This is a genomic window from Allobosea sp. Leaf344, from assembly GCF_001426225.1.
Classification (GTDB): Bacteria; Pseudomonadota; Alphaproteobacteria; order Rhizobiales; family Beijerinckiaceae; genus Allobosea.
In genome coordinates this window covers 262288-309081 of the sequence record NZ_LMRT01000009.1, presented here as the reverse complement: position 1 = coordinate 309081, position 46794 = coordinate 262288, and the positions used below count along the sequence as shown (strand labels likewise).

Sequence of the window (46794 nt, the reverse complement as noted above, 5' to 3'; positions counted from 1 at the left end):
GACGGCGGCGGTTATCCGACGGTTTCAGCCGCTCGACCCCGCTGCTCTCCCCGCGCGCGCCCTGGCGCTCCCTACCGTCATTGCGAGCGCAGCGAAGCAACCCAGCGGCGCTGGGTGAGCCTCTCACCTCCTGGGTTGCTTCGCTTCGCTCGCAATGACGGTGGCGACGAGCCGGGTTATCCGACGGACTGAACCCCGGCTCCGCGCGAAGGAGGCCCGCCGGTGCGCGGGCCTTTTTCAGGCGTGGCCCCCGGCGCGTCAGACCCGCTGCAGCTTTCGGTGCGGCTCAGGCGGCAGGCTCAGGCCGATGCTGTCGCCCGGGGCGATCACGCCGCCTTCCAGGATAACGGCCATGATGCCGGCCTTGAGCACCACCGCCCCCTCGGCGTCGCGATCCAGCACGGCGGCGAGCAGACCCTGACGATAGGCCTCGATCTGCCGGCAGGGGTTGCGCAGGCCGGTCACCGCGACCAGCGGCCCCTGGGAGAAGCGCAGCAGCGTGCCGGTGGGCAGCGCCAGCAGGTCGAGCCCGCGCGTCAGCAGATTCTCGCCCAGCCCACCCGGAGCGAGGTCGAAACCGCGCGCATCGAGCGCCTCGAGCCATTCCGCCGGGAAGAGATGCAGCTGGCGCAGATTGGGCTGCAGCGGGTCGGCCGCGACGCGCGAGCGGTGCCGGACGGTGGCTCCGCAATGGGCGTCGCCCTCGACGCCGAGCCCGGGCAGCAGGGTGATCGCAGCGCGGGGCGTCTTGCTGAAGCCGTGGCCCGGCTCGGCACTCACGGAAACCACGATGCCCATGGCAACTCCTTCGCCTGCGGTCGGCGGCGCTTCTGCCACGCCGCAGCCGGTCTGGCGAGGCCGCTATTTCGTCAGGATCAGCCGGTCGCGGGCGGTGATGCGCAGCCGGTAGCGCTCGCCGAGATGCAGCAGGATGATCTCCCGCCCGCCGCCCAGCAGGCTGCGGACATCGATCACCGGCGGTTCATGCGGCGCGGAACCGGGCGCATCGGCCGTGACAGGATCGGCGGGAGGAGGGTTCGTCATGGGTGTCGGAATCCGGAGCGGTCGCCAAGAAATGCGGAATCAGCGCTGGCTCTCGGGCGGTGCTGTTTTGAATAAATCCAAATCAAAACAGTACCTTGACCAGCATATGACTTAGCCGCGATGCCCGGGTCCGGTCAATCCGCGAGGGCGCGTGGGAGGGCAGGGGAACCGGAGAGACTGAGGCGCCGGGCCCGTGGCGACGGACGGTCGCGGATCGGCCCATCATGGGGCGAGGCGGCCGGCACGGCGCAGGGCCGGCCGGCCTTGCGGCTTTCCGCCCGGCCCGGCCGCGATCCGTTCGTGACGATCCCAGGGCGGGCGCCGGTGTGACCGCGGTCAGGTCCGGACGAGAGCCCCGGTCTTGAGCGCCTCGAAGCGGGCGAGCTGCTCCGGATCGAGCTCGCGATCGGGTCCGCGCCGGACGAAGACCTTGAACATCGCCTCGCCCGCGCCATTGAAGAACTGGATCGAGCAGGAGCGGCGGCCATGGAAGAGCCGGTCGACGAGGTGGATGGCGCGGCAATTCCCGGCCTTGATGTGCCCGCCGATCGGGCTGTCGCCATGGATGTTGTAATAGCCATGGCCGAAGCTGCCGCGCGGCAGGATGCCGGTGCATTCCAGCACGATGTCGGGGGTGTGGACGATGAACAGCACCTTGCCCCATTGCGAGAGCTCCTGCCAGAGCGCCTCGAAATGCGCGGCCGGGATCGCGCTGCGCTGGCTCGCCGGGGCGGCCTCGAGCACGGCGAGTGTCGACACGCCGACCTCGCGGGCGATGGCTTCGATGACACCGTCGGGTTTCTCGGCCAGCATCGCCTGGATGCGGGCCGAGCCTTCCGGTGTCAGCGTGATCGGCGCCGGCGGTTCCTGGCCGGCCGGCGCGCTCGCCTGCGAGATCGACATGCCGCCTCCCCTCACTCGGCCGCCTGGAGCGGGCGGGAGCTGCGTTCGCTGAGCACGGTCTCGAACCCCTCGAATTCGGGATGGCCGAGATAGAGCGGCCGGTCGCGCGGCTGGCCGGCATTGCGATGGGAATCGCGGAACTGCTCGGATTTCGTCCAGGCGGTGAAGGCCTCCTTGCTGGTCCAGCTGGTATGCGAGGCGTAGAGGGTGTGATCCGCCTTCTCCGGCCCCTTCAGCAGGTGAAAGGCGATATAGCCTTCGAGCTCGTCGAGCCGCGTCTTGCGCGAGGCCCAGATGGCTTCGAAGGCCGCCTCCTCGCCCTTGACGACCTTGAAGCGATTCATGGCGATGAACATGGGATGGTCCTTTCTGGCTGGCTGATGGGCTGGCTTAGAGTGATGGCAGCGGCGTGCCGAACTGGATCAGATTCCCGTCGGGATCGACCAGCGCGGCCTGGCGCATGCCCCAGGGCTTGTCCTCGGGCGGATGGTAGCGCGGCGCGCCGGCGCCGGGCTCCACGCGATCGGCGAAGCCCGCGGTGAACTGGTCGACATCCGAAACGCGGATGAAGGCGCCCGCCACAGAGCTCGCGGGGTCGCAGCCGGGATGGCTGAAGACATGCAGCTCCATCCAGCCGCGCGCGACGATGAGATAGGCGACCGGCTCGCCGAAGCGCCGCGCCTCGTCGAAGCCGAAGCGCGCATAAAAGGCGGAGGTGACCGAAGCGTCGCGCATCGGCAGGACCGGTGCCACGCAGTCTCCCTGCAGGGGATGGGCCGCCTTCGCCTCTGCGCTCATGTGCCGAACCGGGTGGAAAAGCCGATCTTGCCGACGAAGCCGGGGCTGTAACCCCCGTCGCGATAGCGCTTGTAGCGGACATCGGCGACGTTTTCGAGCGTGACGAAGGCGCGCGCATCCGGGGTGATCTTGTATTCGGCATAGAGATCGACCAGCGCATAGGCCTTGCTCGCCGTGGCCAGGGCCGCGCGCGGCAGGCGCTTCTGCTCGTCGACCATGGTCACCCGGCCGCCCAGCGTCAGCTTCTCCTCGAAGAGGCGCAGCCCCGCGCCGAGGATCAGCTTGTCCGGATAGATCGATTGCAGCGGCTGGTCGGTGGTGCGGTTGTCGCCGCGTACGCTGGAGCCGGCGATGCTGGCGAACCAGCGGCCGGCATCATAGGCGAATTCCGCCTCGACGCCGGTCAGCCGCGCCTTGGCGACGTTCTGATAGGTGTAGAAGGCATCGTCGCAGGAATTGCCGCCGGAGCCGCAGGGGCGGCCGGGATCGACGAAGACGCCATCGATGTAATTGGTGACCTCGTTGCGGAAGACGGCGACCTTGCCGCGGAACCGGTCGCCGGCCTGCAGGACATTGTCGTATTTCAGGTTGAGCCCCGCCTCCAGCGTCTTGCCGATCTCGGGCTTGAGGTTCGGATTGGGACGGAAGGCGAAGCGGGCGGGCGCGGGGTGGAGGCCGTCGACCAGGGTCTCGGTGATCGAGGGCGCACGATAGCCCTCGGCATAGGTGCCATAGGCCTGCAGCCCCTGCAGCGGCGTGACGCCGATGGTCAGCTTCGGCGAGAGGCGGTTGCCGTCCGAGGAGGTCCTGCCGCCGCTCAGCTCGTAGCTGTCATAGCGCAGGGCGCCGATCACATCGACGATGCCGTATTTCACATGGCTCTGCACGAAGCCGCCATAGACGCTGCGCTTGCCGGACGGCGTCGTCTCGTCGCCATTGCCGACCGGATCCCCGGTCCTGACGCGATCCTCGAACCAGTCGGCGCCATAGGAGAGGTTCAGCGCCGCGGCGCCGAGATCGAACTTCATGGTGTTCTGGATGTCGACGCCCTTCGTCTCGATATCGAAGAAGCGCTTGGCGCCCAGCGCCGCACCGGTTCCAGAGAGCTGCGTCTGGTCGGTTTCGGTCTTGGTGGAATAGGCGCTGGCCTTCAAATTGAGCCAGGGCAGGTCCGGCCGCGAGAAGCTGTACTGGCCGGTGTAGTTCTGCGTCACCACCTCGTTGTCGCGGCGCGGCGAGCCGGTGGTGCCGAGGCCGTTGCTGAAATCATAGCGCTGATACTGGCCGCCGAGCTTCAGCTCATGCCCGTCCCCCGGCGTCAGCACCAGCTTGCCGAGGCCCGATTTCAGATCCTGCCCGCTGTCGAGGATGCGGTTGCCATTGCCGTCGCGATAGCCGTTGAGCGAGCGGAAGGAGAGGCCGAGCAGCCCCGCCGCCCAATCGGTCGGGCGCGCCGCGCCGATCACGTTGCCATACCAGCCGGTCTGGCGGCTGAACACGCCGGTGGCGCCGATCTCGGCGGCGGCGCGCTCGCCGGGCCGCAGGATGTCCCTGGGATCGACGGTCTCGAAGGAGACGACGCCGCCGATGGCGCCGGAGCCATAGACATTGGCGACGGGACCGCGCGTCACGTCGATGGAGCGGATGAAGGCCGGATCGAGGAAGAAGGAGCCGTTCGCATTATGGCCGGAGCGCTGGAAATTCTGCCGCGCCCCGTCGACCGTGACCGCGACCCGGCCGAAATCCTGAAGGCCGCGAATGTTGATCGCGGTGGCGGGGTCGTTCGGGTTCTCCTGCGTCGCCACGCCCGGGATCATGTTGACGGCGCTGCCGAGGCGCTGCGGCGCGAGCGCCCGCAGATCGGTCCGGCTCATCACCGAAACCGAGGCGAGGGCGTCGATCGCCCGCTCTTCCTGCTTGCTGGCCGTGACGGTGATCTCGTCGAGCGAGACCGGCGCGCCCTGGCGCGCCAGTTGCGGCAGCTGCGCCGCCGGTGTCGGCGCCGCGGGCCGGCGCGGCTGCGCCTGGGCCATGGCACCGGATGCGGCGATGACGGCCGCCAAAGCGACGAGCGAGGTGGAAGCGCGCAGGAACGCGGCATGCGTGATCATGTGTGTCAGCCCCAGGCCGGAACAAGGAAATGGCTGGCTGGCGCCGCAAGGCGCGTGGCTGGCTGGCTGCGCTGCGAGGAGCGCCTCGTCACCTCATAGGAATATGGCAAGATCACGTCAAGTCGAACGTATTTTATCTACATTATAAAATCTATGATCTTGCTCACTTAACTTTAGAATAAATCAAAACTGAAATATTTGCAGCAGCTTCAGAGCAGTGGTAACTGGATCGACGTTAGATGACAGGGCGGGAAGACTGCGATGGTGAAGATCGGCGCTCCGGAGCGGCAGCCGCGCTTGCGGCAGGCCAGCCGGCGGGAAATCGGAACGGCGCTGGCACTGACCGCGATCGCCGGGCTCGGCCTGTGGCGGCCCGAAGCGTTGGTCGCCAGCAGCTTCGCCCAGACCCCGGCCCGGATCGTCGCGGCGGGCGGTGCGGTCACCGAGATCATCTACGCGCTCGGTCTGCAGGACCGGCTCGTCGGCGTCGATTCGACCAGCCAATTCCCGCCCGAGGCGCTGCAGACAAAATCCAATATCGGCTATGTCCGGGCGTTGTCGGCCGAGGGCGTGCTGTCGCTGCGGCCCTCGCTCGTCATCGCCATTCCCGGGGCCGGCCCGACCAACGCCCTGTCCCTGCTCAACGAGGCGGGCGTCCGTCTCGCCATCGTGCCGGATGATCCGAGCGCGGAGGGCGTCGTCACGAAGATCGAGGCGGTCGGCGCGCTGGTCGGTGCGGTCGAGCCGGCGCGGCGGCTGGCGGAGCGGGTGAAGGCCGGCTTCGCCTCGCTGGAGGCGCAGCGCGCCGCGCTGCCGCAGCCGCGCAGGGTGCTGTTCCTGCTCTCCCTGGCCAATGGCCGCGTGATGATCGGCGGCCGCGGCAGCTCGGCCGCGGCGATGATCGCGCTCGCCGGCGGCGTCAATGCCGGGGAGGCGGTCGAAGGGTTCAAGCCGATGACGGACGAGGCGATCATCGCCGCCGCGCCGGACGTCATCCTCTCGATGCGCACGGGCGCGGCCGGCGCGCTGACGAGCGAGGCGCTGTTCGCGATGCCGAGCTTCTCCCAGACGCCGGCGGCGGCGCGCAAGGCGCTGGTCGTCATGGACGGCCTCTATCTCCTCGGCTTCGGCCCCCGCGCTCCCGCCGCTGCCCGCGACCTGATGGCGGCGCTTTATCCCGAGCGGCAAATCGCGCCGCTGCCGGATCAGGCCAAGCCATGACCCTGGCCCTGCGCCAGCGCAGCGGGGCCGATCCGGCCTCCGCCCTCGATTTCGCCACCGCCGCCCGGCGGCGGGCCGTGCTGGCGACCGCGGCCGGCATCGCGCTGTGCCTCCTGCTCGCGGTGATCGCCCTGGGGCAGGGGGCGGTGCCGATCGCGCCCGAACGCGTGGCGCGGATCCTGCTGGCGCAGGCGACGGGCGGCGGCGATGCTCTCGCCGCGCGCGATGCGCTGGTGGTCGTGAACATCCGCCTGCCGCGGGTGCTGCTCGGGCTGATGATCGGGGCGGCGCTCGCCGTTTCGGGGGCGCTGATGCAGGGGCTGTTCCGCAATCCGCTCGCGGATCCCGGCCTCGTCGGCGTCTCGGCCGGTGCCGGCCTGGCCGCGGCGGTCACCATCGTGCTGGGCGACCGGATCCTCGCCGGCACAGGGCTGAAGCTGCCCTTCGCCGTCCTGCCGGTCGGCGCCTTCTGCGGCGGGTTGGTCTCGACGGTGGTGCTCTATCTCATCGCCACCCGGCAGGGGCGCACCTCGATCGCGACCATGCTGCTGGCGGGGATCGCGCTGGGCGCGCTGTCGGGCGCTTTCACCGGGCTGCTCTCCTATCTCTCGGATGATCGGCAGCTGCGGGACCTGACCTTCTGGTCGCTCGGCAGCCTGGGCGGGGCGAGCTGGAGCAAGCTCGCGGTAATCGCGCCCGTCCTGCTGCCGCTGCTGATCGCCGCGCCCGTGCTGGCGCGGGGGCTCAACGCGCTGATGCTGGGAGAGGCCGAGGCCTATCATCTCGGCCTGCCGGTCCAGCGCATCAAGGCGATGGCGATATTGCTGGTGGCGCTGGCGGTCGGGGCGAGCGTCGCGACGGCGGGGATCATCGGCTTCATCGGCATCGTCGTGCCGCATCTCGTGCGGCTGGCGGTCGGTCCCGATCATCGCCTGCTGCTGCCGCTCTCGGCGCTCGGCGGCGCGGGGCTGCTCGTCGCGGCCGATACGGCGGCGCGCCTGCTGGTGGCTCCGGCGGAACTGCCGATCGGCATCGTCACGGCCGCGCTCGGCGCGCCCTTCTTCCTCTGGCTGCTGCTGCGGAAGGCCGGCCATGACGATCTCTGATCCGGGGCCGGTGCTGATCGAGGGGCTGGGCCTGTGCTACGGTGCCGGCGGCCGGATGCTGGTCGAGAACGCGTCGCTGCCGCTCGAGGCGGGGCGGGTGACGGTGCTGGTCGGCCCCAATGGCGCCGGCAAATCGACCCTGCTCAAGCTCTTGACCGGCGAGATCTCTCCCGGCCGCGGGCTCGTCCGCTTCGCTGGCGAGCCGCTCGCCGCGATCGCGCCCTGGCGATTGGCGGCGCGGCGCGCGGTGATGGCGCAGCAGACGCGGCTGGCCTTCCCCTTCAGCGTCTACGAGGTGGCGCGGCTGGGGGTGGACGGGATCGGCCGCGGGCTCGATCGCCCGAGGCGCGAGGCGATCGTCGCGCAATGCCTGGCGGATGCCGGCGTGCTGTCGCTGGCTCCGCGCAGCTACCAGACCTTGTCGGGCGGGGAGAAGCAGCGCGTGCAGTTCGCCCGCGCCCTGTGCCAGCTGACGGCCGGGCGCAGCAGTGCCGCGGCGCAGGCGCTGTTCCTCGACGAGCCGGTGTCCAGCCTCGATCTCTGCCACCAGATCGCCCTGCTCGACATGGCGCGGGAGGTCGCGGCCGGCGGGGTGGCCGTGCTGATCGTGCTGCACGACCTGAACCTGGCCGTGACCTATGCCGATACGCTCGTTGTGATGGATCGCGGGCGCATCATGGCGCGCGGCAGGCCGGAGGCGGTTCTCGACGACACGCTGCTGCGCGACGTCTTCCGGGTCGATCTCGCTCTGGGGCTCAGCCCGCGGGCCGGAATCCCCTTCCTTCTGCCCCAGCAAAGGATGAGCGTCTGATGCCCTCCGGCTCTCCCCACATCAAGGCCCTGCGCTGGAGCCTCGCGGCGCTGGTGGCGCTGGCGCTGCATGGCGGGGTGGCCTGGCTCGCCGTGCGATATTCGGTGAACGACGCCGAGGCCGCCGCCGGTGCGCCGGAGCCTGCGATCATGATCGATCTGGCGGCGATTTCGGTCGCTCCCGAAACCCCGCCAGCGCCGCCGCCGCCGGAACCCGAGCCGGTCGCGCCGGTGGAGCCGCCGCCGGAGCCCGAAGCGGAGCCGCCCGAGCCCGAGCCGGAACCCGAGCCCGAACCCGAGCCGGAACCCGAGCCGGAACCTGCGCCGCCGGTGAAGCTCGACCTGCCGATCCCGGAGCTGCCGCCGCTGCCGAATGCGGAGGCGATGCTGCCGATGCCGGCCCCGCCACCGCCGGAGCCCGCGCCGCCGGAGCCTGTCGTGACCCCGCCTGTGCAGGTCAAGCCGCCGCCGCCGCCGAAACCGCGGATCGTGCGGCAAAAGCCGGTGGAGAAGCCGAAGCGGGTGAAGCAGGCCGCATCCGCGCCGCCGCCCTCGCGCGCCTCCAGGGCGCCGACGCCGGACCCGCAGGGCGCGGCGGCGCAGCCTACCGTGTCGCTGGCGAGCTGGCGCGGGTCGCTGCAGGCCCATCTCAACCGCTACAAGCGTTTCCCGAACGGGGCGCGGCCTGGGATCGTGCGCGTCGCCTTCGCCATCGACGGCGGGGGGCGGGTGTTGTCGGCACGGCTGGCCGCATCCTCGGGGGACGCCACGCTCGATGCCGAGGCGGTGTCGATGATCCAGCGGGCGAGCCCGGTGCCCGCGCCGCCCTCCGGTTCGCGGGGCGCGATCACGCTGACGGTCCCGATCAATTACACCCGCTGAAGCGGCCGCTGCGCCGCGCCGGGCGCACTGGCCTGCCGATTGTGCCGCTGCGCGACGGCGACGCCTCATCCAGTTCCCGGGCCCTTGCGTAAGGGTGTCAGCTGCCCCGCCAGGTTCTGCGCGCGGTGCGGCGCGGGAGGATCTCCATGCCGATCGCCTTCTGGTGCGTGCTCGCGGCCGGCATCCTTCCGGTCCTCACCGTCGCCATCGCCAAATGGTCGGCGCATTACGACAATGGCGAGCCGCGCGCCTGGTCGCAGACGCTGGACGGGCATCGCCGCCGCGCCTATGCCGCGCATCAGAACGGCTATGAGGCCTTTCCCTTCTTCGCCGCCGCGGTGTTCGGGGCGACGCTGCTGAAGGCGCCGCAGGCGACGGTCGATGCGCTGGCGCTCGCCTTCATCCTGGCGCGCATCGGCTATACCGCCTGCTATATCGCGGATTGGCCGACGCAGCGCTCGCTGGTCTGGTCGGCCGGCTGGCTGGCGACGGTCGCGATCTTCACCGCGCCCGCCTGGGCGCTGCTGCGCTAGGACGCGACCCCGTCTCAGCGGTTGAGTGACAAAGAGGCGCCGGATTTGGTGACGGCGCCGCTCATCGAGCCGGCATCATTGGCGCGGAGCCTGGCCACGACGGTCCCGCCCTGCTGGTACAGATAGACCTCGCCATTGCGGTAGTCCCAGGCATTGACCTTCTGCAGATCCTTGTTGGTGCAGCCGCTGGCGCTGGCGCGATAGAGATCGAGCGCGGGCGCGCTCGACAAAGACACGCGGCAGGAGCCGCCGGTCGCTTCCCGTGCCGTCCAGCTGCCGACCACGCCGTCGCGCGACGAGACCGAACCGCGCGCGCTGGGCGCGCCGCCGAGCGTCGCGATCTGGCCTCCGCCGCCGCGCAGGGTCGGGACGTCCTGGGCGGATTGCGGCTGCACCGGCGCGGTGGTCGGCGCCGAGGCGCCGGCATTGGGGGTGTAGAACGGATCCTGCGGCGGCGGCAGCGCCCCGGTGGTCGGAGCGGGCGCCGAGGCGACGGGATAGCCGCCCGGCGGCGGCAGGGGCTGCGACGTCACCGGCGCGGAGCTGACCGGAGGCAGCGGCTCAAGCGCCGGCTGCTGATAGGCGGGCGAGGCGGAGCCGCCGCCGACGAAGCGTTGCGAACCGGCGCAGGCGGTCAGCGCCAGCAGCGGCAGCAGCGCGGCCGCCCTGATGATGGCGCGGGCCGGAACAGTCTTCATCATCATCCGGACATCTCTTCGGTGAGCGGGGGCGCATGATTGCAGGCCCGACTGAACAGGACATGAAACTGCGTCGCGTTCCGTTCTAGCGCAGCATCGGCGGATTGCGAACCCGCATCGACAGATCTGGTTCCGGAGGCGCGAGCCCGTCATACTCGGCATTTCCCGCCGCCCTGTTCCCGGACGCTCATCGATGAAGCCTCTGTCGCCTGCGACGATCGCCCCGCCCTTCGCCCGCTACAGCCATGGCATCGAGCTGCCGCCGGGCCGCCGGCTGGTGTTCTGCTCCGGGCAGCTCGGCATCGCCGCCGATGGCACGATCCCGGAGGATGTCCGGGCCCAGGCCGATCTCTGCTTCGCCAATATCGGGGCGATCCTGGGCGCGGCGGGGATGAGCCTGACGGATATCGTGCGGATCAACGCCTATGTCACCGACCGGGCGCATATGAAGGGCTATATGGAATCCCGCGACGCGCATGTCGGGACGCCGCCGCCGGCGTCCACGCTGATGATCGTGTCTGGCTTCACCCTGCCGGCCTTCAAGGTCGAGATCGAGGCGATCGCCGCCGCGCCCTGAGGCGTTCAGGCGTCCGAGCGCCAGGGATAGCTCCAGGTCTCGGTCAGGGTCTTGTCGCCGCTCTTGAGGAAGGCCCGCATCTCCGCCACCTGCCCGGGCTCGACCAGGATGTCGATGAAGGCGCGGAAGCCCTGGGTCTTCGGATTGGGCACCAGGAAGGCGCGGTCGATCCGGCCATAGGCGATGGAGGGGACGATCGTCACCTTCTCCGGCTGGCGCAGATGGTAGTTCAGGTCGCCGCCGGCGAAATCGACGATGAAGCGCCGGGCGCCCGCGGTCACCGGCTCGCCGGAGCCGAGCGCCTTCGGCTTGGCCTGATAGGTGTTGATGATCCGCCCGCCGGGATGCAGATCGCTCGAATCGAGCATCGCCGTGAGCTTGTAGGCGAAGGTGAATTCCCGCCCGGGCTCGAGCGGGGTCTTCGGCGCCCAGAGCGCGACGATGTTGTCGTTGGTCTCGTCGGTGGTGGGGATCTCGATCAGCTCGACGAAGCCCTCGCCCCAATCGCCCAGCGGCTCGATCCAATAGGAGGGGCGCAGCTCATAGGAGAGGTCGAGGTCCTGGTAATGCTCGAAGACCCGGTCGCGCTGCATCAGCCCGAAGCCGCGGACATTGCGCTCGACGAAGGACGACACGGCCTGCTGGCGGGGATTGCGCAGCGGCCGCCAGATCCATTCGCCCGTGCCGGAATGGATCATCAGCCCATCGGAATCATGCAGCTCGGTGCGGAAATCGTCATGGAAGCGGCGGTCGTTCTCGCCGGTGAAGAACATCGAGGTCAGCGGCGCCAGGCCGAGCCGGTCGATCGTCCTGCGCGGGAACAGCGTGACGTGGATGTCGAGCACGCTGTCGAGATCGGGATAGATGTTGAAGCGATAGGCCCCGGTCACCGAGGGCGAATCGAGCAGGGCGTAGACGGTGACGCGTTCGGCATTGGGCTGCGGCGCCTCGACCCAGAATTCGCGGAAAACCGGGAATTCCTCGCCGCCGGGGATGCCGGCGCCGATCGCCAGGCCGCGCGCCGACAGGCCGTAGCGCTGCTCGCGGCCGAGCACGCGAAAATAGCTCGCGCCGATGAAGGAGATCAGCTCGTCGAAGATGCGCGGGTCGTTCAGCGGGTAATGCAGGCGGAAACCGGCGAAGCCCAGATTGACCGGCAGCGGCTTGTCGAATTTGACCCGGCCGTAATCGAACAGGTTGGCGGCATAGGGCACCGGGGTGGGGACGCCGTCGCGGATGATGTTCACCACCACCGGCCGGGTGAAGAGGAAGCCCGGATGGAACATCTGCATCCGGAAGGGCGAGCCGTTCTGGCCGAGCAGCGACCGGTCGGGCCGGAAGCGGATGTCGCGCCAGGCATCGAAATCGAGCCTGGACAGCGGCTCGGGCAGGCTCGGGCCGGGCTCATAGGGCACGGCGGCGATCTCGCGGGCACGGCGCAGCACGTCCTCGAAGCGGAAGCTCGGCTGGGGCAGGGCGGGGGGCTGTTCCTGCGCCGGCTGCTGGGCGAGCAGCGCGGCGGGGGCCGCGGACAGGGCGAAAGCGGCGGACAGCCCGGCCAGGACGGTGCGGCGGTCGGTGGTGGTCATGGCGAAATTCCGTGGTCTCGTCGCGGCGCGGCCTGGCGGCCTGGCGGCCTGTGGCCATTCGCGTGGCTTAGGCGAGGAATGCCGGCCGGTCTAGGGTGTGGCCGGCGAGGCGGCCCGGATCCGGCGATTTCGGGCCGTTCGGCCGGGCTCTGCCGGGCGAGGCCGGATGTCGCGGGGCCAATTTTTAGGCGCAGTGCCAAAATACCACTTGTACCCCGGGCCCATCATCCGTATATCGCGTTCACCCAATTCGCACGTGCCTGTGGCCGCGTGTCAGTCGGTGGGCATCCGGACAAGAGGCCGGACAGCCGCCAGGTGTTGGAGACGGATGGAGGGGGATGGATATCCCCTCAAATCGCGCTCCCGGTTCCTCCCGAGGGAACTGTCACCGAACAGCGACTGGCAGCCGGAGGCGAAACCGGCGAACCCCGAATCTCCACGGGGGACGCAGCTTAAAGCAACGACGGAACGGGCTTTTTTTGGTCTCGCTGGTCCTCCAAAGACCAGCACCGAAGAGGCTTGTCCTTCATTGCCGGGCGTGCGGGGTCTTCCCAAGCGACGGTTCCAGGGTCCGGACGATCTGTTCGGCGACTCAAGGCGTCTCCATCGCGCCTCGATTCGTTGACGCATCACCCGGCTTCACTTCGCATCGGCGCCGCTTGCGCCGAAGGGAGACGCGTCTCATGACCGAGCGCATCCGTGAGTTTCTTCGCACCCGCCGTGAAGACGGACCCTGCGTCGTCATCGATCTCGATGTCGTGCGCGAGAACTATCATGCCTTTTCGCGGGCCCTTCCCGACACGCGCGTCTTCTACGCCGTGAAGGCGAATCCGGCCCCGGAAGTGCTGGGCCTGCTGGCCAAGCTCGGCTCCTGCTTCGATTGCGCCTCGGTCGTCGAGATCGAGCTCGCTCTCGCGGCCGGCGCCACGGCCGACCGGATCTCCTTCGGCAACACCATCAAGAAGGAGCGGGACGTCGCCCGCGCCATGGAGCTCGGCGTGCGCCTGTTCGCCGTCGACTGCACGGCCGAGGTCGAGAAGGTCGCCCGTTCGGCCGAGAAGACCGCCGTCAAGGATGCGCGCATCTTCTGCCGCATCCTCTGCGACGGTGCCGGCGCCGATTGGCCGCTCTCGCGCAAGTTCGGCTGCGTGCCCGAAATGGCCGCGGACGTGCTCGAGCACGGCCATCGCCTCGGGCTGCAGGCCTATGGCATCTCGTTTCATGTCGGCTCGCAGCAGGCCAATGTGAACGCCTGGGATTCCGCTCTGGCCTCGGCCTCGGCGGTGTTCAAGGAGTGCGCCACGCGCGGGCTGTCGCTGTCGATGGTCAATCTCGGCGGCGGCTTCCCGGCCCGCTATCTGCGTCCGATCCCGGGCGTTCCGGCCTATGGCGATGCGATCTTCCAGGCGCTGTCGAAGCATTTCGGCAACCAGCTCCCGGAGACCATCATCGAGCCGGGCCGCGGCATGGTCGGCGAGGCGGGTCTGATCGAGGCCGAGGTCGTGCTGATCTCGAAGAAGGCCGAGGACGACCAGGTGCGCTGGGTCTATCTCGACATCGGCAAGTTCAACGGTCTCGCCGAGACCATGGACGAGGCGATTCGCTATCCGATCCGCACCGCCCGTGACGGCGATGCGACGGTGCCCTGCGTGCTGGCCGGCCCGACCTGCGATTCGGTCGACGTCATGTACGAGAAGACCCCGTACATGCTGCCGTTCAGCCTGGAGATCGGCGACCGCGTGCTGATCGAGGGCACGGGTGCCTATACGACGACCTATTCGGCCGTCGCCTTCAACGGCTTCCCGCCGCTGAAGCAATACGTCATCTGACGTCGTTCGGGCGCGGCTCCCGCCGCGCCCTTCCCCCCACAGCCTGTTTTGTGGCCGCGCTTCGGGCGCGGCGCCGGGAAGGTCTGCGTGCTGCAGGCGCTCCGGCCGGAGGTGCGTCATGATTCTGATCCGCGATGAAATCCTCTCCGACGTGCCGGCGCGCGAGGCGCTGCTCGATCGCTGCCTGGGCGAGCGCCGCACGGCGAAGTCGAGCGAGCGGCTGCGCGAGGGCCGTCTGCCGGCGGAGGGCCTGGCCCTGACCGCCGAGCGCGACGGCGAGATCGTCGCGACCGTCCGGCTCTGGCATGTCGAGGCCGATGGCCGCCCGGCGCTGCTGCTCGGGCCGCTCGCGGTCGCGCCGGAGCTGCAGGGCGAGGGGCTCGGCAAGGCGATGATGCGCGAGGGGCTGTGGCGCGCGGCCTGCCGCGGGCATGGCGCGGTGCTGCTCGTCGGCGACGCGCCCTATTACGGCCGCTTCGGCTTCTCCGGCGCGTTGACCAAGGGATTGTCGATGCCCGGCCCGGTCGAGCGCGAGCGTTTCCTGGCGATCGAGCTGCGCGAAGGCGCGCTCGCCGGCGCGCGCGGCACGCTAAGCCCCGCCGGCGCGCTGGCCGAGGAGCCCGCCACGGCGCTGCCGATCGCGGCCTGACACGGACCCGTCACCCACGCCGCCTTTTCATCCCGGCCTGTGCATGCACGGGCCGGGCTTCGCCGCGTCTCGCCGCCGCGCGGCGCGGCAGCGGGCGGGAAAGCGGGTGCCGGCGGGTTTTCGGCGATCCGCCCCGGATTGACGCCGGAAAGCCCGGCCAATAGACGACCCGGCTAGCGCCTTGCCGCAAGAGGCCGCGGCCATCAGACCACGCCATGGGCGGCGCCTGCCGCCCGTCTCACCGATGAAGGGATGCCTCGCAATGACCACCTGGCCCGTACACGGCACGATCTCCGGCCCGATCGTGATGATCGGCTTCGGCTCGATCGGTCGCGGCACGCTGCCGCTGATCGAGCGGCATTTCGCCTTCGACCGCTCGCGTTTTGTGGTGATCGATCCCGATGATGCCGACCGGGCGCTACTCGACGAGCGCGGCATCCGCTTCATCCAGCAGGCGGTGACCCGCGAGAACTACAAGGAGCTGCTCACGCCGCTGCTCACCGAGGGCGGCGGGCAGGGCTTTTGCGTCAATCTCTCGGTCGATACCGGCTCGCTCGACATCATGCAGCTCTGCTCGGATCTCGGCGCGCTCTATATCGACACGGTGAACGAGCCCTGGGTCGGGTTCTATTTCGACCAGAGCAAGGGCCCGGGCGACCGCTCCAATTACGCGCTGCGCGAGCAGACCCTGGCCGCCAAGCGCGCCCGCCCGGCCGGCACGACGACGGCGGTCTCCTGCTGCGGCGCCAATCCCGGCATGGTGTCCTGGTTCGTGAAGCAGGGCCTGCTCAACATCGCCGCCGATCTCGGCCTGCAGACGCCGGAGCCGAAGAGCCGCTCCGAATGGGGCGCGCTGATGCAGCAGCTCGGCGTCAAGGGCATCCATATCGCCGAGCGCGACACGCAGCGCGCCAAGGCGCCCAAGCCGCCCGGCGTCTTCGTCAACACCTGGTCGGTCGAGGGCTTCGTCTCGGAGGGAATGCAGCCGGCCGAGCTCGGCTGGGGCACGCATGAGCGCTGGATGCCGGCGAATGCGCGCAGCCACGAGACCGGCTGCCAGGCTGCGATCTACCTGCTGCAGCCGGGCGCCAATACCCGCGTGCGCTCCTGGTGCCCGACGCCCGGCGCCCAATACGGCTTCCTGGTGACGCATAATGAATCGATCTCGATCGCCGATTACTACACGGTGCGCGACGCCGATGGCGCGGCGGTCTACCGGCCGACCTGCCATTACGCCTATCACCCGGCCAATGACGCGGTGCTCTCGCTGCACGAGATGTTCGGCCAGGCCGGCCGCGTGCAGGACGAGCATCGGATCCTGACCGAGGACGAGATCGTCGACGGGATCGACGAGCTCGGCGTGCTGCTCTACGGCCATGGCAAGAACGCCTATTGGTACGGCTCGCAGCTCTCGATCGAGGAAACCCGGGCGATCGCGCCCTATCAGAACGCGACCGGGCTGCAGGTGACCTCGGCCGTGCTGGCGGGGATGGTCTGGGCGCTGGAAAATCCGAATGCCGGCATCGTCGAGGCCGACGAGATGGATTTCCGCCGCTGCCTCGAGGTGCAATCGCCCTATCTCGGACCGGTCGTCGGCGTCTATACCGACTGGACGCCGCTGCAGGACCTGCCGGGCTTCTTCCCCGAGGATCTCGACATGAAGGATCCCTGGCAGTTCCGGAACATCCTGGTGCGCTGAGCCCGCATCGGGCGACCTGATCCGCCATCCCGGGGCCGATGCCCCGGCGCTTCGCCGCGATCCCGTCCCGCCATCACCGCGTGACGGGCGCGGTCTTTACCCCCGCGAGCAGCAGCCCGCCCGTGGCGAAGAACAGGATCAGCACGGCCAGGCCCGCCTGCTGGCTGGCGAAGACGGTGGTGGCCACCGCCACCAGCGTCGGCCCCAGGAAGGAGGTCACCTTCCCCGACAGCGCGAACAGGCCAAAGAATTCGCCGATGCGATCGCGCGGGGCGAGCCGCGCCATCAGGCTGCGGGAGGAGGCCTGCAGCGGTCCCGCGACCAGGCCGATCAGCAGGCCGAGGCCGAGATAGACCCGCTCCGGCAGCGAGGCGAAGAGCCCGTCGCCGGGGGTGGCGGGCGCGGCGGGGATGACGAAGAGGACACGGTCCGGCCCGAGCGACAGGATGCCGAGGCAGGTGAAGAGCAGGGTCGCGATCGCGCCCAGCACCACCGCCTTGCCGCCGACCAGATCGTCGAGCCTGCCGCCGAGCCAGGCGCCGAGCGTGCCGGTGACGGTCAGCATGATGCCGAACACGCCGAGTTCGATGGTCTGCCAGCCGAAGACGCCGGCGCCGTAGATCCCGCCGAAGGCAAAGAGCGCGACCAGCGCGTCCTGGTAGATCATGTTGGCGAGCAGGAAGCGGCCGAGCCCGGGCAGGCGCGGCAGCTCCAGCAGGGTCGCCTTCAGCCGCCCGACGCCGCCGCGGGCGGCCTCGGCGAGCGACATCCGGCTGCGCGGGCTGTCGGGAGTGAGCAGGAACATCGGCGTGACGAAGAGGATGAACCACAGCGCCGTCAGCGGGCCGGCGAAACGGTCGCCCTCGCGGGCGGCGGCATCGAGGCCGAAGAGCGGGGTCAGCCCGGCCAGCGTCCTGCCGGTCTGCGGATCGGCCGCGAGCAGGGCCAGGGTGATGGCGAGCGAGACCAGCCCGCCGAGATAGCCGATCGCCCAGCCCGTGCCGGAGAGCCAGCCCAGCCGCTCCGGCGGCACCAGCCGGTGCATCATGGCGTTGTTGAAGGTGGTGGCGAATTCGGCGCCGATGGTCGCGACGACGAAGCCGGCCAGAGCGATGGGCACGGCGAAGCGCGAGCCCGGCACCGCGAACCAGAGCAGCCCCGACCCGATGACGAGCAAGGCGCCGAACACCGCGATCCAGGGTTTTCGCGGGCCGGTCCGGTCGGCGATGCCGCCGAGCAAGGGCGAGAGCAGCGCGATCGTCAGCCCGGCGAGGCCGGTGGCATAGCCCCAGAGCGCCTGGCCGGAGGCGGGGTCCGCCGCCAGGGCCGAGGCGAAGAAGGGCGCGAAGACGAAGGTCGTGATCAGCGTGAAGAAGGGCTGCGCCGCCCAGTCGAAGAACAGCCAGGCCGTCACCGCCCGGCGCGGCGGGTAGAGCGGCCCGGGCGCTGCGCCGACGCTCACTGCAGGGTGGTCTCGGGATCGCCGCCGCCGCGCGCCAGCTCGATCTCGGTGATCGCGACCAGCACCTCGGCCCTGGTGCGCAGATCATGCGCCTCGAGCAGCGCCTGCTTCTCGCGCGGGCCGAACGGGCACATCATCGACAGCGCGTTGACGAGCGCCTCGTTGGGCGCCTCGTTGACGCCCTTCCAGTCGATCTTCAGCTCATTGGCCTTGGCGAAGGCACGCAACGCCTTGAGCAGGCCGTTGCGGTCGACCTCGTCCTCCCCGGCCCGCGGCATGAAATCGATCGCGTAATCATCGTAGCTGACCCGGCATTGGCGATAGGGCGTCGTCACCGACAGCTCCTCGACGATCCGGAAGCGGCTGATGCCGGTCAGGGTCAGGATGATGCGATCGTCCCCCGTTTCGGCGAATTGCGTGATCCGGCCGATGCAGCCGACCTGCAGCAGCCCAGGCGCGGTGGCCTGGCGGCCGGCCTCCGGCTCAGGCTGGATCATGCCGACGATGCGATGGCTGCGGATCGCGTCGTCGATCATCGCGAGATAGCGCGGCTCGAAGATGTTGAGCGGCATCTGCCCGCGCGGCAGCAGCAGGGCGCCGCCGAGCGGGAAGACCGGGATGACCTCCGGACAGTCCTGGGGGCCGGCGTAGGCGGCGTTCATGCCCATGGCAGCGAGGTCCTCGACGGGATCAGGAGAACAGCAGGGTGGAGAGCTTGCGCCGCCCGGCCATGCTGAATTCGTCCATGGGGCCCCAGGCCTCGAAGAACTGGAGCAGTTGCTTGCGGGCGCCGTCCTCGTTCCAGCCGCGATCGGCCCTGATGATCGCGATGAGATGGTCGGTGGCCTCCTCGCGCCGGTCCCGCGCGTTCAGCGCCAGCGCCAGGTCGAAACGCGCCTGATGATCCCTGGGATCGGCGGCGAGGCGGGCTTCGAGCTCGGCGGTGTCGCCCAGCGCGGCCGCCTGTTCGGCGAGCTCGATCGCCGCGCGCACGGCGGCGATGCCGGGATCCCCGGCCTTGGCCTCGGGCGCCATGGCGAGGATGCCCTTGGCGCCTTCGAGATCCCCGACATCGAGATGCAGCCGCGCCAGCCCGGCGATGGCACCGGTATTTTCCGGCTCCATCTCCAGCACCTGCGCGAAGACCTCGCTCGCCGAGGCCGGATCGCCGGCCTCCGCCGCGGCCTGGGCAGCGGCCAGCATCTCTTCCGTGGCGCCGGGGCCGACGGGGCCGACCAGCTTCTCGACGAAGGCCTTGACCTGGCTCTCGGGCAGCGCGCCCATGAAGCCGTCGATCGGCTGGCCCTGCTTGAAGGCGATGACGGCGGGGATCGACTGGATGCCGAGCTGTCCCGGGATCTGCGGATGCTCGTCGATGTTCATCTTGACGAGCTTGACCTTGCCCTTGGCGCCCTTGACGACCTTCTCGATCACCGGGGTGAGCTGCTTGCAGGGGCCGCACCATGGCGCCCAGAAATCGACCAGCACGGGCTGCGTCATCGATTCGCTGACCACGTCCTGGCGGAAGCCCTGGGTGGTCGTGTCCTTGATCAGACCGGCTTGGTCTGCCGCTGCGTCATTGGCCAGCATGGCTCGTCCTTCGTCGCCTCTTCGATCGGTCGTGGGGGGCACGGGTCCCGGCCTTCGCGACCCTGCCATAGATGGGGAGGCTCAGCCGTTCTGTCCATCGGCGGGAACCGGCAAATCGACGATCAGCGGGCGATGACCGGCACCGTCGAGAAAAGCGAGCAGCGCATCGTGGCCGATGCGCAGCGTCGCCGTGTTGATCAGCGGGTGGAAATTCACCTCCTCGCCGGTCATCAGATTGGCGTCCAGCACCAGCGTGACCTCGCCCGCGCGGTCGTTGATCACGGCGAAGGCGGTGACCGAGCCGGGCGTCACCCCGAGCTTCGCCATCAGCAGCTCGGCCGAGCAGAAGGAGAGCCGCCCGCTGGCGCCGATGACCTCGTGCAGGCGCTTGAGATCGATGCGGGCATCGTCGCGCGCCGAGACCAGGAAGAGGCGGCCCTTCTTGTCCTTCAGAAACAGGTTCTTGGTGTGCAGCCCGCTCATGCCGGCCCGCAGCTCCCGCGATTCGTCGACGGTGAAGACGGCGCGGTGGTCGGTGCGGTGGAAGGCGAGCCCCTGCGCGGCGAGATGGGCGCAGAACTGGTCTGGGGTGAGAGGCTCGGACATCGCGGGGCTCGTGCAGGGATCGGTGGTCAGGCGGTCGGGCGGCAGGCAGATCGGGCTTTCTCGGTGGCGGTGGCGGAACCTGCCTAATCGCCCGGGACGCCGGCCACAAGCGCCGCCGCCCGCTCGGCCGATGGCGGCAGCGACATGCCGCAAAAGGCCGGCGCCGCGCCCCTCGCGCCCGCTTCGTCCGGGCCAGCAAAAAATCTCGCGGGAGGCGCTTGCGCTTCGCGACGGATTGGGGCAATAAGCCGGCCTCGCGGCGGAGACGCCGCGCACTGTCCGGACGCGGGAGTAGCTCAGGGGTAGAGCACAACCTTGCCAAGGTTGGGGTCGAGGGTTCGAATCCCTTCTCCCGCTCCAGGATGGTTCATCGATCGCAAAGGCGCCGGGTCTCCGGCGCTTTTTGCGTTTTGGCCCGGCGCCATCCGGAAATGGCGCCGCCACCGGCCCCGCTCACACCTCCAGCACGATCGCGCCCGTGGTCGCGCGCGCTTCGGCGGCGCGATGCGCCTCGCCGGCATGCTCCAGGGCGAATCGCGCGCCGATCTCCGGCCGGATCAGCCCTTCGCCCAGAGCCGCGAACATCTCGGCCGCGTTGACGCGGAAGATGGCGGGGTCGGCGTTGTGGGGGAAGACCGAGGGGCGGGTGAGGAAGAGGCAGCCCTTCTTGTTGAGGAGCTCGGGCTCGATCGCGGGAGCCGGCCCGGAGGCGGCACCATAGATCACCACCAGGCCGAAGGGCGCGGCAAGGCCGAGCGACTGCAGGAAGGTATCCTTGCCGACGGAATCATAGACGACCTCCGCCTTGCGGCCCCCGGTCTCGGCGAGCAGGGTCTCGACCCAGCCATCGCGGCTGTAGTCGATGGCGATGTCGCAGCCGGCGGCGCGGGCCAGCTCGCATTTCGCGGCGGAACCCGCCGTGCCGACGACGAAGGCGCCGAGGCCCTTGGCCCAGCGCGCCAGGATCTGCCCGACGCCGCCCGCCGCGGCATGGATCAGCACCATTTCGCCGGCCGCCACCTTATGCGTCCGTCGCAGCAGATATTGCGCCGTCATGCCCTTGAACAGCACCGCCGCGGCCTGTTCGGCGCTGACGCCCTCGGGCAGAGCGACGAGCCTGTCGGCGGCGACGTTGCGGCACTCGGCATAGGCGCCGAGCCCGGCATTCATATAGGCGACGCGGTCGCCGGGGCTGAACCCCTCGACCCCGTCGCCGACCGCCTCGACGACGCCCGCCGCCTCATGGCCGAGCCCGGTCGGCAGGGGCAGGGGGTAGACGCCCTTGCGCTGATAGACGTCGATGAAGTTGAAGCCGATGGCGCTCTGGCGCAGCTGAACCTCGCCGGGTGCGGGGGGCGGCAGGGTGACGTGCTCGAGCTGCATCACCTCCGGCCCGCCGAACTGGTTCAGTCTGATCGCCCGCACTTCAGCCATGGCTCGCCCTCTTCAATCGTGAGCCGCAGAGGTAGAGCGGCCCGGCCCCGCTGCCTAGAGCCCTCGTCGCGCTCGGCGACTGGCGAGCCCTCCATGCATCGGCTCCGGCGCGCGCCTGCGCAGGGGACCGTATCGGAGGCGGTGGAGAACAGGCTAAGCAGGCGCGCCGCAGCGAGGCGGGGCCGGGAGATGGACTGGGATCGATGACACAACGCGCGCGTGATCTGGGGCTCGCCTGCGGCGCCCTCCCGCCCGGCCCGCTCAATGCGATCACCGATGTTCTGGGGCTGCGGGTCGGGCATCGCACGGTGCGGGAGGGGGATGTGCTGACCGGCTTCACCGCCGTGCTGCCGCATGACGGCAATCTCTTCCGCCGCAAGCCGCGCGCCGCGGTCAAGGTGATCAACGGCTTCGGCAAGAGCGCCGGGCTGATGCAGCTCGCCGAGCTCGGGCAGATCGAGACGCCGATCCTGCTCGGCAATACATTGGCCGTCGGCGTCGGTTTCGACGCGCTGGTCACCCGGGCACTGGCCGAGAACGCCGATATCGGGCGCGAGACCGGCACGGTCAATCCGCTGGTGCTCGAGTGCAATGACGGGTTCCTCTCCGATATCAGGGCGCGGCGCCTGACCCAGGAGGACGCTTTCGCGGCGCTCGACGCGGCGCGGGAGGGCCCGGTCGAGGAGGGGGCCGTCGGCGCGGGGGCGGGCATGAGCGCCTTCGGTTTCAAGGGCGGCGTCGGCACGGCCTCTCGCGAGATCGCGCTGGACGGAAGGCTGTTCCATCTGGGCGTTCTGGTGCTGGCGAATTTCGGCCGCGCCGGGGATCTCGTCCTGCCGGATGGCCGGCGCCCGACGCCCGCCGGTTCAGGCGAAGGGGAGCGCGGCTCGGTGATCGTGCTGATGGCGACCGATCTGCCGCTCGAGACCCGCCAGCTCAAGCGCATCGCGCGGCGCGGCGGGGCGGGGCTGGCGCGGCTCGGAGCCTTCTGGGGCCATGGCAGCGGCGATATCGCCGTGGCCTTCACCACGGCCGATCCCGTCCACCATGACGAGAATCAGGCGCTGGTCGGCCTGTCGGCCCTGCACGAGAGCCGGATCGACCTTCCCTTCCAGGCGGCGGCGGAAGCGACGCAGGAGGCCGTGCTGAACGCGATGCTGGCCGCCCCGGCGACGATCGGGCGCGACGGGCACCGGCGCCCCTCGCTGGCCGACTGGCTCGGCGCGCGGCCCTGAGGCCGGCGCGGGGCTCCGAGGCCGGCGCGGGGCTCTGAGGCCGGCGCGCGGTTTGGCGTCCGGGCCCGGCCGATGCCGGCGCCCGGAACTGCGAAGGCCCGCGACCGGCGCTAGTGGTTGTCGCGCGGCACGCCGAACTTCTTGTGGATCTTCTGGTATTTGACCGCCGGCTTGAGGACCATGCCGTCGGAGAGTTCGCCGACGATCTTGCGCTGGATCTCCTGCCAGGGCGTTTGGCTCTTCGGATATTTGTAGCCGCCGGCCGCACGCAACGCGGCGCGCCGCGTCTCGAGCTCCTGATCCGAGACGAGGATGTTCGCCGTGCGCTTGTTGAGGTCGATACGCACGCGGTCGCCGGTCCTGAGCAGAGCGAGCCCACCGCCGGTCGCGGCTTCGGGCGAGGCGTTGAGGATCGAGGGCGAGCCGGAGGTGCCGGATTGGCGGCCGTCGCCGACGCAGGCGAGGGCGGTGATGCCCTTCTTGATCAGGTAATCCGGCGGGCGCATGTTCACCACCTCGGCCGCGCCGGGATAGCCGATCGGCCCGACACCGCGGATGAACAGGATCGAATGCTCGTCGATCTCCAACGCGGGATCGTCGATGCGGTGGTGATAGTCCTCCGGCCCGTCGAAGACCACGGCCTTGCCTTCGAAAGCCATCGGATCCTTGGGATTCTCGAGATAGCGCTGGCGGAATTCCGGGGTGATCACGCTGGTCTTCATGATCGCGGAATCGAAGAGGTTGCCGCGCAGGTTGAGGAAGCCGGACTGCGCCTTCATCGGCTCGTCATAGGCCTTGATGACCTTGCGATCCTCGGCGAACAGCCCCTCGCAATTCTCGGCGAGGGTGCGGCCATTGGCGGTGATGGCGGGCTTGATCTTGCCCTTCGCCACCAGCTCGGCGACCACGGCGGGGACACCGCCGGCGCGATAGTAATCCTCGCCGAGATATTCGCCCGCCGGCTGCAGATTGACCAGCAGCGGGATCTCGTAGCCGATCTCCGTCCAATCCTCATTGTCGAGCGGGACACCGATATGGCGGGCGATGGCGTTGACCGAGATCGGCGCGTTGGTGGAGCCGCCAATGGCCGAATTGACGACGATCGCGTTCTCGAAGGCTTCGCGGGTCATGATCTTCGACGGGATCAGGTTCTCCCAGACCATGTCGACGATGCGCAGCCCGGTGAGATAGGCCATCTCGTAGCGGTCGCGATAGGGGGCCGGGATGGCGGCCGCGCCCGGCAGCGTCATGCCCAGCGCCTCGGCGATGGAGTTCATCGTGGTCGCCGTGCCCATCGTGTTGCAATGCCCGGCGGACGGGGCCGAGGAGGCGACGAGATCGACGAAACCGCGATAATCGATGTCGCCGGCCGCCATCATCTGGCGCGCCTTCCAGACGATCGTGCCCGATCCGGTGCGCTCGCCGCGGAAATTGCCGTTGAGCATCGGCCCGCCGGGCAGGGCGATCGCCGGGATGTCGACGGTCGCCGCCGCCATCAGCTGGGCCGGGGTCGTCTTGTCGCAGCCCGTGGTCAGCACCACGCCGTCGAGCGGGTAGCCATAGAGGATCTCGACCAGCGAGAGATATTGCAGGTTGCGGTCGAGGCTCGCGGTCGGGCGCTTGCAGGTTTCCTGGATCGGATGGATCGGAAACTCGAAGGGCACGCCGCCGCGCTCGCGAATGCCGTCGCGGACCCGGGCGGCCAGCTCGATATGGTGGCGGTTGCAGGGCGCGATGTCGGAGCCGGTCTGGGCGATGCCGATGATCGGGCGGCCCGATTGCAGCTCCTCGCGCGACAGGCCGAAATTCATGGTGCGCTCGATATAGAGCGCCGTCATGTCGGCATTGGCGGGATTGTCGAACCAGGCCTTGGAGCGCAGCTGCTCGGGCTTGATCCGGCGCGGCGCCTTCTTGCGGGGGATCGCCGTCGGCCGGTCCTGGCGCGGCACATTGCTCTCTGGCGTCTTGGCCATGATCGTCGTTTCCTCTCGCGCGGCCCGGCGCTGGCGGCCGTTTGCCGGTCATCCGTCTGGTAGGTCGAAGCAGGATGCTCCGTCGCATTCTGCCGATCATGCGCGCCGCCGCAAGGGCAGCAGCGTGGGATAGTCATACTATTTCTGCATGCAGCATACAGAGATCTTCCTTGTCAGCATCGGGGATTTGCGGCCATGACAGCGCCAAGCGTCGCCGCAAGAGGGACGCGCCATCTGTCGAGGACACCGGCCATGACCCTGCATGTCGTCCCCTCCTTCTCGCGCATCGGCGAGGAAAACGCCTTCGCGGTGCTGGCCCGCGCGACGGAGCTGCAGCGCCAGGGCAAGGACATCATCAATCTCGGCATCGGCCAGCCGGATTTCCCGACGCCCGACCACATCGTCGAGGCGGCGGTGAAAGCGCTGCGCGACGGGCATCACGGCTATACCCCCGCCAATGGCATCCTGCCTTTGCGGGAGGCGGTCGCCGCCGATCTCCACAAGCGCTTTTCCGTCACGGTGTCGCCGGACGAGGTGATGATCGTGCCCGGCGGCAAGGTCACCATGTTCATGGCGATCCTGATGTTCGGCGAGCCGGGGGCCGAGATCCTCTATCCGGATCCGGGCTTCCCGATCTATCGCTCGATGATCGAGTTCACCGGCGCGACGCCGATCCCGGTGCCGATCCGCGAGGAGAACGGCTTCGCCTTCTCCGCCGAGGAGACGCTGTCGCTGATCACGCCGAAGACGCGGCTGCTGATCGTCAACTCGCCCGCCAACCCCACAGGCGGCGTCACCCCCAAGGCCGAGGTCGACAAGCTGGTCGCCGGCCTCGCGCGCTTCCCGGATGTCGCGGTGATGTCGGACGAGATCTACGACCAGATGCTCTATGACGGCGAGCGGCATGTCTGCCTGCTGAGCTATCCGGAGATCCGTGACCGGCTGATCCTGCTGAACGGCTGGTCGAAGACCTATGCGATGACCGGCTGGCGCCTGGGCTTCTCCGTCTGGCCGAAGCCGCTCTACGAGAATGCTCGCAAGCTCGCCGTCAATTCGCATTCCTGCGTCAATGCGGCGGCGCAATGGGCGGGGCTGGCCGCGCTGACCGGCCCGCAGGACGCGGTCTCGATGATGCTCGCGGAATTCGACCGGCGCCGCAAGGCGGTGGTGAGCGGGCTGAACGCCCTGCCGGGCGTCTCCTGTGCCGTCCCCAAAGGCGCATTCTACGCCTTCCCGAACGTCTCGAAGACCGGCTGGAAGGCGAAGACGCTCGCCTCCGCGCTGCTCGAGGATGCCGGGGTCGCGACCATCGGCGGCCCCGATTTCGGCGTGCATGGGGAGGGCTATATCCGCCTCTCCTACGCCAATTCTCTGCCCAATATCGAGCGGGCGCTTGAGCGCATGGGCGAATTTCTGAACCGCGCCAGCCCGGGCTGAGGCGGCTCAGACCTTGGCGGCGCTGGCGGCCGCGTCGATATTGCCGGCGAGCTCGGCATCGATGCCCAGCGCCCCGGCGAGGCCCGCCAGGAAATCCTTCTCCGCCGCCGTATCCGGATTGATCGCGATCCGCGCCGCCGTATAGACCTGCGCCGCGATCTCGGGCGTCGTGGCCGCGGCGACGAGATCGTCGATCGCGGCGGGATTGGCCATTTCATTGGCCAGCCACTCATTGGCCTCGGGATCGAAACCCGCCTCGCGCAGCCCGCCCAGGATCGCATTGCGCTCCTCGGCGTCGATCGCCCCGTCGCTGGAGGCGGCGGCGATCATCGCGCGCACCAGCAGGAGCGCGGTCGCGTCGGTCGCGGCCTCCGGCTCGAAACCCGAGCCCTGCGGCGCCGGCAGAACCTCCTGCGTCTGCAGGTCGAGCAGCGGCTTGCCGGCCTGGTGGTTCTGATAGGCCTTGTAGGCGAGGCCGCCGATCAGCGCGAGTCCGCCCATCCGGGCGGCGGAGCCGACGACGGCGCGGCCGGCCGAGCTGCCGAAGACCAGCGCGCCGAGCCCGCCGAGGACGGCGGTCGCCATCGCCGGATTCTTGGCGATCATCTGCCGCGCCTGGTCGAGGATCTCCTGGGTGGAGCGCCCGCCGGTGGCCTGGTTCAGCGCGCCGCCGGCCTTCTGCTGCAGGCCGGTCTGCCGGGCGACATCGCCGACCCCTTGCGTCGCCTGGCCGAAGATCTGTCCCGCCATGCCGGCGAGCCCGCCGACGCCGCCGGCCTTCTGCACCTGGTCGGCCAATCCGCCCAAGACGCCGCCCAACCCGCCCTGGCCGGTCGATCCGCCCTTGGCGCCCGCCTGAGTGCCGGCGCTGATCAGCGCATCGAGGAGGGATTTGGCGTTGAACATCATTGCTCTCCTGTCCGGCGCGCTGCGCCATCCGAGCCCATAGACAGCCTGCTGTCGCCCCGCTCGCATAGGCGGGGCCGGCAGGGCTGAGAATAGGAACGGGTCAGCGCATCGGCAATGGCAGCAGCCCCGGTTCCTTCAATGTGTCGAGAACGATTTCTGATCTGACACGCGATACGCTCTCATGAGGCATGAGGATTTCATTAACGAAGGCGGACAGCTCCTTGAGATCCTCGACCGCGACCTTAAGCAGATAATCCGCCTCGCCCGTCAGGGCATGCGCCTCCAGGATCGCCGGGGTGAGGCGCACCAGATCGCGGAAGCGCCTGGCATTGTCGCGCGAATGGGTGTCGAGCGCGACATGGATGAAGACGGTGATCCCGAGCCCGATCGCGCCGGGTTCGATCAGCGCGCGATAGCCGCGGATCACCCCCTCCTGCTCCAGGCGCTGGCGGCGGCGGGAGATCTGGCTGGCGGAGAGCCCGATCCGCTCGGCCAGCGCGCCATTGGTCAGCGAGGCGTCCTGCTGGAGCGCGTCGAGCAGCTTCCAGTCGAAACCATCGAGCCTGGTCGATCCTTGCATGCCACGCCTCCTTTTCGCACCAAACGTGCATCACACAGAGTCGGATAGGTGACAAACGCAAGGTCTGCGCCGCTGCCATGCGCGATGATCAGCGTTCATAAGACATTGGGAGGTTCAAGCCATGGGTCCATTTCCGCACGATGCCGCACCGCCGGCGATCAGCGACGCCAATCCGATGGGCACGGACGGGTTCGAATTCGTCGAATATGCCCATCCAGAGCCGGAGAAACTCGGCGCCCTGTTCGAGACGATGGGGTTTCGCCCGGTCGCCCGGCATCGCTCCAAGGCCGTCACCCTGTATCGCCAGGGCGACGTCAATTTCGTCGTCAACGCCGAGCCGGATTCCTTCGCCCAGGCCTTCGCGGCCGAGCATGGCCCCTGCGCCTGCGCCATGGCCTTCCGGGTGGTCGATGCGCAAAAGGCTTTCGAGCGCGCCGTCTCGCTGGGCGCCGAGCCTTACGAGAGCCGGGTCGGGCCGGGCGAATTGCACATTCCCGCGGTGAAGGGCATCGGCGGTTCGCTGCTCTATTTCGTCGATCGCTATGGCGAGAAGGGCTCGATCTGGGACGTCGATTTCGACTGGCTTGGCGAGCGCGATCCGCATCCCGAACAGGCCGGGCTGTATTACCTCGATCACCTCACCCACAACGTCATGCGCGGGCGCATGGATCACTGGGCCGATTGGTATGGCAAGCTGTTCAATTTCCGCGAGATCCGCTTCTTCAACATCGAGGGCAAGCTGACCGGGCTGATCTCGCGGGCCCTGACCTCGCCCTGCGGCAAGATCCGGATTCCGATCAACGAGTCGCTCGACGACAAGAGCCAGATCGAGGAATATCTGCGCCAGTACAAGGGCGAGGGCATCCAGCATGTCGCGCTCGGCGCGCGCGACATCTACGCCTCTGTCGAGAGGCTGCGCGGCAACGGCCTGCCCTTCATGCCGGCGCCGCCCGAGACCTATTACGCGCGGGTCGATGCGCGCGTGCCGAACCATGGCGAGCCGGTCGAGCGGCTGAAGCAGAACGGCATCCTGATCGACGGCGAAGGCGCGGTGGCGCTCGGCGCGAAGGAAGGCCGGATGAGCAAGGTGCTGCTGCAGATCTTCTCAGGCACGGTGCTGGGTCCGATCTTCTTCGAATTCATCCAGCGCAAGGGCGATGACGGCTTCGGAGAAGGCAATTTCCGCGCGCTGTTCGAATCGATCGAGGAAGACCAGATCCGGCGCGGTGTGCTGAGCGCGGCAGAGTGAGGCGGGTCGGCGGCGATCGGGAAGGATCGCCGCCTCCGGCCCCTCAGGGCAGTTTGCGCAGCATCAGCGGGGCCCCGACATTGGGGTCCTTGCGCCAATGGCCCTGCTCGAAGACCAGCTCGACGCTGTGTCCGCGGCGGGCCACCAGGCTCAGCCGACCGGCGGCATAGCGCCAGCCGGCGGGGTCGAAGATCGCCAGCCCGGTATCGCCGCAGCCTTGCGAGAGGGCGGCGACGCCATCCTCGCGCAGCTCCAGGCGGCAGGCCTCGCGGTTGAGCTGGCGCATGGCGGCGTAGCGGCCGGGCAGGCTGGCTTGGTCAGGCGCCGTACCAAGGTCGACCACGGTCCGCCGCTGGGCCGCCTGGGCCGCGGTCTGTGCCGCGCTCTCCGCCGGACGCGGCGCGGCGCGGACATAGCCCTTCGGATCGAGCCGATAGGCCTGGCCATCCGACCCGCGCGCCTCGAGCCCGGATTCGGAAGCCAGGCGCGCGAAGGCCAGGACCTCCCTGCCCTCGGCATCGAGCAGGCGCGGCTGTCCCGCGCGCGTCACCTCCCAGCCGGTGACGTTCGCCAAGATCGGCAAGGCACGCCGGCAGGTCGCGGGAAACCGGACCAGCCGCCCGTGCTGGCCGGTCTCCGCCGCGAGCGTCACCGTGCAGCGCCGCGACTTGCCGACCGCCTCCAGATCCCAGGCGCCGATCAGCGGTTTCAGCCGCTCCGGCGCGCTCTCAGCGCCGCGCGACGGCAGCTGCGTCTGCGCCAGCGCGGCCGGGCCGGGCCCGAAGCCGAGCCCGAGCGCGAGCAGCGCCGGGGCCGCGCGCAGGCGGGCGCCGATCAAGCCTTCTTCCAGGGTGTTTCCGGCACGGCGGTGAGCGGGCCCTTGCCGGAGAACCAGGAGACGAGGTTGTCGACGAGCAGCTGGCCCATCTGCTCGCGGGTATGGACCGAGGCCGAGCCGACATGCGGCAGCAGCACGACATGATCCATGGCGATCAGCTCGGCCGGGACGCGGGGCTCATCCTCGAAGACGTCGAGACCCGCCGAGAGGATGGTCTTCGCCTCCAGCGCCTCGATCAAGGCCCGCTCGTCGATGACGGTGCCACGCCCGACATTGACGACGATGCCATTGGGGCCCAGCGCCTTCAGAACTTCGGCATTGATCATGTGGTGGGTGGCGGCGCCGCCGGGCGCGACCGAGATCAGCGTATCGACATCCTGCGCCATCTCGACCAGCGACGGGTAATAGCGATAGGCGACATCGGCCTGGCGCGAGCGGCCGTGATAGGCGATCGGCAGGCCGAAGGCCTCCAGGCGATGCGCCACCGCCTTGCCGATGCGGCCGAGGCCGACGATGCCGACCTTGCGGGTCCGCAGCGAGGTGGTCAGCGGATAGGGCTTCTCGAGCCATTTGCCGGCGCGGAGATAGCGATCGACCTGGGGCAGCTGGCGCACCGTCGCGAGCAGCAGGCCGAGGGCGAGATCCGCGACCTCGTCGGTCAGCACGTCGGGGGTGTTGGAGACGACGATGCCGCGCCGGCCGGCCTCGGCTGCGTCGACATTATCGTAGCCGACGCCGAAATTGGCGACCATTTCGAGCTTCGGCAGGGCGTCGAACAGCGCGCCGTCGATCCTGACATGGGCGCCGCCGCCGGCCACGCCGCGGACGCGGCCGCCGATCTCGCGCAGCATGGCGGCGCGGTCGGGCGCGTTCCAGAGCTCGTGCACGGTGAAACGGGCGCGCAGCTGGTCGGCGGCATAGGCCATCAGCGGGCCGGTCATGATGATCTCGGGCGTCTCGTTGGCAGTCATTCGTCGCTCATCCATCTCGCTGCTGCGTGGGGGGCGGACCGGGGTCCAGGGTTGATTCCGTCGATTTGAATCGATTAGGCTGATCTCGGTAGCGCATCTCACGCGGCGCGCCCTCGTCTTTCTACACGCCCTCGGGTGCTCTGCCAGCGCCCGATAGCGGCAAGTAGTATGATTTAATCATGCGGATTTGACGGGTTGCAGCCCGGCCGGCGGGGCCAGGAAGGCCAAGGTCGTGTTCAGGCTGTCGATCACCAGCGTGGTCATCCGTGCCGCGGCGAGATCGCCGTCGCGCTGGGCGATGGCTTCCAGGACGCGCTCGTGATCGGTCAGCGAGGCGACGAAATAATCGCGGTCATTCGCCGATTTCAGCAGCAGCGACCATTGGATCGTGGCGACCACGACGCTCGCCAGGCATTGCAGCGTCGAATTCTGCGCCGCGGTGAAGACCGCGACGTGGAAGGCGAGGTCGGAGCGGATGGTGATGTCGGCATAGGGCGGGTTGTCGACCATGCCGCGGAACGCCGCCTCCATCCGGGCGAGGTCGGCGGGGGTGCGCCGCAGCGCCGCCAAACGCGCCGCGCTGGGCTCGACGAAGCGGCGCAACTCGAAGAGATCGCGGATGAATTTCTCGTTGGGATCGGCCTCGAAATGCCAGGAGAGGACGTCGGGATCGAGCAGGTTCCAGCTGTCGCGGGGGGCGACGCGCGTCCCGCTCTTGGGCCGCGACTCGACCAGCCCCTTGGCGGTGAGCACCTTCACCGCCTCGCGATAGGCGGTGCGCGAGACGGAGATCTCGGAGCGCAGCGCGTCCTCGTTGGGCAATAGCTCCCCGGCCTTGACCGTGCCGGAGATGATGGCGACCGCGAGTTTCTGGGCGACCTGCCCGAACAGACGGTCGGCGTTCAAAGTGGTCGGCCGCGAGAAGTCGCGTACCCGCATCGCCCCCTCGTCTCCCCGCGCGACAGCCGGTCCGGCCGGCGCCGCTGACCCTGTGCGGCGCTTGACACGCCTCTTCATATCGTATGACTTTATCCGAGATGAGGATGGACGCAACCGCCGGCCTTTCCAGGCCCCCGGCGGCGCCCTTGCATCGAACGGTCACAAGAAGCCGTTATGCGCGAGACGTGGGACGGCGCCTGAAGGCGCAACCGCGTCCTTGAGGAAGCAGAAGACCAGGGGAAGGCTCAGATGGCCTCGGTTCAAATCGCGGATGTGCGCAAGGCCTATGGCCAGACGCAGGTGATCCATGGCGTCGACATCGACATCAACGACGGCGAATTCGTCATCCTGGTCGGCCCGTCGGGCTGCGGGAAATCGACCCTGCTGCGGATGATCGCCGGGCTCGAGAACATCAGCGGCGGCGAGATCCGGATCGGACCGCGCGTCGTCAACGATGTCCCGCCCAAGGAGCGCGACATCGCGATGGTCTTCCAGAACTATGCGCTCTATCCGCATATGACGGTGGCCGACAACATGGCCTTCTCGATGAAGCTGCGGAACGCGCCGAAGAGCGAGATCGACGAGCGCGTCAGCAAGGCGGCCGGCATTCTCGGCCTCAACAACCTGCTCGACCGCTACCCCAGGCAGCTCTCGGGCGGCCAGCGCCAGCGCGTCGCCATGGGCCGCGCGATCGTGCGCGATCCGCAGGTGTTCCTGTTCGACGAGCCGCTCTCGAACCTCGACGCCAAGCTGCGCGTGCAGATGCGCACCGAGATCAAGGAGCTGCACCAGCGCCTGAAGACGACGACCGTCTACGTCACCCACGACCAGATCGAAGCCATGACCATGGCCGACAAGATCGTCGTGATGCATGACGGCATCGTCGAGCAGATGGGCGCCCCGCTCGAGCTCTATGACAGGCCCAACAACCTGTTCGTCGCCGCCTTCATCGGCTCGCCCTCGATGAACCTGCTGAAGGGCACGATCACCGCGCAGGGCTTCACCACCGAGGGTGGCGTGACCTGGCCGATCGGCACGCATCCCGCCAATTCCGAAGGGAAACCGGCGGTCTACGGGATCAGGCCCGAGCATTTCCGGCTCGATCCCAACGGCATCCAGGCCGAGGTCGTGGTCGTCGAGCCGACCGGATCGGAGACCCAGGTCGTGCTGCGCTGCGGCGGCCAGGAGGTGACCTGCGTCTTCCGCGAGCGGATCGAGGCCCGCCCCGGCGAGGCGCTCGGCATCACGCCCGACACCAACGTCACGCATCTGTTCGACGCCGCCACGGGCAAGCGCATCAGCTGAGAGCCGGCAAGGCGCAGCGCGAGATCGAGGAGAACACGAGATCGTTCCGGACCGGCCGAGACCCGCAAAGGGCCGGCCGACCCGCGGAAAAACCGGATAATCCGGTCAAGGCGGCCAGCAAGAGCCGCCGGGCAATCCAGGGAGGACAAAAGCATGAATTTCGATCGCAGATCGCTCATCAAGGGCGGCGCGGCGCTCGGCCTCGGCGCCGGCACGGGCCTGCTCGACTTCGCCAAGGCCTGGGCGCAGACCGCGCCATGGAAGCCCGAGGCCGGCGCCAAGCTCTCCATGCTGCGCTGGAAGTACTTCGTCCAGTCCGAGGACGACGCCTTCGTCAAGCTGATCGAGGCCTTCACGGCCGCCACCGGCGTCAAGGTCGACATCAGCCGCGAATCCTATGAGGACGTGCAGCCCAAGGCCTCCGTCGCCGCCAATACCGGCGCCGGCCCGGATCTGTTCTGGGGCCTCTATTCGCTGCCGCATCTGTTCCCGCAGAAATGCGTCGATGTGACGGATGTCGCGGATTATCTCGGCAAGAAATATGGCGGCTGGGTCGAGAGCGCGCAGCAATACGGCAAGAGCGGCAACAAGTGGATCGCGGTTCCCGTCTGCTACAGCGGCAATCTGATGAACTACCGCGTCTCGCATATGAAGAAGGCGGGCTTCTCGGAATTCCCGAAGACGACCGACGAATTCCTCGAATACGCCAAGGCCACCAAGAAGAACGGCAATCCCGGCGGCTTCGCGCTCGGCCATGCCTCGGGCGACGGCAATGGCTGGATCTACTGGTGCCTCTGGGCCTTCGGCGGCAACCATGTCGACAAGAACGACAAGGTGACGATCTCCTCGCCGGAGACCGAGAAGGCGCTGAACTACGCCAAGGCGCTGTACGAGAACATGGTGCCGGGCACCGTCGCCTGGAACGATTCCTTCAACAACAAGGCCTTCCTCGCCAACGAGATCTCCTGGACCAACAACGGCATCTCGATCTATGTCGCGGCCAATAACGACCCGACCAAGAAGGAGATCGCCGAGGACATGAACCACGCCTACATGCCGGTGGGCCCGGTCGGCAAGCCGACCGAACTGCACCTGATGTACCCTGTCCTGGCGATGAACCACACCAAATACCCGCAGGCCTGCAAGGCGCTGATCGCCTTCATGCTCGAGGCCCAGAACTTCAATCCCTGGATCGAGTCGGCGCGCGGCTACCTCACCCATTGCCTCAACGCCTATGACGCCAACCCGGTCTGGACGGCCGATCCCAAGCGCACCGTCTATCGCGACGTCGCCAAGCGCTCGCTGACGGCCGGCGGGCAGGGCTCGGTGGGCGAGAAGGCGGCGGCGGCGATCGCCGATTTCGTCCTGCTCGACATGTTCGCCGCCTTCTGCACCGGCCGCGAGGATGCCAAGAACGCGATGCGGATCGCCGAACGCCAGCTGACGCGGATCTACCGCTAGGCCCGTCCGCAGCCTGCGAACCGAACCGGGCGGCGCGACCCGCGCCGCCCGCACCCCCCTGTCCGCTCCGACCCGCGCGAGGACATCATGGCCGATATCGCCGTCGCGCCGGGCGCGAAAGCAGCGCCACGCGAGATCACTGCCTGGGACCGGCTGAAGGTCAACCGCAACTGGCTGGGCTTCTGGTTCATGGTGCCGGCCATGGCCTTCCTCATCCTGTTCCTGGCCTATCCGCTGGTGCTCGGGGTCTGGCTCTCCTTCACCGATGCGAGGATCGGCCGCACCGGCGCCTTCGTCGGGCTTGAGAATTACGAATGGCTGATGGACGACAGCAATTTCTGGCTCGTCGTCTTCAACACGCTGTTCTACACGATCGTCGCCAGCGTGGTGAAATTCGCCGTCGGGCTCTATCTCGCCTTGCTGCTGAACGAGCGCATGCCGTTCAAGGCGATGATCCGCGCGCTGGTGCTGATCCCCTTCATCGTGCCGACCGTGCTCTCGGCCATCGCCTTCTGGTGGATCTACGACAGCAATTTCTCGATCGTGTCCTGGGCCCTGCGCGAGACCGGGCTGATCGACGGCAACATCAACTTCCTCGGCGATGTCTGGAACGCCCGCTGGTCGGTGATCTTCGCCAATGTCTGGCGCGGCATCCCCTTCATCGCGATCACGCTGCTCGCCGGGCTGCAGACCGTGTCGCCCTCGCTCTACGAGGCCGCGACGATCGACGGCGCCTCGAGCTGGCAGCGCTTCCGCTTCATCACCTATCCGCTGCTGACCCCGATCATCGCGGTGGTGATGACCTTCTCGGTGCTGTTCACCTTCACCGATTTCCAGCTGATCTGGGTTCTGACCCGGGGCGGGCCGGTGAACGCGACGCATCTGATGGCGACCTTGTCCTATCAGCGCGCCATTCTCGGCGGCAATCTCGGCGAAGGCGCCGCGATCTCCACCGCGATGATCCCGTTCCTGTTCGCCGCGATCATGATCTCCTGGTTCGGCCTGCAGCGCCGCAGATGGCAGCAGGGAGGCGACAATGACTGACCAGACCGCAGGGCGCATCGTCGATCCGGGCGGCCGTTCGGGCCGCAGCGACGCCAGCGAGGGCATGAGCTATCTCGACTCGCTGCCGCGGCGGATGGTGACGCTGTATCTGCCGCTCGGCATCATCTGCTTAGTGCTGCTGTTCCCCTTCTACTGGATGGCGCTGACGGCGATCAAACCGGACGAGCAACTGCTCGATCTCAACAAGTACAACCCGCTCTGGACCTGGGACCCGACCTTCAAGCACTTCTACAAGCTGCTCTTCGAGACCCAGTATCCGCGCTGGCTCTGGAACACGATGTTCGTGGCGATGTGCGCCACGACGCTGTCGATCATCTCCAGCGTTTTCGCCGCCTATGCGATCGTGAGGCTGCGCTACAAGGGCGCGCAATGGGTGGGCGGGCTGATCTTCCTGGCCTATCTCGTGCCGCCCTCGATCCTGTTCATCCCGCTCTCGACGGTGGTGTTCCAATACGGCCTGTTCGACTCGCCGATGGCGCTGATCCTGACCTATCCGACGATCCTGATCCCGTTCTCGACCTGGCTGCTGATGGGGTATTTCAAGACGATCCCCTTCGAGCTCGAGGAATGCGCTCTGATCGACGGGGCGAGCCGCTGGCAGATCCTGACCAAGATCATCCTGCCGCTCGCCATTCCGGGCCTGATCTCGGCCTTCATCTTCTGCTTCACCCTGTGCTGGAACGAGTTCATCTACGCGCTCACCTTCCTGTCCTCGACCCAGCACAAGACGGTGCCGGTGGCGATCGTGAACGAGTTCGTCGATGGCGACATTTATCGCTGGGGTTCGCTGATGGCCGGCGCCCTGGCCGGCTCGCTGCCGCTCGTCATCCTCTACGCCTTCTTCGTGGAGCATTACGTCTCCGCCATGACGGGCGCGGTGAAGGAGTGAGCCCTCCGGCGGCGGCCTGATCGCCGCCGTTTCGACAAGGCCGACCGAGGATACCCCATGACTGCTCAAACCGTCGCCTTTATCGGCCTTGGCGCCATGGGGGCGCCCATGGCCGAGAATCTGGTGAAGCGGCAATTCCGCGTGACCGGCTTCGACATGCGCGCGGCCGCGCGTGAGGCGCTGGCCGCGGGCGGCGGGCATGCGGCCGAGAGCGCCGCCGCCGCGGCGGCCGGCGCGCAGGCGCTGGTGCTGATGGTGGTCAACGCGGCGCAGGCCCGCTCGGTGCTGTTCGAAGCGGGGGCGCTGCAGGCGCTGGCCCCGGGCGCGGTGGTGATGCTGATGGCGACCTGCGCGCCTGGCGAGGTCGAGGCGATCGCGGCCGAGGTCACGGCATCGGGCCGGCATTTCGTCGATTCCCCGGTCTCGGGCGGGGTGGTCGGAGCGCGCAACGCGACGCTGACGATCATGGTCGGTGCGCCGCAGGCGAGCTTCGCCTTGGCCAGGCCGGTGCTGGACGCGATGGGCGACAAGGTCTTCCATGTCGGCGAGCGACCGGGCCAGGGCGCGACGGTGAAGACCGTCAACCAGCTGCTCTGCGGCGTGCATATCGCCGCCGCGGCGGAGGCGCTCTCGCTGGCCGAGAAGGCCGGCATCGACGGGCGCGTGCTGTTCGAGATCATGGGCGGCTCGGCCGCCTCCTCATGGATGCTGCGGGATCGCGGCCCGCGCATGCACGAGGCGGAGCCGCCGGTGGCCAGCGCGGTCGATATCTTCGTGAAGGATCTCGGCATCGTCATGGATGCCGGCCGGGCCGCGCGCGCGGCGCTGCCACTGGCGGCCGCGGCCCACCAGATGTTCCTGGCCGCCTCGGGGCTGGGCCATGGCGCGCGCGACGATTCGCAGGTGGTGAGGGCCTATCGCGCGCTCAACGCAGCGCCGCCCGCGAATGACCCGTGAGCGCGCCGTCAGCCGCGGAACGGAGCGGTGCTGCCGCGCACCACCAGTTCCGGCGTCAGGATCAGGCGGCGCGGCTGCGCATTGGGATCGGCGATCCGCTCAAGCAGGAATTCAGCCGATTTCCGGCCCATCTCGTCCTGGAAATTCTTGATCGTCGTCAGAGCGGGGTACCATTGCGCCGCTTCCTGAACGTCGTCGCAGCCGACCAGCGAGAAATCCACGCCGGCTTCCAGCCCGCAATGACGCAGGCCGAGCATGGCGCCGAAGGCGGTGAGATCGTTGAAACAGATCGCGGCGCTCGGCGGATCGGCCGCCGCCAGCACCGCCTGAATGCCCTTCAGGCCGTTTTCGCGGGTGCCCTGGGCGGAATGCACGATGGCGCGGTCGAGCGGCAGGCCGTGGCGCGCCAGGGTCTCGCAATAGCCGGTGAAGCGGTTGCGGCCGGTGGAGATGCGCTGGCTCTCGCCGAGAAAAGCGATGCGCCGGTGCCCGAGGCCGAGCAGATGCTCCATCGCCAGCACGGCGCCATGGCGATCGTCGGAGCCGACGAAATCCAGCGCCAGCCCCGGGATCTCGCGCGAGAGCTGGACGATGGGCAGTCCGGCCTCGAGCAGATGCGCGAAATCCGCGGCGACGCTGCCGGCGGCGGGGCAGAGGATCATGCCGTCCGGCCGGTATTCCTTCAGCGTGGTCAGAACCCGGTCCTGCCGGTCGAGATTCTCGGCATAGGTGCCGAGCAGGATCGACCTGCCATGGCCGGTGGCGGTCTCCTCGATCGCCGCCAGCAGCTCGGCGAAATAGGGGTTGGTGATGTCGTGGAAGCCGACGGCCAGAATGTTGGTGCGGTCGGTGCGAAGGGAGGCGGCGCTGCGATTATAGCTGTAGCCCATCTGCCGGGCGATGGACTGGACGCGGCTGCGGGTCGCCTCGGCGACGAGCGGGGAGCCGCGCAGAGCGAGCGAGACGGTGGCCGTGGATACGGCGAGATGCTGGGCGATGATCTGCAGTGTGACCCGGCCGCGCCCGAGCGGCGCGGAGGCCGGAACGTCTGGCAGATCCGCCGCGGCCGGCTGGGCGTCATCGGTCATCTCGACGCTTCCTCCAGAAGCGGGATCTAGACCATGCAACCTGTTCCGGGCCGGCCCATCCGTCACTGACATACATCATTCACCATCGCAGAACCCTCCTCTCATAGAAAACGGAGAATTTGAAGATGAGCACTACCAAAGAAGCAGTCGGCTTCATCGGCGTCGGGCTGATGGGGCAGGGCATGGCCCGCAACCTCGTCGACAAGGGGTTTCCGCTGACCGTGATGGGCCATCGCAACCGCAAGCCGGTCGAGGAGCTCGTGGCGGCGGGGGCGAGAGAGGCGAAAACCCCGCGCGAGCTCGCCGCCCAATCGACGATCATCTTCCTGTGCGTGACCGGCTCGGCCCAGGTCGAGGAGGTGGTGAACGGCCCGGACGGCATCATCGCCGGGGCGAAGCCCGGGACGGTGGTGGTCGATTGCTCGACCTCCGACCCCGGCTCCACGGTCCGGATCGCGGCCGAACTGGAGGCGAAGGGGCTGCATCTCGCCGATGCGCCGCTGGGCGGCACCCCGGCGCAAGCCGCGCTCGGCCAGCTCTCGGCGATGATCGGCGCGAGCCCCGAGGTCTTCGCGCGGATCAAGCCGGCCTGCGAGGCCTGGGCCCAGAAGGTGGTGCATCTCGGCCCGGTCGGCGACGGCCACAAGATGAAGCTGCTCAACAACTTCCTGTCGATGGGCTATGCCGCGATCTATGCCGAGGCGCTGACCCTGGCGCAGAAGATCGGGATCACGCCGCAGACCTTCGACAGCGTCATCCGCGGCAGCCGGATGGATTGCGGCTTCTACCAGACCTTCATGCAATATGTGCTGGAGCGCGACCGCAACGCCCATAAATTCACGCTGGTCAACGCGCTGAAGGATGTCCGCTATCTCGAAAGCGTCGCCAATGCCGCCGGCGTGCCGAACCCCGTCGGCAATGCGGTCAAGAACAGCTTCGCCTCCGCCGTCGCGGCGGGCAAGGGCGAGGATTACGTGCCGATGATCTCGGATTTCATCGCCGAGCGCAGCGGCGTCTCGCTCGGCAAGACGGGCTGAAGCGGCGGGGCCTCGGCCCCGCCTGGGGCGCCGTCCGGACGTCGCGTGCCGATGATCGCCGCGTCCGGAGGGGGTCGGCGTTCTGCCGTGAAATGACGGCCGAGGATGTCGCTGAGGAGCCTGTCAGAGCTTCGGATCGTCGGTATCGGCGGCTCTTCGCTCCTGCAGGGCACGCATCTTCGCAGCGTAGCCGCGCAAGGGGAGCCATGCCGAGCCGATCTCGTCCAGCGCCACCATGCAATCGGCCAGGCAGCCGCGAAGCGAAGCGTCGCGAAAGCGCGACTGCGCCGAGAGAAGGGCCTTGCCGGCCGGCGTATCGCGTTCGCCGGCGTGGCCCAGCACGGTGAAGATCGGGGTCGCCTCGCTGCGGCCGCGCACCGCGATCCGGTCCAGTTCGACGACGAAGCAGGCGTGCTGGATGGCGCGGGCCGTGCTCTCGCCGATGATCAGCTTGACGCCATAATCCTTGGTCAGGCCTTCCAGCCGAGAGGCAAGGTTCACGGCATCCCCGAGCACCGAATAATCATAGCGCCAGCGCGAGCCGATATTGCCGACGACGCAGCTGCCCGTGTTGACGCCGACGCCGACGGCCAAAGGCGGCAGGGCGGAATCCTCGGCCTGGAGCTCGCCGTTGAGGCGCTCCACGGCCTTCGACATCTGCAGCGCGGCGGCGACCGCGGCACCGGCATGATCGGGCTCCGGCAAAGGCGCATTCCAGAAGGCCATCACGCAGTCGCCCATATATTTGTCGATCGTGCCGCGCGCCTCCAGCACCTGCTCCGACAGCGCGTCGAGCAGGCGGTTGATGATGCTGGTCAGGCGGATCGGATCGTCCTTGAGCTGCTCCGACAGGCTGGTGAAGCCGCGCACGTCGCAGAACAGGATGCTGAGCTCGCGCCGCTCGCCTCCGAGTTTCAGCGAATCCGGATTTCGTGCGAGCTCGGCGACGAGCGCCGGCGTGACATAGCGCGAAAACGCCTCCGACACCGCGGCGCGAAGCCTGCGCTCGCGGGCGTAATCCAGGCCGAAGCGCGCACCGAAGCCGGCGATCGCGGCCAGGGCCGGAGTGACCGGCGGCAGCCAGACGCGCCCGAACCGCAGCAGGACGAAGCTGCCCAGCAGGATGATCGCCAGGCTCAGCGCCGCGGCCACGCCCGTGCGCCACGACATCGCGGCCGAGCCCGTGCCGCAGCCGAGCAGGGCGCAGGCGATCACGGCCAGGGCGATCGCGCTCAGCGAGGCCGGCGTGATCCACAGCCCGTTGAGCAGATTGTCCATGAGCGTGGCATGGACCTCGACGCCGGCGGTGAGCGTGCCGGTCTTGATCGTGAAGGGCGTCTCGAACGCATCCGTCGCGCCGCTATCGGTGGCCGGAGCGGCTTTCAGGCTGAGGCCGACCAGGACGGTCCTGTCCTTGAAGATGCCCGGCGGCAGGAAGGCCCCGGGGTCGAGCGCCTGATAATAGGAGACGGTCGGGTAGCTGCGGGCACCGCCCGAAAACTGGACCAGCGGCCGGGGCGGCAATGACGGCAGAGCCGCGCCCCGCGCCACCAGCAAGGCCTCGGCAAAACTATCCGCCGCGGCGGGCATGCGCCGCAGCACCCCGTCGCTGTCGAGGTCGACCGAGGTCACGCCGAAGCTCGCGCCGTTGCGGAGCAGATCCGGCAGCGGCCCGACACGCGAGATCTGCGTCCCGTGATCCATGGCGATGACCTCGCGGTCGGCCGCCAGCACGGAGCCGGGCCCCAGCGCCGCGGCCAACGCCGAATCCGCCTCCTCGCTCGATGGCTCGGCGAACACGATATCCAGCCCGATCACCTTGGCGCCGGCCGCTTTCAGGCTGTCCACCAGCCGCGCATGGGTCGCGCGCGACCAGGGCCAGCGCTCGCTGAGTTCGGCGAAGGAGGGTTCGTCGATCGCGACGATGATCGCGCCGGGCTCGGCGGGGCGGAGCGGGCTCAGGGTCGACAGCATGTCGAAGGCGCGCGCCTCGACGATGCGGATGCCGGCCCGGCCGTGAAGCGGCACGATCAGCAGGGAGACCAGGGCCGCCAGCAGGATGTTGCGCAGGCGCGGACGATGCCTGAGGCTCTCTCGCAGGCGGCGATAGCGGTCGAGCAGAGTGGCCGTGGCCCGTTGCCGAGCCGATGCCGCTCGCTCCATCAGAAGCGGACCTTGAGCGAGCCCGCGATCGTGCGCCCGGCGCCCAGTACCGCCTCGCTGCCGACGCGCGCTCCGACCTGCTCATAGCGCTTGTCGAAGGCGTTGAGCAGCGACAGGCCGAGAAGCAGGCGACGATCCAGCGTCTCGTAGCTGGCGGTCAAGTCCGTCGTCCAGAGCGGGTCGAGCTTGACGCCACCCGGCGCATCGTAACGCTCGCCGATATAATTCTCGATGATCGAGAATTTGACGCGGCTCGGATGCACGAAGGTCAGGCCGGCACGGGCGAAGCGCCGCGGCACATAGGGAACGTCCACCTCGATGCCCGAGGCATCTCGGGTCTTCGAATCCGCCATGCCGACCGTGCCGAAGACGCCGACGCCATGCGTCAGCCAGAGATTGGCGGTGGCGGTGACGTAGTCGATCCGGGCCCGGGAGATGTCGAAATCATCGAGCGTGTCGGGAATGCCGACGCGCAGATCGCGGCCGCGCTGGCTCTGATATTCGACGGCCGTGAAGATGTGCGGGGTCCATTCGGCGTCCCAGCGCAGAGCGGTCGTCTCCTTGCGGCCGCCGAGCTGCAGCGGCAGCGTATTCGGCAAGAGCCCGACGGTCGTGATCGGCGACAGGGTGAAGCCATTGGGCAATTCGGTGTCGCGCCGCCATGAGGCACGCAGCCATTGGCCTTCCAGCGGCGACAGGCCGATGCCGATCCGCATATCGACATAGTCCTTCCGCGCGCCGGTGCTGGTGTCGTAGCTCAGACCCTGCGCGCCGCCCTCGATCTGGACCTTGTCCGAAGGCTGCCACATCAGATTCGCGTAGATGCGCCCGGCATCGAAGGTCGAGCGGATGGGATCATAGGTCTCGTTATTCAGCGTCAGCGGGATGCCGGGGATCGACAGGGTCTCCGACAGGGACGAGAAGCCGCGCGTGCGCCCGCGCTGTGCCTCGACGCCCGTGCGCAGGGTGAAATCGCCATAGCCGAGCATGTGGCTGACCGCGGCGGTGACCGCGTCGACCTTCACGTCGCGGCGCTGGCGCGTGTCGAAGGTCGAGGGAAACAGGCCGACGAACGGGTCGAGCAGGCCCACGATTTCGGCGCGGCGCTGGCTCTGGTCGGCGCGGGTCGCGACGAGCGCGCCGGTCAGCACATTGCGGTAGCCGAAGCTGTGGCTCCAGCCTGCGCCGGCCTGGTAGGATTTCACCTTGTTCCGATCGGCATCGAAGAGGTTGATCGCCGGCGTCAGCAGATCGGGTTCCGCGGATGAGGCCGTGCCCCAGAGCAGGAAGCGCTCGGCCGCATTGGGGGCGATGCCGATGAAGGCGCTGGCGGTGCGCTCGGTCTCGCCGCCGGCACGGCCGCCCGACCTGTCGCTGGTGCGCGTCTGGCTCGCCGACAGCGAGATGGCGGTGGGGACCGGCGTGTTGCTGAAAGCCTGGACCGAGACGTCGTTCTGCCAGCCATTGCGACCGTTGCGGCGGATCAGCGAGCCACCGAATTCCACGTCGATGAAGGGCCGGCGCAGCAGGTCGATGCGGCCGATGCGCCCCGAGGCGGCCAGCGGATCGAGGAGCAGACCCTGGATGACCAGATTGCCGGCAGTGTCGGCGAAGTCGTTGCCCTCGACCTGGTCGAGGGTCGGCCGCGCGAAGAACGGCCGCGCCCGACGGGCGATCGCCTGGTCGAAATAGCTCGTCGCGGTGAAGGGGTCGGCGACGCGGTCGGTGTAATAGCGCCCCCAATCCTCCAGCCCGAGCAGCCGATAGGCCTGGCCGAGATAGGAGCCGCCGGTCCGGGTCGAGGCCAGAGCCGCGAAATAGCCGCCGCGGTTGCGGTAGCGTCGCACGGCCTCGCGGGCATTGCCGATGGCGGCGTCCGCGTCGAGCTGGTCGACGGCGATGGCGGTGCGCGCGATCGACGTGGCGGGATCGTTCTTGTCGAGGCGGTCGGCATTGTCGAAGGCCTGGGCGGCGCCTTCGATGTCTCCGGATTGATATTGCACGATCGCGGTGCCCAGCAGCCCCTGCGCCGAGGCCGGGTTGGCCGCGCTGCCGGCGAGCATGAACTCCATCGCCTTGGCCATGTCCCCCTTCTGGAGGTAGTAGCGGCCCTTCGCGGTGTAGCCGACATAGAGCGAGGGATCGAGCGCCAGCGCCTTGTCGATCAGCGCGCCGGCCTCCTCGACGCGGCTCTGATCGAGCAGCAGGATGGCGAGGTTGGCATAGCTCACCGGATCGTCGGGATCGGCCTCGATGCCGCGCCGGAACGCCGCCTCGGCCTCGACATTCGCGTCGCGCCCGCTCTGGGCGAGGCCGAGCCCGTTCCACATCGACGCATCGCCGGGAGCGATCTCGGTTCCGCGGGTGAAATCGGCGACCGCGCCGTCGAGATCGCTGTCGATCGCGCTCCGGAGATAGCCGGAGGCCAGCAGCGTCTCGGGACTGTCCGGATCGGTCGCGCGCATCCGCTCGATCGTGCTGCGCATCTCGTCGCGACGATCCAACAGCAGAGAGACCTGGGCGGAGAGCAGCGACGAGAGAAGATGGTGCGGCGCCGCCTTCTCCGTCCGGCGCAGGATCGTCTCGGCCTCCGGCAGACCCTTGCTGAAGCCGGTGACATAGGCCGTGCAGACGTTCTGATCGGCTCCGCCCGGCTTCGGCATCGCCAGCACGCGCTTGGGCTCGGCCAGGGTCGCGGCAGCGAAATAGCCGCATTGTGCCGTCACCCGCTGGCGCCCGCTGGTGCCGCGCGCCGCGCGGGCGAACAGGATCGCCGCCTCCTTGTAGCGCTTGGCCGAGCCGGCGAGCATGGCCTCGACCAGATCGAGCCGGGCGCTGAGACTGGTATGATCGCCTCGGCGACGCTCGCCGCTTCGTCCCGCGGTCCAGTCGTCGCCGGGGCTCGGCAGGAAGGCGGGCTTCTGGCCGAGACGCCGACGCGCCTCCGCGACGGCCTGGAGCACCACCGCGAGCGGATCGTGACCAAAACCGTTCTCGGCGATGGCGACCCAATCCGCGGTGGTCCGGGCGGAGACCGGGATCGCGGCCAGGCGCGTGCGCGCATCGCGCCGGGCGGGCCCGTCGAGAGGAGTCGCCGGCAGGCCCCGGAACAGGCCGCGCAACTCCATGTAGAACAGCATCTGCTCGCGATCGTCGGAGCGCACGAGCACGATCTTGGTGGGCCGCTCGCCGATGCGCGCCGAGGCGCCTTCGCCCTGGCGGACGGTCACCGAGCCTTGCGGGTTCGCGAATTCGACGACGCCTTCCATCACGATGATCGAGGTGCGATCGCCCTGGACCGAAAGCGACCAGTCGGTGCCGCGGATCGCGGCCGAAGCCGCCGGCGTCTTGACGGTGACGCCCGTGCCGCCGCGCGAGGCGCGCGCCCAGATATTGCCGGTCGGCAATGTCAGCTCGGTATTGCCGCTGCCGGAGGCGGCCGCGATCTGGTTGACGACGAGGGTCGACTGACGGCCGACGCGGATCGTCGTCTGGTCGGTGAAGGTGATGCCGAGCGTGCCGATCTCGCCGGTGCGCAAGGTGTCGCCGCCGACCACGTCCTGACGCACGATCGCGGGGCGCCAGCCGGGCTCGCGCGGGAACTGCAGTTCCTCGCCGCCCTTGGCGGCGACGATCCCGCCCGCGCGGGGCGCTTCACGCGGAACCGGCTCCTGTGCGAAAGCCTCGGCTCCGGCGAAGGCCAGGAGCCCCGCCAATCCCTGACACATGATGCGACGCACGACCATCGAAGCCCCTCGAACAGGCCATAACAAAACCGCCTAAATCCCGTATGGCGGTTACTTAGTCATATGACATGTTCGCGCGTCTGGCTGTGTCGTTAAAGTCACACAACCGGGGATCGATGGTTTCGGTGGTCAGAGCGATTTGGCGAGCGAAATCGCCCAGGCCCACGGAATCGCGGTCAGCAGCAGCGCGGTCAGCCCGCGCTTGAGGCACCGGAATTTGGAGCGGAGAATGCGTGCATTGACGTAGCATTGGTTCAGCACGTCATCGAGATATTCCTGCTCGGTCATCTTGACGAAACGGGCGCGGAATTCGTCCTGAGGCATGCTCGCAACGCTGCCGAAGAAGGATAGCGAGGGGTTTCCGGCCCGGATGCGGGGGATTTGCCCGCGCATCAGCTGGTAGAGCACGATGCCGAAGCCGATGGCGGTGATGCTCAGCGCGACGACGAAGATGCCGCTCCATTGCTTCACCGACGGTGTCGCGGCCGAGAGCGCGCCCATCATCGCGACGGTAATGCCCATCAGCCCGGCGCTGCGGCTATCATGACGACCGATCCAGTCGATCATCTGCGAAAGCGACTTCTCGGCCCGCTCTCTGACCCAGTCCTCAGCCATCGTCATCTCGCTCGCCCCTCGACACATCGCAATTGCTTCAACGCGACTCCGGTTGCAAGCGGGAGCTGCAGAGCCGCGGCATCCGGCACTGGAAAAACCGCGATCATCGCCCGAACCCTCGCGAGATGTTCGGCCCGATGCGGCTGCGGGCTCGCCGCACTCACTTGGCTTCGATCTTTCGGGCCCGGAAGGCGCGTATCTTGGCGCGGTTGCCGCAGGTCTCCATCTCGCACCAGCGGCGTCGGCGGTTCTTGGTCGCGTCGTAGATCAGCCAGCCGCAATGATCGCCCTCGCAGCGCTTGACCCTGGCGAGATCCTGCTGGGTCAGGAGCGCCAGCGCCGAGAGCGCGATCGGTCCGAGCACCGCCGCGACGAGATCGAGCCGGGGATCCCAATTCCAGGCAAATCCCTCCACGGCCGGGGATAGCCGCGCCCGGCCGAGGCACTGGGCATGAATGGCGGCGAGCGCAGCGCGATCCTCCTCGCGCGGCGTCTCGCCCGCCGCCAGCGCCACGCCGATTGCGTAGACGGCGTCCCGAAGCCGATGCGCCTCCGCACGCAGGCGGGAGGCGAGAGCATCGTCCTGCGCGATCGCCGCCAGCGCCCAATCCCGATCGGCGTCACCGAGCAGTTTTGCGAGATGCGCCCAGACCACGATGTCCCGCGCTTCCGGCATGTAGTCGTCATGCTGGGAGCCGCCCCGATCGGCGATGCTGTTCGCGAAATCGAACGACAGCTCGCCGGCAATCAGCGGCAGACGCAGGGCGCGACTGGGGAAATCGGGGTCACGCTGAAT

At 68.6% G+C, this 46794-nt stretch carries 41 protein-coding genes, 1 tRNA gene and 1 pseudogene (1 of these 43 only partly in view); 19 read left to right on the top strand and 24 right to left on the bottom strand.

Features of this window, described 5'->3' with window-relative positions:
* Nucleotides 1-258: 258 nt before the first annotated feature.
* From ASG72_RS07485 to ASG72_RS07460, 6 genes are all read right to left on the bottom strand, one after another.
* Entirely contained in the window at nucleotides 259-798 is a 540-nt protein-coding gene (locus tag ASG72_RS07485; protein ID WP_056710653.1) for an MOSC domain-containing protein, read from the bottom strand.
* 63 nt (nucleotides 799-861) lie between these two features.
* Nucleotides 862-1044, bottom strand: a complete 183-nt coding sequence (locus tag ASG72_RS07480) for a hemin uptake protein HemP (protein ID WP_056710651.1) — start codon at nucleotides 1042-1044, stop codon at nucleotides 862-864.
* Between the two features lie 336 nt (nucleotides 1045-1380).
* A complete protein-coding gene (hutX, locus tag ASG72_RS07475; RefSeq protein WP_056711045.1) occupies nucleotides 1381-1857 on the bottom strand; it encodes a heme utilization cystosolic carrier protein HutX in 477 nt (158 codons plus the stop codon).
* A gap of 101 nt (nucleotides 1858-1958) precedes the next feature.
* Entirely contained in the window at nucleotides 1959-2303 is a 345-nt protein-coding gene (locus ASG72_RS07470) for an antibiotic biosynthesis monooxygenase (protein ID WP_056710649.1), read from the bottom strand.
* Between the two features lie 34 nt (nucleotides 2304-2337).
* The gene (locus ASG72_RS07465; protein ID WP_056710647.1) at nucleotides 2338-2745 is read right to left on the bottom strand and encodes a VOC family protein; all 408 of its coding nucleotides are present in this window, start codon (nucleotides 2743-2745) and stop codon (nucleotides 2338-2340) included.
* Nucleotides 2742-4856 (bottom strand): TonB-dependent hemoglobin/transferrin/lactoferrin family receptor, encoded by a 2115-nt coding sequence (locus ASG72_RS07460; protein WP_056710645.1) that lies wholly within the window; start codon nucleotides 4854-4856, stop codon nucleotides 2742-2744. Before ASG72_RS07460 ends, ASG72_RS07465 begins: the two co-directional genes overlap by 4 nt.
* Before the next feature lie 261 nt (nucleotides 4857-5117).
* Between ASG72_RS07460 and ASG72_RS07455 the strand changes: the two genes are divergently transcribed.
* The 5 genes from ASG72_RS07455 (at nucleotide 5118) to ASG72_RS07435 (ending at nucleotide 9408) form a co-directional block, all read left to right on the top strand.
* A complete protein-coding gene (locus ASG72_RS07455) occupies nucleotides 5118-6077 on the top strand; it encodes an ABC transporter substrate-binding protein (RefSeq protein ID WP_082540172.1) in 960 nt (319 codons plus the stop codon).
* Complete coding sequence (locus tag ASG72_RS07450; protein ID WP_082540171.1) at nucleotides 6074-7183, top strand: iron ABC transporter permease; 1110 nt, start codon at nucleotides 6074-6076, stop codon at nucleotides 7181-7183. The genes ASG72_RS07455 and ASG72_RS07450 overlap by 4 nt, the downstream gene beginning before the upstream one ends.
* On the top strand, nucleotides 7170-7994 hold the full coding sequence (locus ASG72_RS07445) for a heme ABC transporter ATP-binding protein (RefSeq protein WP_082540170.1): 825 nt from the start codon (nucleotides 7170-7172) through the stop codon (nucleotides 7992-7994). The genes ASG72_RS07450 and ASG72_RS07445 overlap by 14 nt, the downstream gene beginning before the upstream one ends.
* Nucleotides 7994-8875 (top strand): energy transducer TonB, encoded by an 882-nt coding sequence (locus ASG72_RS07440; RefSeq protein ID WP_056710643.1) that lies wholly within the window; start codon nucleotides 7994-7996, stop codon nucleotides 8873-8875. Before ASG72_RS07445 ends, ASG72_RS07440 begins: the two co-directional genes overlap by 1 nt.
* Before the next feature lie 146 nt (nucleotides 8876-9021).
* Nucleotides 9022-9408 carry an MAPEG family protein gene (locus ASG72_RS07435; RefSeq protein WP_056710641.1) on the top strand — a complete coding sequence of 129 codons (387 nt, stop codon included), beginning with the start codon at nucleotides 9022-9024 and terminating at the stop codon, nucleotides 9406-9408.
* Nucleotides 9409-9422: 14 nt separating this feature from the next.
* Here ASG72_RS07435 and ASG72_RS07430 read toward each other — a convergent pair whose 3' ends face one another.
* Complete coding sequence (locus tag ASG72_RS07430; protein WP_056710639.1) at nucleotides 9423-10112, bottom strand: AprI/Inh family metalloprotease inhibitor; 690 nt, start codon at nucleotides 10110-10112, stop codon at nucleotides 9423-9425.
* A 187-nt stretch (nucleotides 10113-10299) separates the two neighbouring features.
* Between ASG72_RS07430 and ASG72_RS07425 the strand changes: the two genes are divergently transcribed.
* A complete protein-coding gene (locus ASG72_RS07425) occupies nucleotides 10300-10683 on the top strand; it encodes a RidA family protein (RefSeq protein ID WP_056710637.1) in 384 nt (127 codons plus the stop codon).
* 5 nt (nucleotides 10684-10688) lie between these two features.
* Here the strand turns inward: ASG72_RS07425 and ASG72_RS07420 are convergent, their stop codons facing one another.
* A complete protein-coding gene (locus ASG72_RS07420; protein WP_056710636.1) occupies nucleotides 10689-12272 on the bottom strand; it encodes a glucan biosynthesis protein G in 1584 nt (527 codons plus the stop codon).
* A gap of 683 nt (nucleotides 12273-12955) precedes the next feature.
* Here ASG72_RS07420 and ASG72_RS07415 point away from each other — a divergent pair.
* From ASG72_RS07415 to ASG72_RS07405, 3 genes are all read left to right on the top strand, one after another.
* The gene (locus ASG72_RS07415; RefSeq protein WP_056710633.1) at nucleotides 12956-14101 is read left to right on the top strand and encodes a type III PLP-dependent enzyme; all 1146 of its coding nucleotides are present in this window, start codon (nucleotides 12956-12958) and stop codon (nucleotides 14099-14101) included.
* A 118-nt stretch (nucleotides 14102-14219) separates the two neighbouring features.
* Entirely contained in the window at nucleotides 14220-14750 is a 531-nt protein-coding gene (locus ASG72_RS07410) for an N-acetyltransferase (RefSeq protein ID WP_056710632.1), read from the top strand.
* 262 nt (nucleotides 14751-15012) lie between these two features.
* Nucleotides 15013-16449: a homospermidine synthase gene (locus tag ASG72_RS07405; RefSeq protein WP_056710630.1), complete on the top strand. Its 1437-nt coding sequence runs from the start codon at nucleotides 15013-15015 to the stop codon at nucleotides 16447-16449.
* Nucleotides 16450-16522: 73 nt separating this feature from the next.
* Here ASG72_RS07405 and ASG72_RS07400 read toward each other — a convergent pair whose 3' ends face one another.
* The 4 genes from ASG72_RS07400 to ASG72_RS07385 all read right to left on the bottom strand — a co-directional run bounded on the left by ASG72_RS07400 (nucleotide 16523) and on the right by ASG72_RS07385 (nucleotide 20107).
* Nucleotides 16523-17911, bottom strand: coding sequence for an MFS transporter (locus ASG72_RS07400; protein ID WP_056710628.1), 1389 nt, complete (start codon nucleotides 17909-17911; stop codon nucleotides 16523-16525).
* Nucleotides 17908-18579 carry an LON peptidase substrate-binding domain-containing protein gene (locus ASG72_RS07395; RefSeq protein WP_056710626.1) on the bottom strand — a complete coding sequence of 224 codons (672 nt, stop codon included), beginning with the start codon at nucleotides 18577-18579 and terminating at the stop codon, nucleotides 17908-17910. Before ASG72_RS07395 ends, ASG72_RS07400 begins: the two co-directional genes overlap by 4 nt.
* A gap of 22 nt (nucleotides 18580-18601) precedes the next feature.
* Nucleotides 18602-19501, bottom strand: coding sequence for a thioredoxin (trxA, locus tag ASG72_RS07390; protein ID WP_056710625.1), 900 nt, complete (start codon nucleotides 19499-19501; stop codon nucleotides 18602-18604).
* A gap of 81 nt (nucleotides 19502-19582) precedes the next feature.
* Nucleotides 19583-20107: a prolyl-tRNA synthetase associated domain-containing protein gene (locus tag ASG72_RS07385; protein WP_056710623.1), complete on the bottom strand. Its 525-nt coding sequence runs from the start codon at nucleotides 20105-20107 to the stop codon at nucleotides 19583-19585.
* Between the two features lie 285 nt (nucleotides 20108-20392).
* Here ASG72_RS07385 and ASG72_RS07380 point away from each other — a divergent pair.
* A tRNA-Gly gene (locus ASG72_RS07380) sits at nucleotides 20393-20467 on the top strand.
* Between the two features lie 93 nt (nucleotides 20468-20560).
* Here ASG72_RS07380 and ASG72_RS07375 read toward each other — a convergent pair.
* Entirely contained in the window at nucleotides 20561-21541 is a 981-nt protein-coding gene (locus ASG72_RS07375; RefSeq protein WP_056710621.1) for a quinone oxidoreductase, read from the bottom strand.
* A 203-nt stretch (nucleotides 21542-21744) separates the two neighbouring features.
* Between ASG72_RS07375 and ASG72_RS07370 the strand changes: the two genes are divergently transcribed.
* A complete protein-coding gene (locus ASG72_RS07370; RefSeq protein ID WP_056710619.1) occupies nucleotides 21745-22776 on the top strand; it encodes a P1 family peptidase in 1032 nt (343 codons plus the stop codon).
* 110 nt (nucleotides 22777-22886) lie between these two features.
* On the opposite strand, the gene ASG72_RS07365 is transcribed toward ASG72_RS07370, so the two are convergent.
* Nucleotides 22887-24749, bottom strand: a complete 1863-nt coding sequence (locus ASG72_RS07365) for an IlvD/Edd family dehydratase (protein ID WP_082540169.1) — start codon at nucleotides 24747-24749, stop codon at nucleotides 22887-22889.
* A gap of 252 nt (nucleotides 24750-25001) precedes the next feature.
* Here ASG72_RS07365 and ASG72_RS07360 point away from each other — a divergent pair, with 252 nt between their 5' ends.
* On the top strand, nucleotides 25002-26186 hold the full coding sequence (locus ASG72_RS07360) for a pyridoxal phosphate-dependent aminotransferase (RefSeq protein WP_056710617.1): 1185 nt from the start codon (nucleotides 25002-25004) through the stop codon (nucleotides 26184-26186).
* Between the two features lie 6 nt (nucleotides 26187-26192).
* On the opposite strand, the gene ASG72_RS07355 is transcribed toward ASG72_RS07360, so the two are convergent.
* Complete coding sequence (locus ASG72_RS07355) at nucleotides 26193-27095, bottom strand: DUF533 domain-containing protein (RefSeq protein WP_162246207.1); 903 nt, start codon at nucleotides 27093-27095, stop codon at nucleotides 26193-26195.
* Nucleotides 27096-27195: 100 nt separating this feature from the next.
* Nucleotides 27196-27675 carry an Lrp/AsnC family transcriptional regulator gene (locus ASG72_RS07350; RefSeq protein WP_056710615.1) on the bottom strand — a complete coding sequence of 160 codons (480 nt, stop codon included), beginning with the start codon at nucleotides 27673-27675 and terminating at the stop codon, nucleotides 27196-27198.
* A gap of 121 nt (nucleotides 27676-27796) precedes the next feature.
* Between ASG72_RS07350 and hppD the strand changes: the two genes are divergently transcribed.
* Nucleotides 27797-28924 (top strand): 4-hydroxyphenylpyruvate dioxygenase, encoded by a 1128-nt coding sequence (hppD, locus tag ASG72_RS07345; protein ID WP_056710614.1) that lies wholly within the window; start codon nucleotides 27797-27799, stop codon nucleotides 28922-28924.
* 43 nt (nucleotides 28925-28967) lie between these two features.
* Here hppD and ASG72_RS07340 read toward each other — a convergent pair whose 3' ends face one another.
* The 3 genes from ASG72_RS07340 to ASG72_RS07330 all read right to left on the bottom strand — a co-directional run bounded on the left by ASG72_RS07340 (nucleotide 28968) and on the right by ASG72_RS07330 (nucleotide 31672).
* The gene (locus tag ASG72_RS07340) at nucleotides 28968-29762 is read right to left on the bottom strand and encodes an AprI/Inh family metalloprotease inhibitor (protein ID WP_056710612.1); all 795 of its coding nucleotides are present in this window, start codon (nucleotides 29760-29762) and stop codon (nucleotides 28968-28970) included.
* Nucleotides 29759-30733: a 2-hydroxyacid dehydrogenase gene (locus tag ASG72_RS07335; protein WP_056710610.1), complete on the bottom strand. Its 975-nt coding sequence runs from the start codon at nucleotides 30731-30733 to the stop codon at nucleotides 29759-29761. Before ASG72_RS07335 ends, ASG72_RS07340 begins: the two co-directional genes overlap by 4 nt.
* A gap of 177 nt (nucleotides 30734-30910) precedes the next feature.
* Nucleotides 30911-31672 carry a FadR/GntR family transcriptional regulator gene (locus tag ASG72_RS07330; RefSeq protein WP_162246206.1) on the bottom strand — a complete coding sequence of 254 codons (762 nt, stop codon included), beginning with the start codon at nucleotides 31670-31672 and terminating at the stop codon, nucleotides 30911-30913.
* 249 nt (nucleotides 31673-31921) lie between these two features.
* Between ASG72_RS07330 and ugpC the strand changes: the two genes are divergently transcribed.
* The 5 genes and pseudogenes from ugpC to ASG72_RS07305 form a co-directional block, all read left to right on the top strand.
* The gene (ugpC, locus tag ASG72_RS07325; protein WP_056710607.1) at nucleotides 31922-32977 is read left to right on the top strand and encodes a sn-glycerol-3-phosphate ABC transporter ATP-binding protein UgpC; all 1056 of its coding nucleotides are present in this window, start codon (nucleotides 31922-31924) and stop codon (nucleotides 32975-32977) included.
* Nucleotides 32978-33130: 153 nt separating this feature from the next.
* Nucleotides 33131-34438, top strand: coding sequence for an extracellular solute-binding protein (locus ASG72_RS07320; protein WP_056710605.1), 1308 nt, complete (start codon nucleotides 33131-33133; stop codon nucleotides 34436-34438).
* An 87-nt stretch (nucleotides 34439-34525) separates the two neighbouring features.
* On the top strand, nucleotides 34526-35482 hold the full coding sequence (locus tag ASG72_RS07315) for a sugar ABC transporter permease (protein WP_056710603.1): 957 nt from the start codon (nucleotides 34526-34528) through the stop codon (nucleotides 35480-35482).
* A 64-nt stretch (nucleotides 35483-35546) separates the two neighbouring features.
* Entirely contained in the window at nucleotides 35547-36392 is an 846-nt protein-coding gene (locus tag ASG72_RS07310) for a carbohydrate ABC transporter permease (RefSeq protein ID WP_244488744.1), read from the top strand.
* 45 nt (nucleotides 36393-36437) lie between these two features.
* A pseudogene (locus tag ASG72_RS07305) lies at nucleotides 36438-37349 on the top strand (NAD(P)-dependent oxidoreductase); the annotation flags it as partial.
* An 8-nt stretch (nucleotides 37350-37357) separates the two neighbouring features.
* Here ASG72_RS07305 and ASG72_RS07300 read toward each other — a convergent pair.
* On the bottom strand, nucleotides 37358-38437 hold the full coding sequence (locus tag ASG72_RS07300; RefSeq protein ID WP_082540165.1) for a LacI family DNA-binding transcriptional regulator: 1080 nt from the start codon (nucleotides 38435-38437) through the stop codon (nucleotides 37358-37360).
* Nucleotides 38438-38562: 125 nt separating this feature from the next.
* On the opposite strand from ASG72_RS07300, the gene ASG72_RS07295 reads away from it, so the two are divergent.
* Nucleotides 38563-39474 carry an NAD(P)-dependent oxidoreductase gene (locus ASG72_RS07295; RefSeq protein WP_056711031.1) on the top strand — a complete coding sequence of 304 codons (912 nt, stop codon included), beginning with the start codon at nucleotides 38563-38565 and terminating at the stop codon, nucleotides 39472-39474.
* A 123-nt stretch (nucleotides 39475-39597) separates the two neighbouring features.
* On the opposite strand, the gene ASG72_RS07290 is transcribed toward ASG72_RS07295, so the two are convergent.
* From ASG72_RS07290 to ASG72_RS07275, 4 genes are all read right to left on the bottom strand, one after another.
* Entirely contained in the window at nucleotides 39598-41637 is a 2040-nt protein-coding gene (locus tag ASG72_RS07290) for a CHASE2 domain-containing protein (RefSeq protein WP_056710597.1), read from the bottom strand.
* Nucleotides 41637-45365, bottom strand: a complete 3729-nt coding sequence (locus ASG72_RS07285; RefSeq protein ID WP_162246204.1) for a FecR domain-containing protein — start codon at nucleotides 45363-45365, stop codon at nucleotides 41637-41639. The genes ASG72_RS07290 and ASG72_RS07285 overlap by 1 nt, the downstream gene beginning before the upstream one ends.
* A 147-nt stretch (nucleotides 45366-45512) precedes the next feature.
* Nucleotides 45513-45998: a Pycsar system effector family protein gene (locus tag ASG72_RS07280; protein ID WP_156395846.1), complete on the bottom strand. Its 486-nt coding sequence runs from the start codon at nucleotides 45996-45998 to the stop codon at nucleotides 45513-45515.
* 160 nt (nucleotides 45999-46158) lie between these two features.
* A protein-coding gene (locus tag ASG72_RS07275; protein WP_156395845.1) for a CGNR zinc finger domain-containing protein crosses the window boundary here: on the bottom strand, nucleotides 46159-46794 show its 3' portion. Its footprint extends 147 nt past the window's final position; 636 of the gene's 783 nt are visible here — the last part of the coding sequence; the start codon falls outside the window, past its right edge — the gene reads right to left on this strand; its stop codon occupies nucleotides 46159-46161.

Bases quoted from the DNA above. Each gene is read 5' to 3' on its own strand.
- ASG72_RS07330 (WP_162246206.1), bottom strand. From the start codon at position 31,672: ATGCGGGTACGCGACTTCTCGCGGCCGACCACTTTGAACGCCGACCGT.
- ASG72_RS07285 (WP_162246204.1), bottom strand. From the start codon at position 45,365: ATGTGTCAGGGATTGGCGGGGCTCCTGGCCTTCGCCGGAGCCGAGGCT.
- ASG72_RS07290 (WP_056710597.1), bottom strand. From the start codon at position 41,637: ATGGAGCGAGCGGCATCGGCTCGGCAACGGGCCACGGCCACTCTGCTC.
- ASG72_RS07480 (WP_056710651.1), bottom strand. From the start codon at position 1,044: ATGACGAACCCTCCTCCCGCCGATCCTGTCACGGCCGATGCGCCCGGT.
- ASG72_RS07310 (WP_244488744.1), top strand. From the start codon at position 35,547: ATGAGCTATCTCGACTCGCTGCCGCGGCGGATGGTGACGCTGTATCTG.
- hutX (WP_056711045.1), bottom strand. From the start codon at position 1,857: ATGCTGGCCGAGAAACCCGACGGTGTCATCGAAGCCATCGCCCGCGAG.
- ASG72_RS07440 (WP_056710643.1), top strand. From the start codon at position 7,994: ATGCCCTCCGGCTCTCCCCACATCAAGGCCCTGCGCTGGAGCCTCGCG.
- ASG72_RS07360 (WP_056710617.1), top strand. From the start codon at position 25,002: ATGACCCTGCATGTCGTCCCCTCCTTCTCGCGCATCGGCGAGGAAAAC.
- ASG72_RS07485 (WP_056710653.1), bottom strand. From the start codon at position 798: ATGGGCATCGTGGTTTCCGTGAGTGCCGAGCCGGGCCACGGCTTCAGC.
- ASG72_RS07425 (WP_056710637.1), top strand. From the start codon at position 10,300: ATGAAGCCTCTGTCGCCTGCGACGATCGCCCCGCCCTTCGCCCGCTAC.
- ASG72_RS07460 (WP_056710645.1), bottom strand. From the start codon at position 4,856: ATGATCACGCATGCCGCGTTCCTGCGCGCTTCCACCTCGCTCGTCGCT.
- ASG72_RS07420 (WP_056710636.1), bottom strand. From the start codon at position 12,272: ATGACCACCACCGACCGCCGCACCGTCCTGGCCGGGCTGTCCGCCGCT.
- ASG72_RS07375 (WP_056710621.1), bottom strand. From the start codon at position 21,541: ATGGCTGAAGTGCGGGCGATCAGACTGAACCAGTTCGGCGGGCCGGAG.
- ASG72_RS07395 (WP_056710626.1), bottom strand. From the start codon at position 18,579: ATGGGCATGAACGCCGCCTACGCCGGCCCCCAGGACTGTCCGGAGGTC.
- ASG72_RS07355 (WP_162246207.1), bottom strand. From the start codon at position 27,095: ATGATGTTCAACGCCAAATCCCTCCTCGATGCGCTGATCAGCGCCGGC.
- ASG72_RS07350 (WP_056710615.1), bottom strand. From the start codon at position 27,675: ATGCAAGGATCGACCAGGCTCGATGGTTTCGACTGGAAGCTGCTCGAC.
- ASG72_RS07365 (WP_082540169.1), bottom strand. From the start codon at position 24,749: ATGGCCAAGACGCCAGAGAGCAATGTGCCGCGCCAGGACCGGCCGACG.
- ASG72_RS07435 (WP_056710641.1), top strand. From the start codon at position 9,022: ATGCCGATCGCCTTCTGGTGCGTGCTCGCGGCCGGCATCCTTCCGGTC.
- ASG72_RS07335 (WP_056710610.1), bottom strand. From the start codon at position 30,733: ATGACTGCCAACGAGACGCCCGAGATCATCATGACCGGCCCGCTGATG.
- ASG72_RS07470 (WP_056710649.1), bottom strand. From the start codon at position 2,303: ATGTTCATCGCCATGAATCGCTTCAAGGTCGTCAAGGGCGAGGAGGCG.
- ASG72_RS07320 (WP_056710605.1), top strand. From the start codon at position 33,131: ATGAATTTCGATCGCAGATCGCTCATCAAGGGCGGCGCGGCGCTCGGC.
- ASG72_RS07295 (WP_056711031.1), top strand. From the start codon at position 38,563: ATGAGCACTACCAAAGAAGCAGTCGGCTTCATCGGCGTCGGGCTGATG.
- ASG72_RS07370 (WP_056710619.1), top strand. From the start codon at position 21,745: ATGACACAACGCGCGCGTGATCTGGGGCTCGCCTGCGGCGCCCTCCCG.
- ASG72_RS07280 (WP_156395846.1), bottom strand. From the start codon at position 45,998: ATGGCTGAGGACTGGGTCAGAGAGCGGGCCGAGAAGTCGCTTTCGCAG.
- ASG72_RS07450 (WP_082540171.1), top strand. From the start codon at position 6,074: ATGACCCTGGCCCTGCGCCAGCGCAGCGGGGCCGATCCGGCCTCCGCC.
- ASG72_RS07410 (WP_056710632.1), top strand. From the start codon at position 14,220: ATGATTCTGATCCGCGATGAAATCCTCTCCGACGTGCCGGCGCGCGAG.
- hppD (WP_056710614.1), top strand. From the start codon at position 27,797: ATGGGTCCATTTCCGCACGATGCCGCACCGCCGGCGATCAGCGACGCC.
- ASG72_RS07385 (WP_056710623.1), bottom strand. From the start codon at position 20,107: ATGTCCGAGCCTCTCACCCCAGACCAGTTCTGCGCCCATCTCGCCGCG.
- ugpC (WP_056710607.1), top strand. From the start codon at position 31,922: ATGGCCTCGGTTCAAATCGCGGATGTGCGCAAGGCCTATGGCCAGACG.
- ASG72_RS07465 (WP_056710647.1), bottom strand. From the start codon at position 2,745: ATGAGCGCAGAGGCGAAGGCGGCCCATCCCCTGCAGGGAGACTGCGTG.
- ASG72_RS07430 (WP_056710639.1), bottom strand. From the start codon at position 10,112: ATGATGATGAAGACTGTTCCGGCCCGCGCCATCATCAGGGCGGCCGCG.
- ASG72_RS07300 (WP_082540165.1), bottom strand. From the start codon at position 38,437: ATGACCGATGACGCCCAGCCGGCCGCGGCGGATCTGCCAGACGTTCCG.
- trxA (WP_056710625.1), bottom strand. From the start codon at position 19,501: ATGCTGGCCAATGACGCAGCGGCAGACCAAGCCGGTCTGATCAAGGAC.
- ASG72_RS07445 (WP_082540170.1), top strand. From the start codon at position 7,170: ATGACGATCTCTGATCCGGGGCCGGTGCTGATCGAGGGGCTGGGCCTG.
- ASG72_RS07405 (WP_056710630.1), top strand. From the start codon at position 15,013: ATGACCACCTGGCCCGTACACGGCACGATCTCCGGCCCGATCGTGATG.
- ASG72_RS07455 (WP_082540172.1), top strand. From the start codon at position 5,118: ATGGTGAAGATCGGCGCTCCGGAGCGGCAGCCGCGCTTGCGGCAGGCC.
- ASG72_RS07315 (WP_056710603.1), top strand. From the start codon at position 34,526: ATGGCCGATATCGCCGTCGCGCCGGGCGCGAAAGCAGCGCCACGCGAG.
- ASG72_RS07415 (WP_056710633.1), top strand. From the start codon at position 12,956: ATGACCGAGCGCATCCGTGAGTTTCTTCGCACCCGCCGTGAAGACGGA.